Consider the following 56,840-nt stretch of genomic DNA (forward strand, 5'->3'; position numbering starts at 1 on the left):
CCGCATTCGAGGCCGCATTCGACGACGGGGCGGACGCGCCGGAGGAGGAGTCCGACGGCGGCTGTGCGCCCGCGCCGGAAGTGGTGTCGTCGACGGTCACCAGCCGCCTCCTGCCCGTTCCCTGCGCAATGCCCTGCCGATCTGTCGCTCGATCGCCTCAACGATACGGCAGGTGTGCCCTGGCTCACGTCCCGGTCGGGCCGATGGCTCAGTCGGCCGGGCGCAGGTGCACGATGTCGCCCGCGCTGATCGCCTGCCGTCCCCCGCCCTCCGTGGACAGCACCAGGCGCCCGTCCCCGTCCAGCGCGACCGCCTCACCGACGACCGAGCGTTCGCCGGGCAGCTCGGCGCGCACGGTGCGGCCCAGGGTCGCGCAGCCTGCCGCGTACGCCGTCTGGAGCCCCGAGAGCCCCGGGTCGCCGCCCGCCGAGCGCCAGTCGCGGTACCACTGCTCGATCGAGCGCAGTACGGCCCGGAGCAGCGGGTCACGATCCGTGGAGATGGCGTTCGCGAGGGCGAGCGAGCCGGCCGCCGGTACCGGCAGCTCGGACTCACGCAGCGTGACATTGAGGCCGATTCCGACGACCACGGCGTCCTCGCCCGCGCGCTCGGCGAGGATCCCGCCGGTCTTGCGCTCCTCGCCACCGACTTTTACCAGCAGGTCATTGGGCCACTTGAGGGACATGTCCACGCCGGCGGCACGGGCGAGCCCGCTCGCGGCGGCCACTCCGGCGAGCAGCGGCAGCCATCCCCAGCGCTCCACGGGAATGTCAGGCCCGGGCTTCAGCAGGACGGAGAAGAACAGTCCGGAGCGCGCGGGCGCCGACCAGGTGCGGTCCAGCCGCCCCCGCCCGGCGGTCTGCTCCTCGGCGACGAGGACCGCTCCCTGCGGCAGGGAGGCGGCGCGGGCCGCCAGATCGGAGTTGGTCGACCCGGTCTCGGGCACGATGTCGAGCGAGGTCCACAGCCCGCCCTCCTGCAGCAGCGCGTGGCGCAGCGCGGACTCGCTCAGCGGGGGCCGGTCGAGGTCGGACCAGCGGCTCTCGGGCGCATTCTCAGGCGTCATGCAAGCCAGGTTAGGTGTGGTAAACGCCGCACTGCCGAACGGTATGCGCGCCGATACGCTACGAGTCAGTAGCCACCGACCCCGTGACCAGCCAGGGAGCCGCATCCCGATGTCCGAGCCGGAACAGATCGACATTCACACCACTGCAGGAAAGCTGGCGGATCTGCAGCGCCGCGTTGACGAGGCGACGCACGCCGGCTCCGCCCGCGCGGTGGAAAAGCAGCACGCCAAGGGCAAGTTGACCGCCCGTGAACGTGTCGATCTGCTGTTGGACGAGGGTTCGTTCGTCGAACTCGACGAGTTCGCCCGTCACAGGTCGACCAATTTCGGCCTGGAGCAGACCCGCCCGTACGGCGACGGCGTGGTCACCGGCTACGGCACGGTCGACGGCAGGCCGGTCGCGGTCTTCTCGCAGGACTTCACCGTCTTCGGCGGCGCCCTCGGCGAGGTCTTCGGCCAGAAGATCATCAAGGTGATGGACTTCGCCCTGAAGACCGGCTGCCCGATGATCGGCATCAACGACTCCGGCGGCGCCCGCATCCAGGAGGGCGTCATGGCCCTCGGCATGTACGGCGAGATCTTCCGCCGCAACACCCACGCCTCGGGTGTGATCCCGCAGATCTCGCTGGTCGTGGGCCCGTGTGCGGGCGGCGCCGTCTACTCCCCCGCGATCACCGACTTCACGGTGATGGTCGACCAGACCTCGCACATGTTCATCACCGGCCCCGACGTCATCAAGACGGTCACCGGCGAGGACGTCGGCTTCGAGGAGCTGGGCGGAGCCCGTACGCACAACACCACGTCGGGTGTAGCGCACCACATGGCGGGCGACGAGAAGGACGCGATCGAGTACGTCAAGTCGCTGCTCTCGTACCTGCCGTCCAACAACCTGTCCGAGGCACCGGCCTTCCCCGAGGAGGCCGAGCTGGAGACGACCGACGAGGACCGCGAGCTCGACACACTCATCCCGGACTCCGCGAACCAGCCGTACGACATACGCACGGTCATCGAGCATGTACTGGACGACGGCGAGTTCCTGGAGACGCAGTCGATGTTCGCGCCGAACATCGTCACCGGCTTCGGCCGGGTCGAGGGCTTCCCGGTCGGCATCGTCGCCAACCAGCCGATGCAGTTCGCGGGCTGCCTCGACATCAACGCCTCCGAGAAGGCCGCGCGCTTCGTGCGCACCTGCGACGCCTTCAACGTGCCCGTGCTGACCTTCGTCGACGTGCCCGGCTTCCTGCCGGGCGTCGACCAGGAGTACGGCGGCATCATCCGCCGCGGCGCGAAGCTGATCTACGCCTACGCCGAGGCCACGGTCCCGCTGATCACGGTCATCACGCGCAAGGCCTTCGGCGGCGCGTACGACGTCATGGGCTCCAAGCACCTGGGCGCCGACCTCAACCTGGCGTGGCCGACCTCGCAGATCGCGGTCATGGGCGCGCAGGGTGCGGTGAACATCCTGCACCGCCGCACCATCGAGGCGGCCAAGGACGCGGACGAGGCGGCGGCGACCCGCGCGGAGCTGATCCAGGACTACGAGGACACGCTCCTGAACCCGTACATCGCGGCCGAGCGCGGCTACGTCGACGCGGTGATCATGCCGTCGGAGACGCGGGCGCACATCGTGAAAGGCCTGCGGCAGCTGCGTACGAAGCGAGAAAGCCTGCCGCCGAAGAAGCACGGCAACATCCCCCTCTAGGAAGGGACCTGACGATGATCAAGGTCGTACGAGGAAACCCGACCCCGGAGGAGCTGGCCGCCGCACTGGCGGTGGTCCAGGCGCGCGCCGCGGCGACGGCCACGGTGTCGTCCGGCGCGCCCCTGCAGCCCGAGCAGTGGTCGGACCCGGCACGAATCGCCCGCACGCGCCGCCCGATCCCGGGCCCGCGGGCGTGGGCCCGCAGCTACTGGCCGATATAGGGCCCGTGGCCGGGGCTTGGCGCCGGCCACGGGAGAGGGCGGGGCGGGGCGGGGCGGGGCGGGGGCAGCTCACAGCACTCGCGGTCCCCAGTGGTCCGAGCCCTTCAGGGGCAGCAGCGCCGCCCCGAAGGCTCGGCCCCTTCGCGCGTGCCTGCCGGATCAACTCCCTGTAACCCGCGATCGGAACCAGAGGCCCTTCGAAGCCAGAGCCCCTTTTAAGGGGGTCGGCGCCTGGAATTGGTCCTCTGTCACCCTGCGGTTGAGTACTCGTACTCAGGCGCCCGGCCCCCTCCGGCAGCAGGATCGAAGGCATGCTGTGGTCCGACCCCGAGAACGAGCCCCCCAAAGAGCTGCGCGACACGCAGGCGATGCTGCGCCGCGCGGGCCTGGTGCTGGCGCTGGCCATGGTGCTCGTGATGTTCGTGGTCGGCCTGCGCTGACGTCCCGGACCGGCCCCCAGCGGCGTTCTTGCGTTCCCGGCCGGACCGCGGCGAGCGCCGCCTACGATGACCCCATGACCGCTCAGCGCCCCCGCCTCGTCCTCGGCTCCGCCTCCCCCGCCCGGCTCAATCTGCTGCGCCAGGCCGGACTCGCTCCCGAAGTGATCGTCAGCGGCGTCGACGAGGACGTGCTGAGCGCGCCGACCCCGGCCGAGCTGGCGCTGGTGCTCGCCCGTGCGAAGGCCGCCGCAGTGGCCGGGCGCCCCGAGGCGGCCGGCGCCATCGTCGTCGGCTGCGACTCGGTACTGGAGCTCGACGGGGAGGCCCTCGGCAAGCCGGCCGACACGGAGGAGGCGACGTCCCGCTGGAAGGCCATGCGCGGGCGCGAGGGCATCCTGCGGACCGGCCACTGCGTGACGGACACCGCGACGGGCCGGAGCGCGTCGGCGACCGCCTCGACGACCGTGCGCTTCGGCGACCCGACCGACGCCGAGATCGCCGTGTACGTCGCGAGCGGCGAACCGCTGCACGTGGCGGGGGCGTTCACGCTGGACGGCCGGTCGGCGCCGTTCATCGACTCGATCGACGGCGACTACGGGAACGTGATCGGCCTGTCGCTGCCGCTGCTGCGCCGGCTGCTCGCCGAGCTCGGACACTCGATCACGGATCTGTGGGAGTCCTGAACCGGCCCGCTCGCGGGACCGGGTGACACACCGTACTCGGCCGCGGGACGTCATGGGACGAAGCGGGACTCGGCCAGGAACACCGAAACACATGCCGGAACGCGCCGACGCACCCCGGGATGCCCGGATGCCCGTCCCGGCCCGTCAGCACGGTGTCAGAGTCACGTCAGGTTCAAGCCACAGCAGGACATGATCCGGTCGTATCGGAACCTGACCGGATCCGACCGGAGGGCCTACGCGGGCGCCGCTCCGTTCGTCGGCGCGGGCTCGGTCGTGGGCTCGTCCTCGCCCGGCGGCCGGCCGTTACCGTACGCGACGAGCGTCAGCACGATCAGCCCCAGCACGACCATCATGAACGCGAAGGCGGACCACCCGATCAGACCCACGGTCAGCGCGCCGAGCACCCCGTGCGTGATCGCGCAGCTGATCAGCAGGATCCGGGCGAACCGGCCCGGCGCCCGGTCGCGCAGGCCCGCGAGGAGCAGGACCACACCGCACGCCGCCAGGTAGAGGCCCATGACACCGCCCATCGCCCAGGTGCCCGTGACCATCGCGTCCGGGTCCAGGTCGGCCAGGGACATGTCCTGCTTGTCGACGAACGTGGCGAGGATGCCGTTGATCAGCACGATGCCGACAGCCTCCACCAGCAGAACAAGCGCGGCCACCACGGCCACCGGTCTGCGCGCCACGGCGCCCCCAACCCTCTGTTACCGGAAGTACGTACGACATCGCGAACGCTACTAACGGGTAAACCCCCGGACAAGGGTCTTGGCACGCCCGGTCAGATCGCAAAGAATCATTGGGCCATTCGTAGGGACTCCACAAAGAAACCCGTTCGGCGGCTGGTCTCACGAACAGAGACCTGTGCCACACCAAGGGGCTACTGTGCGAGGGAGGAACCCGTCGTACCGTGGTGCGACAAGGGATTTCGCGACTTGCGCGAGCCTCGAATCACGCTCCGTGTGGGCAAGCTCACCAATGGGGACGGGTCGTAAGGCCGTGTCGGCAGTCCCTAAACTCAGCTTGTTTCAAGGAGGGAGCCATCGTGCGCAAGGTGCTCATCGCCAACCGTGGCGAAATCGCTGTCCGCGTTGCCCGTGCCTGCCGGGACGCCGGGATCGCGAGCGTAGCCGTCTACGCCGATCCGGACCGGGACGCTCTGCATGTCCGCGCGGCCGACGAGGCGTTCGCCCTGGGCGGTGACACCCCGGCCGCCAGCTATCTGGACATGGCCAAGGTGCTCCAGGCTGCAAAGGACTCGGGAGCAGACGCCATCCATCCCGGGTACGGCTTTCTCTCGGAGAACGCCGAGTTCGCCCAGGCCGTACTCGACGCCGGTCTGACCTGGATCGGCCCGCCGCCGCAGGCCATCCGCGATCTCGGTGACAAGGTCGCCGCCCGGCACATCGCCCAGCGGGCCGGTGCGCCGCTGGTCGCCGGTACACCCGATCCGGTCGGCGGGGCCGACGAGGTCGTCGCGTTCGCCGAGGAGCACGGGCTGCCGATCGCGATCAAGGCCGCGTTCGGCGGCGGCGGCCGTGGTCTGAAGGTCGCCCGCACCCTCGAAGAGGTGCCGGAGCTGTACGACTCCGCGGTGCGCGAGGCCGTCGCCGCCTTCGGGCGCGGCGAGTGCTTCGTCGAGCGCTACCTGGACAAGCCGCGGCACGTCGAGACCCAGTGCCTGGCCGACAGCCACGGCAATGTGGTCGTCGTGTCCACGCGTGACTGCTCGCTGCAGCGCCGCCACCAGAAGCTGGTGGAGGAGGCCCCGGCGCCGTTCCTGTCGCAGGCTCAGAACGACCAGCTGTACGCCGCGTCCAAGGCGATCCTCAAGGAGGCCGGCTACGTCGGCGCGGGCACCGTCGAGTTCCTCGTCGGTGTCGACGGCACGATCTCCTTCCTGGAGGTCAACACCCGCCTCCAGGTCGAACACCCGGTCACCGAAGAGGTCACCGGCATCGACCTGGTCCGCGAGATGTTCCGTATCGCCGATGGCGAGGAGCTGGGCTACGACGACCCGGCGGTGCGCGGCCACTCCTTCGAGTTCCGCATCAACGGCGAGGACCCGGGCCGCAACTTCCTCCCCGCCCCCGGCACGGTCACCACCTTCGCGCCGCCGAGCGGCCCCGGCGTCCGTCTGGACGCGGGCGTCGAGACCGGCAGCGTCATCGGCCCGGCCTGGGACTCGCTGCTCGCCAAGCTGATCGTCACGGGTGCCACACGTGAGCAGGCGCTTCAGCGTGCCGCGCGGGCGCTCGCGGAGTTCAACGTCGAGGGCATGGCGACCGCCATCCCCTTCCACCGCGCGGTGGTCGCGGACCCGGCGTTCACCGCCGACCCGTTCCGGGTGCACACCCGGTGGATCGAGACGGAGTTCGTCAACGAGATCAAGCCCTTCGCCGCGCCGGTCGACGCGGACGCGGACGAGGAGCCCGGCCGCGAGACGGTCATCGTCGAGGTGGGCGGCAAGCGCCTGGAGGTCTCGCTGCCGTCCTCGCTGGGCATGACGCTGGCCCGTACCGGTCTGGCCGCGGGCGCCAAGCCCAAGCGCCGCGCCGCGAAGAAGTCCGGCCCGGCCGCTTCCGGTGACACTCTCGCCTCCCCGATGCAGGGCACGATCGTCAAGATCGCGGTCGAGGAGGGCCAGGAGGTCAAGGAGGGCGACCTGGTCGTCGTCCTGGAGGCGATGAAGATGGAGCAGCCGCTGAACGCGCACCGCTCCGGCACGATCAAGGGCCTGTCGGCCGAGGTCGGCGCGTCGATCTCGTCCGGCGCGATGATCTGCGAGATCAAGGACTGACGTCCTGACCCGTGGCGTCCTGCCGCGTGTGACCGTGTGGGGCCCGTCCGGCGGACGGGCCCCACACGTGTGTTCGCCGCCCGCTCAGGAGCGGTCGGCCGGTGCCCGGGACAGCAGGACCAGGGCCAGCGCGACCGTCATGAAGGCCGCCGCCGCCAGCAGCCCCGCCGAGAAGCCCTGCGCCATCGCGTGCGGGCCCGAGCCGCCCGCGCCGCGCACGGCGCTCGCGTACACCGTCACCAGCGCCGAGAGGCCGAGCGCCCCGCCGACCTGCTGCATGGTCTGCATCAGACCGGAGGCGGCGCCCGCCTGGCCGGGGTCGATGCCGGTGAGGATGAGGACGCTGAGCGGCATGAAGACCAGTCCGACGCCCAGGCCGTTCACGGCGAGAGGGACGAAGAGGGCGGTCCAGTAGCCGCTGCCGGTGGCCAGGGCCGCCTGCAGGACGACACCCGCGACGGCGAGGGCGAGTCCGGTGCCCGCGACCTTCTTCAGGCCGTGGCGGGCGAGCAGCCTCCCGGCCGCGGTGGATGCGGCGAAGATCCCGAAGGCCAGCGGCAGGAAGGCGGCTCCCGCGCGCAAAGGGCTGTAGCCGCGTACGAATTGGAAGTACTGGGTGTCGAAGTAGAAGACGCCGAACATCGCGGCCGGCACCAGCAGCATCGCGGCGTAGGCGTTGCGCCGGCTGCCCGCGGAGAAGAGTTCGAGCGGTACGGCGGGCCGGGCGACGCGGCGCTCGACGAGCAGGAAGAGCGGCAGCAGGACCGCCGCGGCGAGGAAGGCCCACGCGACCTGCGCGTCGCCCCAGCCATGGTCGGCGGCTCGGATGAAGGCGTAGACGAGCGAGGTCACGCCCGCGGTGCCGGTGAGCGCCCCGCCGAGGTCGAAAGGTGAGCGACGGCGTCCGGTCTCGGCGATGCCGAGAGGGATGAGCGCGGCGACGCCGAGGCCGACGGGCACGTTGATGAAGAGTGTCCAGCGCCAGGATCCGGCCTCGGCGAGGACGCCCCCGAGGATCATGCCGATCGCGGAGCCCGCGGCGGCCGTGGCGGTGAACAGACCGAGCGCACGGTCGCGTTCACGCCCTTCACCGAAGGTGGTGGCGACGAGCGCAAGGGTGGAGGGCGCGGTGAGTGCGGCGGCCACGCCCTCGGCGGCGCGGGCGACGAGCAGCCGGCCGGGGCTGTCCGCGAGGCCCCCGAGCAGGGACGCGGCGGTGAAGGCGAGCACTCCCACGAGAAGGGCGCGGCGGCGGCCGATGAGATCGCCGATCCGGCCGCCGATGAGCAGGAGCCCGCCGAACGCGAGGGTGTAGGCGCTGAGCACCCAGGACAGTCCGGCGGAGCTGAAGCCGAGTTCCCTGCCGATGCCGGGCAGGGCGATGTTCACGACGGTCGCGTCGAGCATCAGCATCATCTGGCAGGTCAGGATCAGGGTCAGGGCGAGGGCCGGCCGGTGGGGGGCAGAGGCGGAACGGGCGGCTGCGGCGACATCGGTCGTGGGCATGGCGGCGGTGCCTCCAGGGGGACGACAGCATACGGAGGAATCCTCCGGTTGATAGGCGGAGAGGTCCTCCGGTACGGCAATGGCATCCTGGACACTGACGTCGGGGGCGGACTCCAGGAGGACGGCGCGATGGCGACGAGTACGTCGACGGGTACGACGGCGGGCACGGCCCCGGGCGCGGCGCGCCCGATGCGGGCCGACGCGCGCCGCAACTACGACCGGCTGCTCACCGAAGCCCGTGCCGTCTTCGCCGAACAGGGCACCGATGCCTCGCTCGAGGAGATCGCACGCCGCTCGGGTGTGGGTATCGGCACGCTGTACCGGCACTTTCCCAATCGCCACGCGATGATGAACGCGGTCTTCCAGGAGGCTCTGGCCTCACTGCTGGTGCGCTCCCGCGAACTGGCCTCGGCGGAGCGGCCGTGCGCGGCACTGGTCGAGTGGCTGCGCGCGATCGTCACTCATGCGGGTGAGTACCGCGGGCTGGCGCGGGCGCTCATGTCGGCCTCGCACGACGAGAGTTCGGCACTCTCGGAGTGCAGCGTGCCGATGCGCGAGGCGGGCGAGCGGCTGCTGCGCCGGGCTCAGGAGAGCGGTGCGGTGAGGACGGACGTGTCGATCGGGGACCTGATGCAGCTGACGAACGCGATTGCGCTGGCGGCGGAGGCGGAGCGGGGGGATCCGGAACTGGCGGACCGATTGCTGATGCTGACGTTGCGGGGGTTGAGAGCGGAGTCCTGAGGCGGGGGGCCTTTCCCCCTCACCCCGCCCCTTCCCGTAACCGGGGCTGCGCCCCAGTCCCCCTCGTTGGGGGAAGCAGGTGGGGGCTGATGCCCCCACCCGTCCGGGCTCCGGCGGCTTCGCCGCGGAGGGAAGGCGTCGGGCTCACGCGCGGGCAGAGGCTCCCGCGGCTTCGTCGCCCACCCGGAACCTGCACCGCGCGCGGCCGACCGGGCAACGAACCCGAGCTCCGAATCCCCCCGGGCCCGCACCCCACGGCAGCCCGCACACCGGACCGCCGAGACCCGACGCCCCACGCAAACCGCACCCCACGGCACCGGGCAGGGGCACGCCCTACTGCCCAGAGCCCCACAAACCGCCCAAGCCCTCAGCGGCGCCGCAGGTCCGCCACCCTTGCCGCCCGTTCGGGCGGGAGGCCGTCCGGGGTCAGACCGCCCGTCGACGCGCTGCGGAGTTGGGGGGCCGGGCCTCCGCCCCTGGTGCGGCGTTGGCCCGGGAGCGGCATGTCCCGGCGGGGCTGTCGGCCCGTCGGGGCTGCGTCACCGCCCGCGCCCGCGACCGCGCCGGCCACCGTGATCTGGACACCCTGGTCCGCCAGCGCCTGAAGCTCCGTCGCCGCACGGTCGTCGTGCGTCGTCGGCTCGTCCGTGACCAGCCGGGTGATCACATCCGTGGGCACCGTCTGGAACATCGTGTCGGTTCCGAGCTTCGTGTGGTCCGCCAGGACCACGACCTCAGCCGCGGCCTGCACCAGCGCCCGGTCCACGCTCGCCGAGAGCATGTTGGACGTGGAGAGCCCGCGTTCGGCCGTCAGACCACTGCCGGACAGGAACGCACGGGAAACGCGCAGGCCTTGGAGGGACTGCTCCGCCCCGCTGCCCACCAGCGCGTAGTTGGAGCCGCGCAGCGTCCCGCCGGTCATGACGACCTCGACGCGGTTGGCATGCGCCAGCGCCTGCGCGACCAGCAGGGAGTTGGTGACGACGGTCAGTCCGGGGACGCGCGCGAGCCGGCGGGCCAGCTCCTGCGTCGTCGTCCCCGCGCCGACCACGATCGCCTCGCCCTCTTCGACGAGGCTCGCGGCGAGATCGGCGATGGCCGTCTTCTCCGCGGTCGCGGACAGGGATTTCTGCGGGAAGCCGGACTCGCGGGTGAAACCGCCCGGCAGTACCGCGCCGCCGTGGCGGCGGTCGAGGAGTCCTTCTGCCTCCAGCGCCCGCACGTCCCGCCGTACGGTCACTTCGGAGGTCTGGACGACGCGGGCGAGCTCACGGAGCGACACGGCCCCGTTGGCGCGCACCATTTCGAGGATCAGTTGGCGACGTTCTGCAGCGAACACGAAACTGACAGTAACCTGACCGGCCGATAGTTTTCAGCACTATGCGCCGAATAACAGAAGTTGTGCACAGTCGGTGCCGCCAAGTGGTATGGGCGGCCCCGAAGTTGATCGGTCGCTGCGTGGAGTGCCCGGGGTTCTTCGGGTTTACCCCGGCACTACGCCTCGCCGGCCGCCTTACGGGTGTGCAACTGCCGTGCCACCTCCGCGATCGACCCCGACAGAGACGGATACACGGTGAAAGCGTTTGCGATCTGTTCCACCGTCAGATTGTTGTCGACCGCGATCGAGATGGGATGGATCAGTTCGCTGGCGCGTGGCGAGACGACGACACCGCCGACCACGATGCCCGTGCCCGGACGGCAGAGGATCTTGACGAAGCCGTCCCGGATGCCCTGCATCTTCGCGCGCGGATTACGCAGCAGCGGCAGCTTGACGACCCGTGCGTCGATCTTGCCCCCGTCCACGTCCGCCTGGCTGTAGCCGACCGTCGCGATCTCCGGGTCGGTGAAGACGTTCGACGACACCGTCTTGAGGTTCAGCGGCTGCACCGCGTCGCCCAGGAAGTGGTACATCGCGATCCGGCCCTGCATGGCCGCGACGGAGGCGAGCGCGAAGACCCCGGTGACGTCACCCGCCGCGTACACGCCGGGGGCGCTCGTACGGGAGACCTTGTCGGTCCAGATGTGGCCCGAGTCCTTGAGCCGGACCCCGGCCTCCTCCAGACCCATCCCCTCGGAGTTGGGGATCGCGCCGACCGCCATCAGACAGTGCGAGCCGGATATGACCCGCCCGTCGGAGAGCGTGACCTCGACCCGGTCGCCGACGCGCTTGGCGGACTCGGCGCGGGAGCGGGCCATGACGTTCATCCCGCGGCGGCGGAAGACGTCCTCCAGGACGGCCGCGGCGTCCGGGTCCTCGCCCGGCAGGACGCGGTCGCGGGAGGAGACGAGCGTGACCCGGGAGCCGAGCGCCTGGTACGCGCCGGCGAACTCGGCGCCGGTGACGCCGGAGCCGACGACGATGAGCTCCTCGGGGAGCTCGTTCAGGTCGTACACCTGCGTCCAGTTCAGAATGCGCTCTCCGTCGGGCTGCGCGTCCGGGATCTCCCGCGGGTGACCGCCGGTCGCGATCAGCACCGCGTCCGCGGTCAGCCGCTCCTCGGTGCCGTCCGCCGCGCGCACGACGACCGTGCGGGAGCCGTCCAGCCCCTGCTGGCCCTCCAGGCGTCCGCGACCGCGCAGCACGCGCGCGCCGGCCCGGGTGACGGAGGCGGTGATGTCGTGGGACTGGGCGAGCGCGAGCCGCTTCACCCGTCGGTTGACCTTGCCGAGGTCGACACCGACGACGCGGGCGGACTGCTCCAGCGGCGGGGTGTCGTCGGCGACGATGATGCCGAGCTCTTCGTACGACGAGTCGAAGGTGGTCATCACCTCGGCGGTGGCGATGAGGGTCTTCGACGGCACGCAGTCGGTCAGAACGGAAGCCCCGCCGAGGCCGTCGCAGTCGACGACGGTCACCTCCGCGCCGAGCTGGGCGCCCACCAGGGCCGCCTCGTATCCGCCGGGTCCGCCGCCGATGATCACGATCCGGGTCACTGGGGTTACGCCTCGCGCTCTCGTTCGTTCTGCCGGGTTCGGGGGGTGGCCCCTGGGGACTGCAGTACGTGCTCCATTGTCCCGCACCGTTCAAGTGGCCTCGCCCCGGGTCCCTCCATCGGTGAAGGGCGACCACCCGTGCCCCTCCCGTACCCTCGATCCCATGTCGCTCTACGCCGCGTACGCCGGCAACCTCGACGCGCGGCTGATGTCACGCCGCGCCCCGCACTCCCCGCTGCGCGGCACCGGCTGGCTCAACGGCTGGCGGCTGACCTTCGGCGGCGAGCAGATGGGCTGGGAGGGGGCGCTGGCCACGATCGTGGAGGCGCCGCGCTCCCAGGTCTTCGTCGCGCTGTACGACATCGCCCCCATGGACGAGGACTCGATGGACCGCTGGGAGGGCGTCGGCCTCGACATCTACCGGCGGATGCGGGTCCGCGTCGACACCCTGGACGGCGAGGAGCCGGCCTGGGTGTACGTCCTGAACGGGTACGAGGGCGGGCTGCCCTCGGCGCGCTATCTGGGCGAGCTGGCGGACGCGGCCGACTCGGCGGGGGCGCCGCACGACTACGTGATGGAGCTGCGGAAGCGGCCCTGCTGATCCGCTCCCGGTTACCCCGGGCCGCGCCGGGCACCGCCCGGCGCGTGCGGTCCGGCCAGGCATTTCGCCGTTCACCCTGCGGAACTTCGTGGGAAACGACAAGACAACGATCCGAAGACCGTGGGCTGCGTCATCTACGCGCGTAGGGAATCACCGGTTACCCTCTTCCGCGTGAACGCATCTGTGAATCCGGACCTCAGCGGCGCCTTTGCCGACCCCCATGCCGCAGCCGACGCCGCCGCCACGCGCCTGCGTGAGCTCACCGGCGCCGAGACCCATGACGTAGCCCTGGTGATGGGCTCCGGCTGGGCCCCCGCCGCTGACGCCCTCGGCGCGCCCGAGGCCGAGTTCCCGGTCACCGAACTGCCCGGCTTCCCGCCGCCGGCGGTCGAGGGCCACGGCGGCAAGATCCGCTCGTACCGCATCGGTGAGAAGCGCGCCCTGGTCTTCCTGGGCCGCACGCACTTCTACGAGGGGCTCGGCGTGACCGCGGTCTCCCACGGGGTGCGCACGGCGGTCGCCGCGGGCTGCAAGACCGTGGTGCTGACGAACGGCTGCGGCGGTCTGCGCGAGGGCATGCACCCCGGACAGCCGGTGCTGATCAGCGACCACCTCAACCTGACGGCCGCGTCGCCGATCATCGGTGCCAACTTCGTCGACCTGACCGACCTGTACTCGCCGCGGCTGCGCGCGCTGTGCAAGGAGATCGACGCGACCCTCGAAGAGGGCGTCTACGTCCAGTTCCCCGGCCCGCACTACGAGACCCCGGCCGAGATCAACATGGTCCGTGTCCTGGGCGGCGACCTGGTCGGCATGTCCACGGTCCTGGAGGCCATCGCGGCGCGTGAGGCGGGTGCGGAGGTGCTGGGCATCTCGCTGGTCACCAACCTGGCGGCGGGGCTCTCGGGCGAGCCGCTGAACCATGAGGAAGTACTGCAGGCGGGGCGGGATTCCGCGGCGCGGATGGGCGAGCTGCTGACGCGGGTCCTGGACCGGATCTGACCCTCGGCCCCGGAGCCCGGACCGCCCTCGGGGGTGCCGGCGAGGGAGCACACCGTCCCGAGGGCGGTGTGCGCCCTCGCCGGACGGGCCCACCATGAGCCCCGCCGGTCGCTTGGGGCGCGGGGTTCCAGGGGCGGAGCCGCCGTACAGCCCCACACCCACTCACCACGAGAGGTGACACACCGTGACGCAGGACCTCATCGCGCGGGCCCGCGCATGGCTGGCCGAGGACCCGGACAGTGAGACCCGCAACGAGCTCGGAAAGCTCGTCGACGCCCAGGATCTCGACGCGCTCGCCGAGCGGTTCGGCGGGACACTGCAGTTCGGGACGGCCGGGCTCCGCGGAGAGCTCGGCGCCGGGCCCATGCGGATGAACCGGGCCGTCGTCATCCGGGCCGCCGCCGGGCTCGCCGCGTACCTGAAGGCCAACGGCCAGGGCGACGGGCTCGTCGTCATCGGCTTCGACGCCCGCTACAAGTCGGCCGACTTCGCGCGCGACACCGCCGCCGTCATGGTCGGCGCCGGTCTCCGGGCCGCCGTGCTGCCACACCCGCTGCCGACCCCCGTGCTCGCCTTCGCCATAAGGGAACTGGGCGCCGTGGCCGGAGTCGAGGTCACCGCGAGCCACAACCCGCCCCGCGACAACGGCTACAAGGTCTACCTCGGCGACGGCTCGCAGATCGTGCCGCCCGCCGACGCGGAGATCGCCGCCGAGATCGACGCGGTCCGCGGCCTCGGCGACGTGCCCCGCGCCGAGTCCGGCTGGGACATCCTGGGCGACGAGGTGCTGGACGCCTATCTGGCGCGTACGGACGCCGTCCTGACCGCAGGCTCCCCCCGCACCGTCCGCGTCGTCTACACGGCCCTGCACGGCGTCGGCAAGGACGTACTGACGGCTGCCTTCGCCCGTGCCGGATTCCCCACGCCCGCCCTCGTCCAGGAACAGGCCGAGCCCGACCCGGCCTTCCCGACGGTCTCGTTCCCCAACCCGGAGGAGCCGGGGGCGATGGATCTCGCCTTCGAGACCGCCCGTCGCCTGCAGCCGGACATCGTCATCGCCAACGATCCCGACGCGGACCGGTGTGCCGTCGCCGTGCCCGACGCCGCAGCGCTCGGCGGCTGGCGCATGCTCCGCGGCGACGAGGTCGGCGCGCTGCTGGCCGAGCACCTTATCCACAAGGGCGCGCGCGGCACGTTCGCCGAGTCGATCGTGTCCTCGTCCCTGCTGGGGCGGATCGCCGAGGCGGCTGGTCTGCCGTACGAGGAGACCCTGACCGGTTTCAAGTGGATCGCCCGCGTGGAGGGACTGCGCTACGGCTACGAGGAGGCGCTCGGGTACTGCGTCGACCCCGAGGGCGTACGGGACAAGGACGGCATCACGGCCGCGCTGCTCGTCGCCGAACTGGCCTCGGAGCTCAAGGAGCGGGGCCGCACCCTCACCGATCTGCTCGACGACCTGGCCGTCGCGCACGGTCTGCACGGCACCGACCAGCTGTCCGTGCGCGTCGAGGATCTGGGCATCATCACGAACGCGATGCGCCGGCTGCGCGAGCGGCAGCCGGCCGAACTCGCCGGGCTGCGCGTCGTCTCCGCCGAGGACCTCAGCCGGGGCACGGACAGGCTGCCGCCCACGGACGGCCTGCGCTACTACCTCGACGGCGCGTTCAAGGCCCGCGTCATCGTCCGCCCGAGCGGCACCGAGCCCAAGCTCAAGTGCTACCTGGAGGTCGTCGTGCCGGTCGCCGACGCGAGCGAACTGACCACCGCGCGCGAGCGTGCCACCGCAATCCTGGAGGGGATCAAGCGGGATCTGGCGGAGGCCGCGGGGATCTGACCCCGGCCCGGATCCCGGCGGCGGCGCCGGGATCCACCCGCTCCTCGGCGACCGGACGGGTGATTCTCGTACGGAGTTCGGGCAGCGGCAGCGGCTCCTTCGGACGGTCCGGGCAATGGTGAGCCGGTATCGCCTGCCGAGTCCCGGGAGCAGCCGCCGTGTCCCCCACCGCGACCGTTCGAGCCACCGTCCCCGCCTCGCGCCGGCCGCCGTCCCCCAAGGGCGGTGGCCGTGCCGACGTACGCAGCCGGATGCGGCGCGCGCTGAGGCGAGCCGCGCCCGCGCTGGTCGGATATCTCGCGGTACGCCTGTGCGGGCTGCTGGTCCTCGCCCGGTGGGCGCATCTGCGCGGCCACGGAGTCTGGCCGACGCTGGCCACGTCCTGGGACTCGGGCTGGTATCTGGAGATCGCCGACCACGGCTACCAACACGAACTCGGCACCCGCGTCAACCAGAACAACCTCGCCTTCTTCCCGCTCTATCCGGTGGTGGTGAAGGCCGTCGCCGGCGTCACCCCCGGCTCGCGCGCCTCGGTTGCCCTGCTGCTCGCGGTCGGGTTCTCCTTCGTCGCCGCGTGGGGCGTCTTCGCGGTCGGCGAGAGGCTGTACGGGCGGCGGGTGGGCATCCTGCTCACCGTCCTGTGGGGCGCGATGCCCGTCGCGATCGTCCAGTGGATGGGCTACACCGAGTCGATGTTCACGGCGCTCGCGGCGTGGTCGCTGTACGCGGTGCTCACCGGCCGCTGGCTGTGGGCGGGTTCGCTCGCGACGCTCGCCGGACTGACCCGGCCGACGGGCATCGCCGTGGCTGCCGCGGTGTCGGTGGCGGCGCTGCTGGCCTGCCGGGGACGCCGTCCGCCGTCCCGCCGCGCCCCCCTCGCGGCGGCACTCGTCGCCCCGGCGGGATGGGTGGCGTACGTGGCATGGGTGGGGCAGCGCGTGGGGCGGGTGGACGGGTACTTCGCCGTTCAGAAGCTGTGGAGGAACCAGTGGGACGGCGGCGCGTTCACCCTGCGCGAGCTGCGGCATTGCCTCGTCTACACGACCAGGCCCCAGCTGTTCCTGGTGATCGTGTCGGTGGTGCTGATCGTGTCGGCCGGGCTGTATCTGCTCTGCGTCACCGAACGGCAGCCGCCGGCGCTGCTCGTCTTCACCGGTGTGCTGCTCCTGGTCGTCCTCGGCAGCGGCGGCGTCTACTTCCCGCGTGCCCGGTTTCTGCTGCCGGGCTTCCCCCTGCTGATGCCGGTGGCCCGGTCGCTGGCGCGGGCGCGGCGCACGGCGGTCCTCGCCGGGGTGCTGGCGTCGGCGGCACTGACGTCGGCCTGGCTCGGGGCGTACATGCTGCTGGTGTGGAAGGGCCCGCCCTGACGGGCACACGACCTGCTGGACCGAGCGCCCGGATGTGCTCAGCGCCCCGGCCGGGCGACCCCGGCCGGGCGACCGCGACCGGGCGACCGTCCTGGTCGGAGCCCGGATGGCCACTCACCGCGGCGTCCAGGTGAAAGCCGCGCCCTCCCGCGATCAGCCGATCGCGAGCAGCACCACGAGCAGCACAGCTCCGGCCGCCGACGGTGCCACCACCTCGTACGCCCAGCGGATCTGCGGCTCGCCCTGCGCCTCGGGCCGCCCGGCGTTGCGCTCGGCGGCGTCCCGCAGATCCGCGACCGTGCGGTCCGCCGGAGCCATCCGCGACGTGGAGTCGGTGACGTCGGCCGTGACCGCGGTCCGGCCGTGCGGGTCGTCGTGTGCGGCCTGCGCCTGGCGGCGCGAGGCCCGCTTGCGCTGGCGCAGCGAGACGGGAATGGCCCACAGCTGGAACTTCTTGCCGTCCTGTGTGAACACCTCGCTGGAGTACCCGGCGCGGACGTCCGCGACGCTCGCCCACGGAAGCGTGATCGTCCGGAACGGATTCCTGATCCGGAGGCGTTCCTCGTTGGCGAACACCGCCGGGCGCACGCTGAAGGCGACCACCAGAGGAACGGTGAGCAGGGCACCGGCGAGCGCAAGCCACGGCGTGCGCCCTTCGCCCCGCACGAGCGCGTCCACGGCGATCCAGCCGATGACGGCGAGCAGCAGGAAGCCTCCCGCCATGCCGGCGGGCGAGCGGAACACCCGGTCGGCGTAGGTGGGCTCGGCGGGCTGCTCGGGGCTCGTCATGTCACCGATTCTGCCTGACGCCGGAGCCGGGTGAGCGCCCGGTCCCGCGTGGGCCGCCGCCTCGCCGTGCCAAGCCGCGGCCTCGCCGGGCCAAGCGGACGACCTGACCCCCTGTACAGGTCGCTACGCGCGTAGATATGCTCATCTGGTGACCATGCCCACCATCGCCACCGCATTCGCTGACGTGACCGCGTCCGACAGCGCACTGCGGCGCTTCCTCCACGGTCTGCCCGGCGTCGACGCCGTCGGCCTGGAGGCCCGCGCCGCAGGGCTCGGTACGCGTTCGATCAAGACCACGGCCAAGGCGTACGCCATCGATCTGGCCATCTCGATGATCGACCTGACGACGCTCGAAGGCGCGGACACCCCGGGCAAGGTCCGGGCGCTCGCCGCCAAGGCCGTCCGTCCCGATCCGACCGACCGCTCCACCCCCTCGACCGCCGCGGTCTGTGTCTATCCCGACATGGCCGCCATCGCCGCCGAGGCCCTCAAGGGCTCCGGCGTCAAGGTCGCCTCCGTCGCCACCGCCTTCCCGGCGGGCCGGGCCGCGCTCGACGTGAAGCTCGCGGACACCCGCGACGCCGTCGCCGCCGGAGCCGACGAGATCGACATGGTGATCGACCGCGGGGCCTTCCTCTCCGGCCGCTACCTCAAGGTCTTCGAGGAGATCCGCGCGGTGAAGGAGGCCTCCGGCCCCGCCCGCCTGAAGGTCATCTTCGAGACCGGCGAGCTCTCCACGTACGACAACATCCGCCGCGCCTCCTGGCTCGGCATGATCGCCGGCGCGGACTTCATCAAGACCTCGACCGGCAAGGTCGCGGTGAACGCCACCCCCGCCAACACCCTGCTCATGCTGGAGGCCGTGCGCGACTTCCGGGAGCAGACTGGAGTGCAGGTGGGCGTGAAGCCCGCGGGCGGCATCCGCACCAGCAAGGACGCGATCAAGTTCCTGGTCGTGGTCAACGAGACGGTCGGCGAGGACTGGCTGGACAACCACTGGTTCCGCTTCGGCGCGTCGAGCCTGCTCAACGACCTGCTCCTGCAGCGTCAGAAGCTGGCCACCGGCCGCTACTCCGGCCCCGACTACGTGACGGTGGACTGATCACCATGGCTTTCGCATACGCACCCGCACCCGAATCGCGGTCGATCGTCGACATCGCACCGTCGTACGGTCTCTTCATCGACGGCGAGTTCACCGACGCCGCCGACGGCCGGGTCTTCAAGACGGTCTCCCCCTCCTCCGAGGAGGTCCTCGCCGAGGTCGCCCAGGCCGGCGCCGAGGACGTGGACCGCGCGGTGAAGGCGGCCCGCAAGGCGTTCGAGAAGTGGTCGGCGCTGCCCGGCTCGGAGCGCGGCAAGTACCTCTTCCGGATCGCCCGGATCATCCAGGAGCGCAGTCGCGAGCTCGCCGTCCTGGAAACCCTGGACAACGGCAAGCCGATCAAGGAGACCCGCGACGCGGACCTTCCCCTGGTCGCGGCCCACTTCTTCTACTACGCGGGCTGGGCCGACAAGCTCGACCACGCGGGGTACGGCCCGAACCCGCGCCCGCTGGGCGTCGCCGGACAGGTCATCCCGTGGAACTTCCCGCTGCTGATGCTCGCCTGGAAGATCGCCCCGGCGCTCGCCACCGGCAACACCGTGGTGCTCAAGCCCGCCGAGACGACCCCGCTCTCCGCGCTCTTCTTCGCGGACATCTGCCGCCAGGCGGGCCTGCCGAAGGGCGTCGTCAACATCCTTCCGGGATACGGCGAGACGGGCGCGGCGCTCATCGAGCACCCGGACGTCAACAAGGTCGCCTTCACCGGTTCGACCGCGGTCGGCAGGGCCATCGCCCGCCAGATCGCGGGCACCGACAAGAAGGTCACCCTGGAGCTGGGCGGCAAGGGCGCGAACATCGTCTTCGACGACGCCCCGATCGACCAGGCCGTCGAGGGCATCGTCAGCGGCATCTTCTTCAACCAGGGCCAGGTCTGCTGCGCGGGCTCGCGCCTGCTGGTCCAGGAGTCGGTCCAGGACGAGGTGCTTCACTCCCTCAAGCGCCGTCTGTCCACGCTGCGCCTCGGCGACCCGCTGGACAAGAACACCGACATCGGCGCGATCAACTCCGCGGAGCAGCTGGCCCGGATCACCGCGCTGACCGAAACGGGTGAGGCGGAGGGTGCCGAGCGCTGGTCCGCCCCCTGCGAACTGCCCAGTTCGGGCTACTGGTTCGCGCCCACCCTGTTCACGAACGTCACCCAGGCGCACTCGATCGCCCGGGACGAGATCTTCGGTCCGGTGCTGTCGGTGCTGACGTTCCGTACCCCGGACGAGGCCGTCGCCAAGGCCAACAACAGCCAGTACGGCCTGTCGGCCGGCATCTGGACGGAGAAGGGCTCGCGCATCCTGGCGGTCGCGAGCAAGCTCCGCGCGGGTGTCGTGTGGGCCAACACGTTCAACAAGTTCGACCCGACCTCGCCCTTCGGCGGCTACAAGGAATCGGGCTTCGGCCGCGAAGGCGGCCGTCACGGCCTGGAGGCGTACCTCGATGTCTGACGCGACGCGACTGAGTGTCTTCAAGACCTACAAGCTGTACGTGGGGGGCAAGTTCCCCCGCAGCGAGAGCGGCCGGGTGTACGAGGTGACGGACTCCAAGGGCAAGCGGCTGGCGAACGCACCGCTCTCCTCCCGCAAGGACGCGCGCGACGCGGTCGTTGCGGCGCGCAAGGCGTTCGGCGGCTGGTCGGGCGCGACCGCCTACAACCGCGGGCAGATCCTCTACCGCATCGCCGAGATGCTGGAGGGCCGCCGCGAGCAGTTCGTCCGCGAAGTGGCGGAGGCAGAGGGCCTGTCGAAGTCGAAGGCCGCGGCCGTCGTGGACGCGGCGATCGACCGCTGGGTCTGGTACGCGGGCTGGACGGACAAGATCGGCCAGATCGTGGGCGGGGCGAACCCGGTCGCGGGACCGTTCTTCAACCTCTCCACTCCGGAGCCGACGGGTGTCGTGACGGTGCTCGCGCCGCAGGAGTCGTCGTTCCTGGGACTGGTCTCGGTGCTCGCCCCGGTGATCGCGACCGGTAACACCGCGGTCGTCGTCGCGAGCGAGAACTCCCCGCTTCCCGCGCTGTCGCTGGGCGAGGTGCTCGCCACGTCGGACCTGCCCGGCGGTGTGGTCAACATCCTCTCGGGCCGGACCGCCGAGATCGCTGCCCCGCTGGCCTCGCACCAGGACGTCAACGCGATCGACCTCACGGGCGCGGACGAGGTGCTGGCCAAGGAACTGGAGATCGCCGCGGCCGACAATCTCAAGCGCGTCCTTCGTCCACAGCCTGTGGATTTCTCGGCCGCGCCCGGGACACACCGTCTGACCGCGTTCCTGGAGACGAAGACGGTCTGGCACCCGACGGGTTCCCTCGGCGCGTCCGGCTCGTCGTACTGACCGGGCGCCCCACGACCGAGCCCCCTGCCGCTCCGTCCGGCGGCAGGGGGCTCTCCCACGCTCCTTCCGTGCCGCCTCAGATCGGCAGCATCCCGGAAACCGCGCCGACCACCGGAAGGTCCTTGAGCGCCGCACCGGCCGCGAGAGGGCCGGTGGCCGCCTCGGTGGAGACCGGCTTGAAGTCGGCCACCTGTGTGCCGACTCCGTTGGCCAGCGGGTCCACCCCGGTCTTGGCCAGCGGGTTGAGCTGAAGGCTCTTGAGCTGCCCGACGCCGGTCACCGACTTGGTGACCGCGCCGATCAGCGCCGGGCCCGCGCCCTGGCCCTGGGCGCCGCCGAGGGTGTCGAGGCCCACGGGTGCCGCCGGTGCCGCCTGCGCCGCGGCCTCGCCCGCGCCGAACGCCGCGGCGACCGCCGCGACGGTCACACCTGCGCGCAGGAGGGCGAGCCGCCGGGACTGGGGAGCTGTGTGACGTGCCATGATTTCCCTGCCTATGAGTAAGCGGACGATTGCGCAGCGTAGTTGGGGGTGTGATGCTCGATACCAACGACCGACCCGAGGGGTCCCCTTCGCGGGTCGATGCCTCACACTGGTGTCCCGTGAGCTCTTCCCCCATACCCACGCGTGTTGTGCTGCTCTCGGGTCCCTCCGGTTCCGGAAAGTCCTCCCTCGCCGCCCGCACGGGCCTTCCTGTGCTGCGCCTTGACGACTTCTACAAGGAGGGCAACGACCCGACGCTTCCGCTGGTCACGGGGAGCCCGGACATCGACTGGGACTCCCCGGCCTCGTGGGACGCGGACGCGGCGGTGGCGGCGATCGAGGAGCTGTGCCGTACGGGACGTACGACCGTGCCGGTGTACGACATCGCCACGAGCACGCGTGCCGGCACGGAGGCGTTCGGCATCGGCCGCACCCCCCTGTTCGTGGCGGAGGGCATTTTCGCGGCGGACCTGGTCGGCCGCTGTACGGAACTGGGAGTCCTGGCCGACGCGCTGTGCCTGCGCGGGCGCCCGTCGACGACCTTCCGCCGCAGACTGGCTCGGGATCTGCGCGAGGGCCGCAAGTCGGTGGGCTTCCTGCTGCGCAGGGGCTGGCGGCTGATGCGCGCGGAGCGGGGCATCGTGACACGCCAGGCGGCGCTGGGCGCGCACCCGTGCGGCAGGAACGAGGCCCTGGGCCGCCTGGCGGCAGCGGCGGCGGGGCGCCGACGGGTGCCGGCGGAGCGGACGCCCGCGTAACGAGCGGATCCGCCCATCCGCCCGGCCTTGACGGCGTGGGTACGGGTAGGCCGCTGTGCCCCCCGACTCCGCCGGACCGCGTCTCGGGAGAGCAAGCGCGAGGAGACCAGGCGCTGGAGGTGGAGCACGACGGTCGAAGGCCCCGCGGCCTGCGGCTGCTTCGGGCTGAACGGGCCGGCCACACGCAAAGAAAGAGCGGGATCGGACAAGACCCCCCGGCCTGTCCGATCCCGCTCTGTTTCCCCCGTGGCCCCGATTCCCCCGTGGCCCCGCTGTCCCCCGTGACCCCGTAGGGCCCCGTATTCCCCCGTTACCGCCGTCTCCCCCGAAACGGCGGCCCCGTTCCCCCGTTGCCTTCAGGCCACCAGCTCGCCGAAGGACTCTTCCTCGTCACGGCCGAAGCTGAGGACGTCGTCCTCGCGCAGCCGGCGGAGCGACCGCCAGATGCTCGACTTCACCGTGCCGACGCTGATGTCCAGGATCTCCGCGATCTCCGGGTCGGTGCGGCCCTCGTAGTAGCGCAGGACCAGCATCGTCCGCTGGAGCTCGGGAAGCCTGGCCAGCGCCTGCCAGAGCACCGCGCGCAGCTCCGTACCCCGCATCGCGTCGGTGTCGCTCGCCGTCTCCGGCAGCTCCTCCGTCGGGTACTCGTTGAGCTTGCGCCGGCGCCAGGCGCTGATGTGCAGGTTGGTCATCGTGCGGCGCAGATAGCCCCCGACCGCCGCCTTGTCGCTGATCCTGTCCCAGGCCCGGTAGGTGGAGAAGAGGGCGCTCTGCAGCAGATCCTCCGCCTCGAACCGGTCACCGGTCAGGTGGTAGGCGGTCGCGTACAGGGAGGTGCGGCGTTCCTGGACGTAGGCGGTGAACTCCGCCTCCGACAGGCTCGACCGCTCCCCCGTTGCCTCCCCGTACGCAGCCCCACTGCCCCCCGCGGTTGCGTCAACCACCGTCATGAACGACGGCTTGTGCTGACGCCCGGCGCCGCGAACGCACCCCCGCCCGTTCACCGCGCCGGACTTCTCCGTGCTCCTCACGACGTCGTGGAGACGCGTGACAACTGCGCTTGAGTTGGTGCTGTGCAGTGCGTTCATCTCGCGCCCCCCGTCAAGTGGAGTCTGTTTCCGTCCGTGTGCCAAGAAGCTTGCCCGGGCAGTTTCATGGCGTTGTCCGTCGACTGTCACAGGCCTGTCACAGGGCCCGGCAGCCACTTTCGCAGGACGTTCCCGAACCCTGGTCCGCACCGCCGGATAAAGCACTCGAAACGCCTCTCACAAGGGGAGGAGTCGTGTGGGAGCGCTCCAGCAGTCGAACTACGGCTCCCCCATGGGACAGAATGACCTCCGTGCCTTTCCTGTTGCTGATCGAGGACGACGACGCCATCCGCACGGCCCTCGAACTCTCCCTGTCACGCCAGGGCCACCGTGTGGCCACCGCGGCGACGGGCGAGGACGGCCTGAAACTGCTGCGTGAGCAGCGGCCGGACCTGATCGTGCTGGATGTGATGCTGCCCGGGATCGACGGTTTCGAGGTGTGCCGGCGGATCAGGCGCACCGACCAGCTGCCGATCATTCTGCTGACCGCACGCAGCGACGACATCGATGTGGTCGTGGGTCTTGAGTCGGGCGCGGACGACTATGTCGTCAAGCCCGTGCAGGGCCGTGTGCTGGACGCCCGCATCCGCGCCGTACTGCGCCGGGGCGAGCGGGAGTCCACCGATTCGGCCAGCTTCGGCTCGCTGGTGATCGACCGTTCCGCGATGACGGTCACCAAGAACGGCGAGGATCTGCAGCTCACGCCGACCGAACTGCGTCTGCTGCTGGAGCTGAGCCGCAGGCCCGGTCAGGCCCTGTCGCGGCAGCAGCTGCTGCGTCTGGTGTGGGAGCACGACTACCTCGGCGACTCCCGGCTGGTGGACGCGTGCGTGCAGCGGCTGCGGGCGAAGGTGGAGGACGTGCCCTCCTCGCCGACCCTGATCCGTACCGTGCGCGGCGTGGGTTACCGGCTGGATGTCCCGCAGTGAGCGATGTCCTCGCCATGACCCCCATGATCGGAACCGCTCGGTGAGCAGTGCCGCAAAGCGCGCCATACTTGCCGGACTTCGCTGGACGAGCCTGCGGCTCCGTCTCGTCGTCGTCTTCGCCCTGGTCGCGCTCACCGCTGCCGTGTCCGCGTCGGGCATCGCCTACTGGCTCAACCGCGAGGCGGTGCTGACCCGTACGCAGGACTCGGCGCTCGACGACTTCCGGCAGGAGATGCAGAACCGTGCCGCCGCGCTGCCGCTGAGGCCCACGCAGGGCGAACTGCAGAAGGCCGCCGAGCAGATGGCCGGCGGCCCCTCCGGCTACAACGTGCTGCTCATCGGCGAGCGCGCCGAGGGCAAGCCGATCGTCGGTACCTCCGACCCGGACCGGTTCACACTCGACGACGTGCCGGCCAAGCTCCAGGAGGCGGTGAACGAGCGGCAGGGCGTCGGCGCCGGCAACTCCGTCCCGTACCACCTGTACTGGCAGCGCACCCAGCACGGCAGCAAGCCGTATCTGGTCGGCGGCACCCGCATCATCGGCGGCGGTCCGACCGGTTACGTCCTCAAGTCGCTGGACCAGGAGCGCCAGGACCTCAACTCGCTCGCCTGGTCGCTGGCGATCGCGACCGGACTGGCCCTGATCGGCTCCGCGCTGCTCGCGCAGGCCGCCGCCACGACGGTGCTCAAGCCGGTCCACCGGCTCGGCGAGGCGGCCCGGCGGCTGGGCGAGGGGAAGCTCGACACCCGGCTGCGGGTGTCCGGCACCGACGAGCTCGCCGAGCTGGCACGGACGTTCAACAAGACAGCCGAGTCGCTGGAGAAGAAGGTCGCGGACATGAGCGCGCGGGAGGAGTCCAGCCGCCGCTTCGTCGCCGACATGTCGCACGAACTGCGGACGCCGCTGACCGCGCTCACCGCCGTCACCGAGGTCTTGGAGGACGAGGCCGACAGCCTCGACCCGATGATCGCGCCGGCCGTGAACCTGGTCGTGAGCGAGACCCGCCGGCTCGGCGACCTGGTCGAGAACCTGATGGAGGTCACCCGCTTCGACGCGGGCACGGCCCGGCTCGTCCTGGACACGGTCGACGTCGCCGACCAGGTCACGGCCTGTATCGACGCACGTGCCTGGCTGGACGCGGTGGACCTCGATGCCGAGCGCGGGATCATGGCGCTGCTCGATCCGCGCCGGCTCGATGTGATCCTGGCGAATCTGATCGGCAACGCGCTCAAGCACGGCGGTTCGCCGGTACGGGTGTCGGTGCGGCCGGTCGACCACGAGCTGCTGATCGAGGTACGGGACCACGGGCCCGGCATCCCCGAGGACGTACTGCCGCATGTCTTCGACCGCTTCTACAAGGCGAGCGCCTCGCGGCCGCGCTCCGAGGGCAGTGGTCTGGGGCTGTCCATCGCGATGGAGAACGCCCATATCCACGGCGGTGACATCACCGCGGCCAACTCCGCGGACGGCGACGGCGCGGTGTTCGTGCTGCGGCTGCCCCGAGACGCCTCGTCGCTGAACGACTGTGACGGGCACGGCGACACGGACGCGGACAACGGCGCCGAGCACGGCCCTGAGGCCGGAGAGGAAGGCGCGCGGTGACGCCGAAGGGCCGTATCCGGCGGACGGCGGCGACACTCGCCGTACTCGCGGGCGTCGTCGCGCTCGGCGGCTGCGGGATCAGACCGACCCAGGTGCCCGTCGACGCCGGTCCCGCGCCCTCACGGGTGCCCTGCGAGGTGAGCGACGGGACCGTCACCCCGCAGACGCAGCGGCAGGGCATTCCGGTCCGCGTCTACCTCGTCTGCGCGTCCCAGCTGGAGTCCGTGGACCGTACGGCCGAGATATCCGAGAAGGCCGCGGACAACCGCTTGCACGTAGCCCAGGCGCTCCTCAACGAGCTCGCCGGTGAGCCGTCGCCGCTGGAACGCGAGGCCGGTTTCGCCACCTTCGTCCGTGGGCCGCTCGTCCTGAGCGGGCCGCACAAGGGTGATCCCACCGGGACGCTGCGGCTCAGCCGTCAGCCCGAGGATCTGCCCACCGCGGCGCTCGCCCAGATCGTCTGCACCTTCGCCGAGAGCCGGGCGGCTGCCACGGACGGCTCGGTGCTGCTGGGCGGGCCCGGGGAGTACGCGCCCCGCGTGTACCAGTGTTCGACCGGGACGAAGGAACGGCCCGAGGAGTCGGTGCCGACGCTCGGGGCACTCCCCTCTCCGTCGCACAGCTGAGGGACCTTCCCTCACGCTCCCTGGGGCGCGTCCGTCTGGCCCCGGAAACACCCCGCAGGTTCCTCTTGGACGACGCGCGGAACCGATGCGCGCCCAGCGTGCGTCTTGGGGGTCGTGCAGCGTCAAGGTTCGGGCGGCAGTGCCGTCATCCGCTTCCGCGCGGCGGGGGGCATCCTCCTCCTCGCGCATCTGCTGCTCGTTTCCTGGCTGACGCTGCGTCCCCTTGACGTGATGTGGGTGACGGCCCCCAATCTGGAGCCCTTCGCCGGCATCAAGGCGGATCTCGCGCTGGGCCCGGTGGAGGCCGCGCGGAGGATCAGTGAGGGTCTGCTCCTGCTGGCCCCCCTGGGCGTGCTGCTGCCGATGGCGGGCGGCAAGCTCGCCGTCTCTCCACTGGCCTCCATGGCCCGTACGGTCGCCGCCGGGGCGCTTCTGTCTCTCGGCATCGAGCTGCTGCAGACCGGGGTGCCCGGACAGGTCGTCGATGTGGACTCGCTGCTGCTGAACACCGTCGGAGTGGCCCTGGCCCACCTGGCGGTCGTGCCAGCGGGCCGGTCCCGGCTCCGCCGCAGGCAGGGTCGTTCGGCCGGGGGCTCGTCCCGGCGCCCCCGCGGGACGCTGCTGCGGGATGAGACGTCTCAGGGGGCTACCCCGACGATTCCCAGGGTCGGTATCGCCCCGTAGAGCGACGCTTTGCCCCTCTCCTGACAGACATCATGAAGTCATCGGGAGCACAGCAGAGTTGCTCCCCGGACGGTTCTCGAAGGAGCCCACCATGGCCGCAATTGCCCGCCCCCGTGACGGACGCATGCTCGGTGGAGTGTGCGCGGCGCTGGCACGGCGCTTCGGCACATCCGCCACCACGATGCGTGTGATCTTCGTGCTCTCGTGCCTGCTGCCCGGGCCGCAGTTCCTGCTCTACCTGGCGCTCTGGGTGCTGCTGCCCTCGGAGAAGACCGCCACGACGGCCTGGTAGAGGGCCTGGCACAACGGGTGGCCGGGGTGCTTCGGCCACTTCGGCTACGTCAAGCAGCTTCGGCCACTTCGGCTACGTCGGCGGCTGCGGCAGCTGCGGCAGCCGCGCCCGGTGCGTACGTGCGGGGGCGCCGGGGACGCCCTCAGCCCCTGAGCGCCTGGGCGACCTTCGCCAGCTGCTTGTCGGCGACCTCCTGGGGCACCCTCGGCGGGGTCTTGCGCGCTAGGTCGAACGCCATGAAGCGCACCACGGTCGCGCCCTTGCGGGCCACCACCAGGTGGATCGGCGCCACGGTGCCCTCGCTCTTGGCCAGCGTGGTCCAGCTGACGGTCCCGTCCGCGCCGCGGACCGTGTAGTGCGCGGACTTCACCTCCCGGTAGGTTCCGCTGCGGCCCTTCAGGGTCGCGGTGAAGCCGGAGCCGCACTTCGCGAGCGCGGAGGTGAGCGAGTCCATCAGCTTTCCGGCACCGGCCTCGCTGTACGAACTGACCGAGGCGGACACCGCGAGGCCCAGGCTCTGGACGGAGCCCACCCCGCGGTTGACCGTACTCCCGGCCTGCGGGCTCGGTTTGTCCCCCATGGCGTCGGCGAGCGGCTGGCACACGCGTTTGTCGGCGGCCGGCTGTCCCGAGGGTGCGAGCGCGCTCTTGCCTTCGGAGATCTGGAAGCCGGGCAGATCGCCGCCGGCCAGCGCGGCCCGCTTCAGCTGAGGCTCGCTGAGCGGCTTGCGTGCGTCGCCACTGCCGCCCGACGCCCCCTTGCCCGGGGCCGGGGTCACGGAGGCGGGACCGCCGCTGCCAGGGCCCTGGGCCGGCTGCGTCCGGCCCGCGCCGCTCGTGCTCCTGGCGGGCTGCTTGCCGTCGTCCGAACTCGTGCAGGCCGTGGCCAGCAGGAGCACGGGGACAGTGACAAGTGCGGTCAGTGCGGTCGATGGTGTGGTCCGTACACAGGCGGTCTTCACGCGCATGGCCGCCACCCTGACACAAGGAAGCGGGGCACACACCCGATTCGGGTGTGTGCCCCGCTTCCTGGTGTACGTGGTGTACGTGCCCGGTGTGTACGCGGTGTACGTGCCCGGTTTCAGCCGCCGAGCGGCAGACCGCCGAGGGGCAGACCGCCGGTGGCGGCACCGACCGGGAGGCCGCCGAGCAGACTCGAGAGCGGGTCGGCCTTCGCGTCGGAGGGCAGCGCCTTGGTGGTGACACCCTGGACGGTCGCGGGGAGCGTGGTCGCGCTGTCGGCGAGACCGCCCGCGAGGGCCTGCTGGCCGCCCGCGAGTACCTGCGGCGCGCCCGCGGGCAGCTTGCCGGTCGCCTCCTGCACCGGCAGGACGCTGGTGACGGAGTCGAGCGAGGAAAGGGAGTCGGGGAGCGCGGCGGCGCCGGCGGTGCCGGCGGCGGCAGCGGCGAAGGCGGCACCGAGAGCGGCGACACCCAGAGTCTTGGCAGCAGACTGCTTCATCAGCGATGAGTCCTTGGGACGGGGATACGAGCGGCTCGCCAAGCTAGCCAGCTGCGCTCTGCGGCTGCAAACACCTCGAAGCGGCCGAGTGTTGACGTTCCCGGCCGCTTCCGTGAGTTCCTTCTCAGCTCTCGCGGAAGGAAGAATCGCTGGTCGTGGCGGTCTGCCGGAACAGCCACTCGGATTTCAGCTCGGCGTATCCGGGCTTGATCACGTCACTGATCATCGCCAGCCGTTCATCGAAAGGAATGAACGCGGACTTCATCGCATTGACGGTGAACCACTGCATGTCGTCGAGCGTGTATCCGAACGTCTCGGTCAGAAGCTCGAACTCGTGGGACATGCTGGTGCCGCTCATCAGCCGGTTGTCGGTGTTCACCGTGGCCCTGAAGTGCAGTCTGCGCAGCAGCCCGATGGGGTGCTCGGCGTAGGAATCCGCCGCCCCGGTCTGCAGATTCGAGGTCGGGCACAGCTCCAGCGGGATGCGCTTGTCCCGTACGTACGAGGCGAGTCTGCCGAGCCTCACGGCACCGTCGTCGGAGACCTCGATGTCGTCGATGATCCGCACACCGTGTCCGAGGCGGTCGGCGCCGCACCACTGGAGCGCCTGCCAGATCGAGGGCAGTCCGAAAGCCTCGCCCGCGTGAATCGTGAAGTGGTTGTTCTCCCGCTTCAGATACTCGAACGCGTCGAGGTGACGAGTGGGCGGGAAGCCGGCCTCGGCGCCCGCGATGTCGAAGCCGACGACGCCCAGATCACGGTAGCGATTGGCCAGTTCGGCGATCTCCAGGGCGCGGGCGGCGTGCCGCATGGCGGTCAGCAGAGCGCCCACGCGGATCCGGTGACCGCTCTCGCGCGCCCGCCGTTCGCCCTCGCGAAAGCCCTCGTTGACGGCCTCGACGACCTCTTCGAGGGACAGGCCGGCTTCGAGATGCTGCTCGGGGGCGTACCGCACCTCGGCGTAGACCACGCCGTCCTCGGCGAGATCCTGTGCGCACTCGGCGGCGACCCGGAACAGCGCGTCGCGGGTCTGCATGACGGCGCAGGTGTGTGCGAACGTCTCCAGATAGCGCTCCAGGGAGCCGGAGTCGGCGGCTTCGCGGAACCAGATGCCGAGCTTGTCGGGCTCGGTCTCGGGAAGCGCTTCATAGCCCGTTTCCCGGGCGAGTTCGATGATCGTGCCCGGTCGCAGCCCGCCGTCGAGGTGATCGTGGAGGAGCACCTTCGGAGCGCGGCGGATCTGGTCCGCGGTGGGCGTATTGAGGGTCTGGCTCGTCATCTGGGCACTCTAGCCCCTACGCGCGTAGAGGGAGCTGTGTCGATACGTAACAGTGACCGTGCGTACGGGTGGAGTACAGCGGCACTTCTGAGACTGTTCTGCCATGGCAGACCACGCACCGTCCCTGTGGTGGGGGCGTCGGGAAAGCGCGGAGGCAGTGACAGCGGCGAGGGGGGAACAAGGGGGTAGAACACCGCCGAGCGCCCGCCTGGGGAGGCCGGCCGGCGGACGCGCCTTCGGCGTCGGCTCGGCGGTGGGAGGGGTGGTGCTGCTCCTTCCCGACGGAGAGCCGGAGTCGGTACGCGGGCCCTCGCCTCTGTCGTACGCGGCGGCGCTGCGCCTGGGCCGCACCCTGGCGCGGGCGGGCCGACCGGACGGCCTGGCCGTGCACGCGGTCCGCTACCGCTGCCGGGGCTGGAACGGCTCCGACGCGCGCCTCGCGGCGGACGCGACATGGGCGGTGGACGAGGTGGTACGGCGCTACGGCGACGTCCCCGTCTGCCTCACCGGCCACGGCATGGGTGGCCGGGCGGCTCTCCACGCGGCGGGGCACCCGGCGGTCAACTCCGTGCTGGCGATGGCCCCTTGGCTGCCGGAGGACGATGTGGCGGCGGCGCCTGAGCCGGTGAGGCAGCTGGTCGGGCGGCAGGTGCTGATCGTGCACGGCACGAACGACGCTCGGACGGACCCGGAGCTGTCGTACCGGCTGGCGGAGCGGGCCAAGAAGACGAACCGCGACACCTGCCGGTTCGAGGTCCACTCGGACGGCCACGCGCTGCGTCAGCATCAGGAGGAAGTTCAGGCGCTGGCGGCGGATTTCGTGCTGGGGGCGCTGTTCACCCGCACCTACGCCCGCCCGGTGGCCGACGCGCTGGCGGCTCCGCCGCCGCTGGGTCTGCGCATGCCCCTGGCGGCGGGATTCGGCCGCTCGCTGCGGCCCTGAGCGAGTGTGTGCACCGCACCGAACGGTCGGGTGTGTGCACCGGACCGAACGGTCGGGTGTGTGCACCGGACCGAACGGTGCACGCCGCCCCCTCAGTCCGGCAGCAGATGCCCCCGCCGCGAGAGCAGGAACCGTTTGAACGACGCCACCGGCGCCGTGTCCACGTGTCCGTCCAGCCACGCCACCCCGATCTCGCGGGCCGCCCTCGGCGCGGTCACCGTCAGTTCCACCACGCCCGGACGCGCCACCGCCGGGGGCGGGAGCAGAGCCACCCCCAGGCCCGCCGCGACCAGGCCGCGCAAGGTTTCGGTCTCCTCGCCCTCGAAGGCCACGCGCGGGGTGAAGCCCGCCTGCGCGCACAGGTCGTCGGTGATGCGCCGCAGGCCGTAACCGGGCTCCAGCGTGACGAAGGCTTCGTCCGCCGCCTCCGCGAGGCGGATGCGTCTGCGGCCCGCGAGGCGGTGGTCGTCCGGCACCACGAGCCGCAGCCGCTGTTCGTCGAGCCTGCGCGCCACCAGGTCCGGCGCATCGGGGACCGGTGACGTCAGGCAGAGGTCGAGCTCGCCCGAGCGCAGGCGTTCGATCATCGCCTCGCCGTAGTTCTGGACGAGTGTGAAGCGGATCCGCGGGTGGTCGGCACGGAACGCCCTGATCAGGCCCGGCACCGTCTCCGAGCCCATCGTGTGGAGAAACCCGAAGGCCACCCTCCCCGCCGTGGGGTCCGCGTCCGCCCGGACCGACTCGGCCGCCCGCTCCACCTCCGCCAGCGCGCGCTCCACCGAGGTGAGGAACGTCCTCCCGGCCGGGGTGAGCGTGACCGTGCGCCCCTTGCGGGCGAAGAGCGCGACCCCCAGGTCCTGCTCCAGCCGCACGATCGCCCGCGACAGCGTCGACTGGGGCACGCCCATCTCCTGCGCGGCCCGGGTCACATGCTCGTGCCGGGCCACCCCGGCGAAGTACGCGAGGCGCGGAGCGAGCAGCATCGCCGTGTCCTCTGCGTGTCCTTCATAACTACTCGGTGACAGCCGCACCTGTGAGCTGTGTTGATGCACCATGGGAACGATTATTGCCATTCCGTGCATTGGACGCATGAAAAACCACTGCCTACGTTCGATGTATGCCTTCCGCAAGTACCAAGGCGTCCACTCCCGTGGGCGCCGTCCCGTCGTCCCCCGAACTCCTCTCCCCCGGCCGCCCCGGTTACCGGCGGATGAGCTTCGCGCTCTTCGCCGCCGGAGTCGCCACCTTCGCGCTCCTCTACTCCACACAGGCTCTGCTGCCCGCCGTCTCCGCCGGTTTCGGCGTGAGCGCGAGCGCCGCCAGCTGGACGGTCTCGGCGGCCACGGGCGCGCTCGCCCTGTTCGTCCTGCCGATGAGCGCGCTGTCCGAGCGCTTCGGACGGGGCGCGGTGATGACCGTCTCGCTCGCCGTCGCCGTCGTGATCGGACTGCTTGTGCCGTTCGCGCCGAGCCTGGAGTGGCTGGTGGCGCTGCGCGCCGTGCAGGGTGCGGCGCTGGCCGGTCTGCCGGCCACCTCGATGGCGTATCTCGCCGAAGAGGTGCGGCCCAAGGCACTGGTCGCGGCGATCGGCCTGTTCGTGGCGGGCAACAGCATCGGCGGTATGAGCGGCCGGATCGTCACCGGCTGGGTCGCCCAGCTGTGGGGCTGGCGCGCGGCGCTCGCCGCGGTCGGCGTGATGGCGCTGGTGTGCGCGCTGGTCTTCCGTGCGCTGCTGCCCCGGGCCCGTAACTTCAGACCCGGCACGCTCAGCCCGAAGGTCCTCGCGCGGAGCGTCCGCGGCCATCTCGCCGACCCGCTGCTGCTGCGGCTGTACGCGATCGGCGCGCTGTTCATGACGGTCTTCGGCGCGGTCTACACGGTGATCGGCTTCCGTCTGGTGGAGGAACCGTTCAGCCTTCCGCAGGGCATCGTCGGCTCGATCTTCCTGGTCTACCTGGTCGGCACGGTGTCGTCCGCCGCGGCCGGCAAACTGGTGGCCCGGCTCGGCCGCCGCGGTGCGCTCTACCTGGCGGTCACCACAACGGCCGCGGGTCTGCTGCTGTCGCTGGCCGAGTCCCTGCCCGCGGTACTGCTCGGACTGGTCCTGATCACCGCAGGCTTCTTCGCGGGCCACGCCGTCGCCTCCTCCTCGGTGAGCCGTACGGCGAAGACGGGCCGTGCCCAGGCGTCGGCGCTGTACCAGTCCGCGTACTACCTGGGCAGCAGCGTGGGCGGCACGCTCGGCGCCGTCGCCTTCCACTCCGGCGGCTGGGCAGGCACCGTCCTGCTGGGCCTGCTCGCGGTCCTCGGCGTCGTGTCGATCACGCTGTACGGGACCCGGGTGGCACGGGCGGAGCACCGCCTGGTGCTCGCGGCGGCCCGGCGCTGAGATTCGGCGGCGAATCCGTACAACTCCAGCTCCCCGACGTGCGTCAAACCGGCAACAACTCGCAACTGCACGGTGCACGGAGGGGAGTTGGTTGCTGTGAACGGCACAGGATGGGGTGTGAACCGGCGCAGGGCGGTCGTGACGCTCGGCCTGACGGGACTGGTGGTCCCGCTGACCATCGCGCTGGGCGGCGCCCCCGCGCAGGCGGCGTCGTGCTCGGCCTCGACCGGGCCCTACCAGAAGCAGGTGGAGAGGTTCCTGGGGCGCCCGGTGGACGGCAGACAGTCGGCGGCCGACTGCACGGCGATCCGCGCCTTCCAGGCCAAGCACGGCATCACGCCGACGATCGGGTACGCCGGACCACTGACCTGGCGCACGATGAGCACGATGCTCGCGCAGCGGGCGGCGGGAAAGACACCGAACAAGGCGGGCAAGTGCCCGACCAACAAGGGCCGTATCGCCTGTGTCGACCTGACCAGGCAGCTGACCTGGATCCAGGACGGCAGGACGCTGACGTACGGCCCGGTGCCGGTGCGTACGGGCAAGAACGGCACGGAGACACGGACCGGCGCGAAGAAGATCTACTGGCGGGACATCGACCACTGGTCGACGCTCTACCACGTACGGATGCCGTATTCGCAGTTCTTCGACCGCGGACAGGCCTTCCACTCGACCACGAAGTCGATGTGGAACCCGCCCGGCTCGGGCGGCTGCGTCAACATGCGTCCCGCGGACGCGAAGGCATACTGGAAGCTGCTGAGGAACGGCGACGACGTCTTCGTCTACGGGCGCAAGCCCGGCACCTGACCCCACTGTCAGTCCCCTCCTGTAGGTTCCGAAGGGCTGGTGCCAAGGGCGACAGGGGTGGACCCGATGAGTGATCTGGCAACGACGAAGGATCTGGATTCCAGGCTGGAGCAGTACCGGCGGGAGCTGACCGGCTACTGCTACCGGATGCTGGGCTCCGCCTTCGAGGCGGAGGACGCCGTCCAGGACACGATGGTCAGGGCCTGGCGGAATTTCGACAAGTTCGAAGGGCGCTCGTCGCTGCGGTCCTGGCTCTACCGCATCGCGACGAACGTCTGTCTGGACATGCTGAACGCCGGCAACCGCCGGGCCCGCCCGATGGACCTTTCGGCCCCCACGCCGGTGGCCCAGGCACAGCTCAATTCCCGGCCCGAGGTCACCTGGCTGGAGCCGGTGCCGGACGGGCGGGTGCTGCCGTCGGTCGCCGACCCGGCGGAGACGGCGGTGGAGCGCGAGACGATCCGCCTCGCCTTCGTGGCCGCCCTCCAGCATCTGCCGCCCAAGCAGCGGGCCGTACTGATCCTGCGCGAGGTGCTGGCGTGGAAGGCGAGCGAGGTGGCCGAGCTGCTGGGCAGTTCGGTCGCGTCGGTCAACAGCGCCCTGCAGCGGGCACGGGCGACTCTCGCCGAGTCCGAGCCCGCTTCGAGCGATGCGACCGACCCGCTCGACGACGAGCAGAAGAAGCTCCTCGACCGCTATGTCACCGCCTTCGAGGGCTATGACATGCAGGCGCTGACCGCACTGCTCCAAGAAGACGCGACGATGTCCATGCCTCCCTACGACCTGTGGCTGCGCGGCCACGACAACATCGTGGGCTGGATGCTCGGCGTCGGCGAGGTCTGCCGGGGCTCGAAGCTGGTCCCGACCGTGGCCAACGGCTCGCCGGCGTTTGGGCAGTACCACCCGAGCGGGACCGGCGAGGGTTACGAGCCGTGGGCGCTGATCGTCCTGGACGTCAGGGACGGCATGATCGGCGGGATGGACTTCTTCCTGGACACCAAGCGCTGGTTCCCGCTCTTCGAGCTGCCGGCCCGACTGGACGGGGAGGGTACGGCCGCGGGCTGAGCGCCGGCCAGGGCATGACCCCGGGGAACGCCTCAGGGCATGACCTGGGGGAAGGCCTAAGGGGGGTCCGGACGGCATGCCCGGGCCAGGGCCTCGCCCAGGCCCACCAGGTCGAGCAGCGCCAGCAGCTCGGGACCGGCGTTCCGCAGCCGGATCCGGCACCCCAGCCGCCTGGCCGTGAGCTGCAGGCGGGCGACGGCGCTCACGGCGGCCAGATTGGCGTGGGTGAGACCGCCCGCGTCACAGATCACCTCCGTCGCGGTGATGCCGGTCAGACGTGCCCCCAACTCCTCGCACAGCCGCGGCACATCGGCCGGCGTCACTCTCCCGGAGATGCGCACGACGACCGGTCGTGTGGCGTCCACACCGAAGAGACTCCCCCTGCGCCCAGAACTCATCGCGGTACCCGGTCCTCGGCCCATGACGCGCCTTCCCCCTCCCATAGCGGCGGATATGCACTGCTCTGTGGACCGTCGGGCGGAGCGAATCTCATCGGAAGCCGTCGACGGCCCCCGTCGTCGGGCGCACGCCTACCGCGGCCCGGCAGCCGGTTGTCGTCGAGTGTGGCGAGCTTGCGGACCGACCCGGAACCGGCCGGCCGAGACGGAGGAGGACCTGGCGGCGCCCCGGTCCAGCCCGCGCAGCATGATCCGCGCGGAGAACGCGGCACCTGGCGGGGGGCTGGGTCTCGGCTCGTCAGGCGGCAACGCCGAGTTCCGTCCTGGTTCGGTGGATGAATTCGCGGACCGCTGGCTCGGGGCGCCATGGGTCGAGCGCTGCGTTGAACTCGCGGACGTAGTCCTTGGCCCGGCTGGATTGGACGCGGGCGAGGATGTCGACGGAGCGATGTCCGAGTTCGAGGCCGTGGTCGAGGTCGCGGGCCTGGAGGTGGGCGGTTCCGACGATGGCGAGCCGCATGCCGACGGAGCGGGTGAACACGCCGGGCGGCATGGCTGCGGCCTGCTGGTTCCAGGCGAGGGCGGCTTTCGGGTTCCTCAGGTCTCGGAAGACCTCAGCGGCATCGGCCGACAGGCGGGCGTGGTGATAGAAGTCGATCCACGCAGGTTCCAAGCCACTGTCGGCGTTCGCCTTGCCAAGGAGGTCCTCGGAGGCTGCCAGGGCCCGTGAGGCGGCTCTGGCGTCGCTCTGGCGGGCATGGGCTCGGGCCTCAATGAGCTTGGTAAACGCCAGCACCCTTGGGGCGGCCTGGCTCTTGGCTCTTTCGAAGGCGCCTTGGGCCATGTCGATCGCTTCGCTGGCGAAGCCTCGCAGCAGCGACTGCATCGCCATGGTGGTCAGGACATAGCAGCCCAGCTGGACGTCCCCGCCCGCGCGGGCCAGTCGGAGGGCCTGAATGAAGTGCCGCTGGGCGGCTTCGTGCTCGCCGACGTCGAACGCGGTCCAGCCTGCCAGCCGGGAGAGCTCAGCGGTCACGGAGAACAGTTCCCGGCCGACGTCGTCGGTGAAGGAGCCTTGCAGCATCGGGGCGGCGCGTTCTTGCAGGCAGGTGGTGACGGAGTTGGCCTTCCAGTTCCCGCCGCCATACTTCGAGTCCCAGCGGCGGGCGTCGTCGACGGCATCCCGCAGTTCGTCGAGGTCGGCCCGGCCGACATACCTTCCACCGGTGTGATGGGCGGTGTCGTCGGCGGGGGTGACCAGCCACCGGGTGACGGGGATGGCGAAGGCAGACACGGCGAAGCCGGATCCGGTGAGGAAGTCGCGGCGGTTCACGGAGCTCCAGAACGAAGTGGCAGCGCGGACGGCATCGGCGGGATCTCGCGGGAAATCCAACCCCATGTTCGCGTCCGGTGTCTCCGCCTCGCCCATACCGATCTCCGCGAGGCTGACCGGCCGCCCCAATCGTTCGGCGAGCACTTGCGTGATCAGCTTCGGCACTGGCCACTTCGGAGTCATGCCGCGGCGGCACCAGTTCGCGACGGAGGTATGCGAGTAGTCCGTTTCCAGGCCGACGGCCCGGGCGAGCTGGTTGACGCGCAGAGCCAGGGACTTGTGACGTGCGCCGGAGGCTTCGATGAGCCGGGCCAGGTCCGTGTTGGGCGGACGAGTCCGGCGGGCGGGCGACGCCACGACCTTCTCCCTTGACCGGGTACTGGAGCGTTACGCGCACGAACCCGTGTCTGAGCACGCTCGCCACGAAGATCTCGTTCATCAACGCGATGGCCGAGGTCTGCGAGATCGCCGGCGCCGACGTCTTCCAACTCGCCGACGCACTCGGCCACGACATCCGCATCGGCCGACGCGGCATGCGGCCCGGACTCGGCTTCGGCGGCGGCTGCTTGCCCAAGGACATCCGCGGCTTCATGGCCCGGGCCGGCGAACTCGGCGCCGACCAGGCACTGACCTTCCTCCGCGAAGTCGACGCCATCAACAACGGCCGCCGCGAGCGCATGATCGACCTCGCCCGCGAACAGCTCGACGGCGACCTCATGGGCAAGCGGATCACGATCTGGGGCGCCGCCTTCAAACCCGAGACCGACGACATCCGCGACTCGCCCGCCCTTGCCGTCGCCCATAGGCTCCACGAACTCGGCGCCACGGTCACCGTCACCGATCCCAAAGCCCTCGACAACGCCCGCAAGGCCCACCCCGAACTGGACTGCATCGACGACCCGATCGCCGCAGCCGAGGACGCTGACCTGCTGCTGCACCTGACGGAGTGGTCTCAGTTCAGCCACGTCGATCCGCACCGACTCGCCCAGCGGGTCGCCAGCCCCAAGGTCATCGATGGCCGCGGCACCCTCAACCCCGACCGCTGGCGCGAAGCGGGATGGACCTACCGAGCCCTCGGCCGCCCCTGATCATCCTGGGCAGGCATGCCCGGGCAGCCCGATCCAGAGGCAGCCGGGGCCTTTCGCCGTTCAGCCTCGTCGATGCACTCCTGACACAGTGAGCGTGATCAACGACAATCCCGTTCGTGGACGCAGGACTTGCAGGTTCTCGGCGAGGCGCTCGTCGCGGTCCTCAGCAACCGATCACCCGCGCAGTGGAAACGGGGACCGGTGGCGAGCCACCGGTCCCCGTTTCCGCACCGCGGACGCGTCAGGCGATACGGTCCAGCACGATCGGGTTCGCGGTGAACCGGGTGTCCGCCGCCTCGATGTCGTACGACGCCTTCAGCGCGTCCAGCGCGTAGTCGAACTTCTCCGGGGTGTCCGTGTGCAGGGTCAGCAGCGGCTGGCCCGCGGTCACCTGCTCGCCGGGCTTGGCGTGCAGCTCGACACCCGCGCCCTCCTGCACCGGGGTCTCCTTGCGGGAGCGGCCCGCGCCGAGGCGCCAGGCGGCGAGGCCGACGCCGTACGCGTCGAGACGGGTGAGGACGCCCGAGGCGGGGGCCGTCACCACCTGCTGATGGCGGGCGACCGGAAGCGTGGCGTCGGGGTCCCCGCCCTGGGCCGAGATCATCCGGCGCCAGACGTCCATCGCGGAGCCGTCGGCCAGGGCCTTCGCCGGGTCGGCGTCCTTGATCCCGGCCGCGTCGAGCATCTCGCGGGCGAGCGCCAGGGTCAGCGCGACGACGTCGGAGGGACCGCCGCCCGCCAGCACCTCGACGGACTCACGGACTTCGAGGGCGTTGCCCGCGGTGAGGCCGAGTGGAGTGGACATGTCGGTGAGCAGCGCGACTGTCTTCACACCGCTGTCGGTGCCCAGAGCGACCATGGTGGAGGCCAGTTCGCGGGCGTCCTCGATGGTCTTCATGAAGGCGCCGGTACCGACCTTGACGTCCAGGACCAGGGAGCCGGTGCCCTCGGCGATCTTCTTCGACATGATCGAGGAGGCGATGAGCGGGATGGCCTCGACGGTGCCGGTGACGTCGCGCAGCGCGTAGAGCTTCTTGTCGGCGGGGGCGAGTCCGTCGCCCGCCGCGCAGATCACGGCGCCCGTGGTGTTCAGGACGTTCAGCATCTCCTCGTTGGAGAGCAGGGCACGCCAGCCGGGGATGGACTCCAGCTTGTCCAGGGTGCCGCCGGTGTAGCCGAGACCGCGTCCGCTGAGCTGCGGTACGGCGGCGCCGCACGCCGCCACCAGGGGCGCGAGCGGCAGCGTGATCTTGTCGCCGACTCCGCCGGTGGAGTGCTTGTCGGCGGTGGGCCGGGAGAGCGCGTCGAAGTTCATGCGCTCGCCGGAGGCGATCATCGCGGCGGTCCAGCGGGCGATCTCCGTACGGTTCATGCCGTTCAGGAGGATGGCCATCGCCAGTGCCGACATCTGCTCGTCGGCGACCTCACCGCGCGTGTAGGCGTCGATGACCCAGTCGATCTGCTCGGGACTCAGCTCGCCGCGGTCCCGCTTGGTGCGGATGACGGAAATGACGTCCATGGTATTCCTCCCATTGGCTCTACGCGCATAGAGAAAGAGTGGGGGGCCGGCCCTTCCGCCGGAGCGGAAGGGCCGCCGGGAGCTATCCCAGATGACCCGGGCCGAAGGCCTGCGGCAGCATCGCGGACAGCGGGAGCACCCCTTCCGGGGTGTCCAGGAGCAGCTCGGGGCCGCCGAACTCGTACAGCAGCTGACGGCACCGGCCGCACGGAACCAGGACCTCGCCCTGGCCGTCCACACAGGTGAAGTGGGTCAGTCTGCCGCCGCCGGTGGCCTGGAGGTGGGAGACGAGGCCGCACTCCGCGCACAGGCTGAGCCCGTACGAGGCGTTCTCGACATTGCAGCCGATGACCGTGCGGCCGTCGTCCACGAGCGCGGCAACGCCGACCGGGTAGCCGGAGTAGGGGGCGTACCCGCGCGACATCGCCTCGCGTGCCCGCTCGCGAAGCACCTCCCAGTCGACGGCCGCGGTCACGTGCCCTGGCCCTTGCGGTAGCGCATTCCGTCTGCCTTCGGCATCCGCAGACGCTGCGCGGAGAGCGACAGGACCAGCAGCGTCACGACGTACGGAGTGGCCGTCACGAACTCGTTCGGGACCGTCTCCGTGCTGATGTACCAGAGCAGGACGCTGACGGCGATGACCGCGCTGATCACGGAGGGGATGAAGCTCTTGCGGTAGAGCTTCCAGGACGCGATGCCCGCGAGGACGACCACGAGCAGCAGCAGGAGCGCATGGACGGACTCGCCGCCGTTGCGCAGCTGGAGCGCGTCGGAGAAGCCGAACAGGCCGGCGCCGATCGCGAGTCCGCCGGGCCGCCAGTTGCCGAAGATCATGGCCGCGAGGCCGATGTATCCACGGCCGCCCGTCTGGCCCTCGTTGTAGATGTGCGAGGTGACCAGCGAGAGGAAGGCACCGCCCAGGCCGGCCAGACCGCCGGAGACGATCACCGCGATGTACTTGTACGTGTAGACGTTGACGCCCAGGGACTCCGCCGCGATCGGGTTCTCACCGCAGGAGCGCAGGCGCAGACCGAATGAGGTCTTCCACAGCACCCAGAAGGTGGCCACGAACAGCAGCGCGGCCAGGATCGTCAGCAGCGACAGGTTGGTGACCAGACCGCCGAGGACGCCCGCCACGTCCGAGACGAAGAACCAGTGGTGCTGCTCGATCGAGTGCAGCCAGTCGGACACGCCTGGAATCGTCACCGAGGTGATCTCGTCGACCGGGGGCGACTGCTTGGGGCTGCCGCCCTTGGACGCGGCCTCGCCGGTGTTGAACCACAGCTTGGCGAAGTAGGTGGTGAACCCGACCGCCAGGATGTTGATCGCGATACCGGAGATGATGTGGTCGACGCCGAACGTGACCGTGGCGACCGCGTGCAGCAGACCGCCGCACATACCGCCGAGGACACCGGCGAGGACGCCGAGCCAGGGGCTGGTCTGCCAGCCGGCCCAGGCACCGAAGAAGGTGCCGAGGATCATCATTCCTTCGAGGCCGATGTTGACCACGCCGGAGCGCTCGGCCCACAGACCGCCGAGACCGGCGAGGCCGATCGGCACGGCCATGGCCAGCGCGGCGCTGATCTGGCCCGCCGACGTGATGTCCTGCGCACCGGTGATGGCGCGCACCGCGGACAGCGCGACCAGGGCTCCGGCGATGAGCAGCAGGATGACGGGGAAGGAGAGGCGGGTACGGCCGCCCTTGCCGCCGGCCACCTTGGGGGCCGCGGGCGGCGGGGTGGAAGTCGCCGTGGCGCTCACGCCGACACCTCCTGCTGGTCGGAGTTACGGGCCTGGGCGGCGAGCTTGGCGCCGACCTGCCGCTGCTGGCGCTTGAGGCCGTAGCGGCGGACCACTTCGTAGGCGATGACGACGCACAGGACGATGACGCCCTGGATGACGCCGACGATCTCCTTGTCGTAGCCCTCGAACTCGAGCTGGCCGCTGCCGCGCTCGAGGAACGCCCAGAGCGCCGCGCCGAGCGCGATGCCGATGGGGTGGTTACGGCCGAGGAGAGCGATGGCGATGCCGGTGAAGCCGACGCCGACCGGGAAGTCGCCGCTGTACTCGAAGGAGTCGTTGAGCAGGGTCGGCATACCGATCAGGCCGGCCACGGCACCGGAGATCAGCATCGACGTGATGATCATCCGCTTCACGTCGACGCCGCTGGCCTCGGCCGCGGAGCCGGACTGGCCGACCGTGCGGAGGTCGAAGCCGAACCGGGTGCGCGAGAGCGTGAACCAGTAGCCGATGCCCGCGACGATCGCGATGACGATGAAGCCCCAGACGGGGGTCGGCGTGGTCGGGAACTCGAAGAAGCGGGACGACTCGGGGATCGGCGTGGTGGAGATCTTCGTGCCGGCCTTGTCGAGGTGTCCGAGACGGCCGACCTGGAGGAGGTAGGCGATGACCGCGGTGGCGATCGCGTTCAGCATGATCGTCGAGACGACCTCGCTGACGCCGCGGGTGACCTTGAGGACACCGGCGATGCCGGCCCACATCGCGCCGACGATCATCGCGGTGAGGATGATCAGCGGGATCTGCAGGACACCCGGGAGGGTGAGCGCGCCGCCCAGCGCGGCGGCGAAGAAGGCCGCGAGGCGGTACTGGCCGTCGACACCGATGTTGAACAGGTTCATCCGGAAGCCGATGGCCACCGCGAGACCCGCCAGGTAGTAGGTGGTGCCCTTGTTCAGGATGTAGACCTGGCTGTCCGACTTCGTGCCGTAGTCGAACATGATGCCGAAGGCATTGAAGGGTTCCTTGCCCGTGGCGGCCAGTACCAGGGCCGTCACCAGGAAGGCGACCACAATCGCGAGCAGGGGCGCGGCGAGCCCCAGGAGCAGCCGCTCCTTGTCGAACTTCTTCATCGGTCCTCTCCCCCGTCGGGGTTCTCGGCGGGGCTGCCGTCTGCGTCGTCGGCCGGCGCTTCGAGGTGGCCGGTGGCGGCACCCGTCATGGCCGAGCCCAGCTCCTCCGGGGTGATGGTGGCAGGGTCGGCGTCCGCGACCAGCCGGCCGCGGTACATGACACGCAGCGTGTCCGAGAGCCCGATCAGCTCGTCCAGGTCCGCCGAGATGAGCAGGACGGCCAGGCCCTCGCGGCGCGCCTTGCGGATCTGGTCCCAGATCTGTGCCTGCGCGCCGACGTCCACACCTCGGGTCGGGTGGGCCGCGATCAGCAGCTTGGGCGCGTGGCTCATCTCGCGGCCGACGATCAGCTTCTGCTGGTTGCCGCCGGAGAGCGAGGCCGCGGTGACCTCGATGCCGGGGGTGCGTACGTCGTACTCGCGCACGATCCGCGCGGTGTCGGCGCGGGCGGCCTTGAGATCGAGGAACGCGCCCTTGCTGTTGGGCCGCTCGGTGACATGGCCAAGGATGCGGTTCTCCCACAGGGGCGCTTCGAGCAGCAGCCCGTGGCGGTGGCGGTCTTCGGGGATGACGGCCACACCGTCCTCGCGGCGCTTGCGGGTCGGCGCGTGCGAGATGTCGTCGGTGCCGAGGGTGAGGACGCCCGTGTCCGGGGTCCGCATGCCCATGATGGCCTCGACCAGTTCGGACTGGCCGTTGCCCTCGACACCCGCGATACCCAGCACTTCACCCTTGTGGATGGTGAAGTTGATGCCGTCGAGCACCGAGCGTACGACGCCGTCGGGGTCGGTGGCGGTCAGCCGGAGATCCTCGACCTTCAGCATCGGCGTGTCGGTGACGGTCGACTCGCGGGTCTCCGGCGACGGCAGCTCGCTGCCGACCATCAGCTCCGCAAGCTGCTTGGACGTGGTGTTCGCCGGATCGGCGGTGCCCACGGTCGTACCGCGGCGGATCACCGTGATCTCGTCGGCGACCGACAGCACCTCGCCCAGCTTGTGCGAGATGAAGATGACGGTCAGACCCTCGGCCTTGAGCTCGCGCAGGTTGTCGAAGAGTGCTTCGACCTCCTGCGGGACGAGCACGGCGGTCGGCTCGTCGAGGATCAGGATGCGGGCGCCGCGGTAGAGGACCTTGAGGATCTCCACGCGCTGGCGGTCGGCGACGCCGAGGTCCTCGACGAGAACGTCGGGGCGGACATTGAGGCCGTACGCGTCCGAGATCTCCTTGATCTTGGCGCGGGCCTTGTCGCCGATGCCGTACAGCCTCTCGGAGCCGAGGACGACGTTCTCGAGGACGGTGAGGTAGTCGGCGAGCATGAAGTGCTGGTGCACCATGCCGATGCCGCGGTCGATGGCGTCCCCGGGATTGCTGAACGAGACCTGCGCGCCGTCCACCGCAATGGTGCCCTCGTCCGGCTTCTGCATGCCGTAGAGGATCTTCATCAGAGTGGACTTGCCCGCACCGTTCTCGCCGACGAGGGCATGGACGGTACCGCGGCGCACGGTGATGTCGATGTCGTGGTTGGCCACGACTCCGGGGAATCGCTTGGTGATGCCGCGGAGCTCTACGGCATGGGAACTGCTGGACGCGTTGATGGCGCACTCTCCTAGGCAGGGAGTGGAGGAGCAGAGGCGGTGGAGGCGGTGGAGGCGAAAAGTACCGCGTAGAGCGATGTGCTACGCGCGTAGCGCCGCCAAATTGTTCGGTACGGAGCCGGTACGTGAGTCGGGGCCCGATGAAGCGGCCGAAGCAGCTCCTCCGGGCCCCGATCAACGGGCCGGTCAGGTCGTGGTCTTGACCTTGATCGTACCGTCGATGATCTTCTTCTTCGCCTCGTCGATCTTGGCCTGGATGTCCTTGAGGTGGTCACCCGTGGTGGTGAGGCTGACGCCGTCCTCGGCGAGCGAGTACGTGTGGGTACCGGTGAAGGGCTTGCCGTCCTTGACGGACTTGGAGAGCTCGTAGACACCGGTGTCCACGTTCTTGACGACGGACGTCAGGATCGACGCCGCGTACTTGGACAGGGCGGGGTCCTTGGCCTGGTCCGAGTCGACACCGATGACCCAGGTGCCCTTCTGGCCGGACACGGCCTCGATCGCACCGGCGCCGGAACCGCCCGCGGCGGCATAGATGACGTCGATTCCCTTGTCGAGCATGCCCTTGGCAGCGGCCTTGCCCTTGTCGGGGCTGCCGAAGCCGGAGAGGTCCGAGCCCGTGGACAGGTACTGGATCTGCACCTTGGCCTTAGGGTTCGTGTCCAGGACACCCTGCTCGTAGCCGGCCGCGAACTTCTTGATCAGCGGAAGGTCCACACCGCCGATGAAGCCGATCTGACCGTTCTTGGACTTGAGCGCCGCCGCGACACCGGCGAGGTACGAGCCCTGCTCCTCGGTGAACACGATGTTGTCGACGTTCTTCGCCTCGGCGACGGAGTCGACCAGGCCGAAGTTGACCTTCGGGTACTTGGCCGCGACCTTGTCGAGCGCGTCCTTGTAGGCGAAGCCCACGGCGATGACGGGGTTGTAACCGCCCTGGGCAAGGGAGGCCAGACGGGCCTCACGGTCCGCGGGAGTCTCACCGTTCTTGGCGGTGAGCTCCTTGGTCTCGGCATTGAACTCGGCCTTGGCCTTGTCGAGGCCGCGGGCCGCGGAGTCGTTGAAGGAGTTGTCGCCACGGCCGCCGACGTCGTAGGCCATGCCGATCTTCAAGGTGTCCTTGTCCGAGGTCGAGGACTCGGTGGACGACTCGCCACACGCGGTGGCGGTGAATGCGAGGGCCGCGGTGGCGATACACGCGGCAGTGATCTTGGATACCCGGCGCAAGAGGAGGGATCCCTTCAAGACTGACCTGACCGAAAGCGCCTCTTCCGGCGCTGGTTTTGCGGCGATCGTAACGCGCGTAGATGTTAGTTAAAGACCTGTTCATGAGTCGTTATCGGATCGTCGCGAACAGGCTCCTACGGATGATCGGAGGCAACCCCTCCAGCATGCCACCGGGGCCACGGGTGCGCGCGCTGTGACACGATTCCAAGCCATTCGATCGCCGGGCCCGCACGGGCGCCAAGGCCGCGGCGGGCGAGCCGGACAGGGCGCGGACGGGGCCGCTCCGGCATCGCGCCCCGCCGGGAACACCGGCGTTCCGCCCTCCCGGAGGAGCGGACACTCCTCAAGCACGTCCGTCCAGCAGCGCCGCGGCCGTGAACAGCTCCACGCCGACCTGGATCGCGTGCTCGTCGGCGTCGAAGTCACCGCGGTGCAGATCGCGCCGGGCCGTGTCGCCGGGGGTGCGCACACCGAGCCGTGCCATCGCCCCCGGGACGTGCTCCAGGTACCACGAGAAGTCCTCGCCGCCCAGGCTCTGTTCGGTGTCCTCGATCGCGGACGCTCCGCGGCGCACGGTCTGCGCGTCCCGCAGCAGCTCGGTCATGGCCGGGTCGTTGACCACGGGCGGGACCCCGCGGATGTAGTTGATCTGCGACTTGGCCCGGTGCAGCGTGGCGATCTCGTCGATGGCGGCATGCACCAGGTCGGGGGCCGCGCGCCAGCCGGGGAGGTCCAGACAGCGGACGGTTCCGGACAGTTCGGCATGCTGCGGGATCACATTGCAGGCATGGCCCGCCTCGATACGGCCCCAGGTCACCGCGAGCCCTGAGCGGGCATCGACGCGGCGGGCGAGCAGGGCCGGGACCTCGGTGACGACGCTCGCCGCGGCGGTGACCAGATCGGTGGTCAGATGCGGACGGGCGGTGTGACCGCCGGGGCCGTCCAGCGTGACCTCCAGCCGGTCACAGGCGGAGGTGATGGGGCCGGGCCGCAGTCCGATGGCTCCGGCGTCGACCCTGGGGTCGCAGTGAACCGCGATGATCTTGCCGACGCCGTCCAGGACGCCGGACTCCATGGCGTCGGGCGCGCCGCCGGGCAGGACCTCCTCGGCCGGCTGGAAGATCAGCCGGACGGGCTGGGTCAGCAGCCCCTGCCGGTCGAGCTCGGCGAGGACGAGCCCCGCGCCGAGGACCGTGGTGGTGTGGATGTCGTGTCCGCATGCGTGCGCCCGGCCGGGGACGGTGGAGCGGTAGGGCACGCCGGCCTTGGTGTCCGGAATGGGCAGCGCGTCGATGTCCGCACGGATCGCGAAGAGAGGGCTTGTGCCGTCCCACTCGCCGATGTCACAGATGAGCCCGGTGCCGATGGAGAGCACGCGCGGGTGGAGTCCGGCCGCTTCGAGGCGGGCCTTGATCGCCGCCGTGGTGCGGAACTCCTGGTTGCCGAGCTCGGGGTGCATGTGAAGGTCGCGGCGGAAGGCGATCAGCTCGGCACGCAGCGACTCGGAGAGCGTGCCGGGCAGCGCGTCTCCCCCGGGCAGGTCGGCTTCGGACTCGCGGGACATCAGTTGGTTCACCTGTTGAAGAGTAGGCCCAGGCAGGGGTCAACTGACCACTGATCAACAAAAGTTCAGCCCGATAGGGGAAGGAAAGATGGCCGCGAGGTGCATGGTTGCCCACTCATGTGGGTAAGCTCACCCCTCTTCTCGACCCAGGCTCAACCGGCGGCGATGTCCTCTACTGGGCGGACCCGGGACATGCGGCTGCTTCCCTCCAGAGTGGCACGGTGTCGTCCGCGGCGCCGCTCACCGCCTCGGGGAGCCCCCTCCCGCCGCTCACCGCCTTGGGGAGCCCCCTCCCGCCGCTCACCGCCTTGGGGAGCCCCCTCCCGCCGCTCACCGCCCGCGGGCGGGCCGCCTCCGCGCCGCACGGCCCGCCGCCACACCTCTCGCTCCCTTTCCGCCGCCGTGTCCGCCCTCGTACCCGCCCGGCCCGCTCACGCGGGCGCGGGCAGCCGGTGCACATCGCGGGCAGTCCCCGTCACCCCCGCCAGGAACCTCCGGGCCCGCGGGGACGCCGTGTCCCTGAGCCACTCCGGGGCGAGGTCGCAGACCGCGACGGTGACGCCCGTGCCCACCAGGGCCAGCGGCAGGGTGTGCACCACCGTGGAGGGAAAACTCAGCACCGTACGGCCGATCGGGCCACGGCGGGCGATGAGCTCCAGGGGCAGATCCGGGCGGACGATCTCCAGCCCGGTCTCGACCGCCAGGCGGTGGAGCTTGTCCGAGCTCTCGCGGCGGTGGGCGAAGTAGCGGGTGGCGCCGTGCGCGCGGGCCAGGGCCGCGACCGCCTCCACGTACTGGTCCGGGTCCACGATCCCGGTCTCCACGAGCGAGGTGCCGACCAGATCGGCGCCCCGGGTGATCCTGGGCGGGCCGAAACGGGAGCGGGTCCAGGCAAAACGGTTCGCTGTGACCGTGATCCCCGGCGGCGGCTCGACCGGCATCGAGGTGAAGACCTCGACCTCACGACGGCGGGACGGGGTGAGCCTGCGGCGGGCCAGCGAGGTGACCGGCGCGAGGACGAGTTCGCGCGGGCCCCGCCTGCCACGCCGGTGCCAGCGCACCAGCCGCTCGCCGCGCGCGAGCTGCACCACGAACTCCATCGTGGCGGTGCCGTCGTCCACGACGGTCAGACACTTGCCGCCGACCAGGGTCAGCAGCAGCTGTACGTAGCGGGAGAACGGATCACCGATGACGATGCGCTCCGCGCGGTGCAGCATCGGGGCGAGTTCGCGGACCGTCCTCAGGGTGGCGCCTCGCCTGCCGCGCGCCTCCTGCCAGCGCACCGTGAACCCCTCGTCGCGGGCCAGCTCCGCCATCCGGCGCAGCTGGCCCCGCGACATGGGATCGGTGGGTGACAGGACGACCACCGTGAGGTCGGCGACGGCGGCCCGCGGCGAGCCGTACGGACCCGTCGGCTGCGCCGGCACGACGCTCAGCGGTACGCCGGTCCGCGACGCTCCGGGCCGTGCGTGGGCCCACTCCAGGACGTTCAGGAGCTGGACCGGACTTTCGACAAAGGCGAGGTTCACCGGTTTTCCCCTCGTGATGCCGGGTCGAAGGGGCCCGACGCGGCACAGCGGCACGGCGGTCAGACCGCGGCGGGCTCGCGGTCGCCGCCCTCGGCGACGACGCCCGCGACCCGGCGCAGCTTCTTCATCGGGGCGAGCTCGGACTCGTAGACCTTCTTGATCCCGTCGCCGAGCGCGGCCTCGATGGTGCGGATGTCGCGGACCAGGCGCTGCAGGCCGCCCGGCTCGACGGAGGCCGCCTGGTCGGAGCCCCACATGGCGCGGTCGAGGGTGATGTGGCGCTCCACGAAGGCGGCGCCGAGTGCGACCGCGGCGAGCGTGGTCTGCAGGCCTGTCTCGTGGCCGCTGTAGCCGATCGGGACGTTCGGGTACTCGGCCTGGAGGGTCTTGATGACCCGGAGGTTGAGCTCCTCGGCCTTGGCCGGGTACGTCGAGGTGGCGTGGCAGAGCAAGATGTTGTCGCTGCCGAGCACCTCCACGGCGTGACGGATCTGCCGGGGCGTGGACATGCCGGTCGACAGGACGACGGTCTTGCCCGTGGCCCGCAGGGCGCGCAGCAGTTCGTCGTCGGTGAGGGAGGCGGAGGCCACCTTGTGCGCGGGGATGTCGAACTTCTCCAGGAAGGCGACGGCCTCGGTGTCCCACGGGGAGGCGAACCAGTCGATGCCGCGCCGGGCGCAGTGCTCGTCGATCTGGCGGTACTCCTCCTCGCCGAACTCCACGCGGTGGCGGTAGTCGATGTACGTCATCCGGCCCCAGGGGGTGTCGCGCTCGATGTCCCACTGGTCGCGCGGGGTGCAGATCTCCGGGGTGCGCTTCTGGAACTTGACCGCGTCGCAGCCGGCGTCGGCGGCGGCGTCGATGAGCGCGAAGGCGTTGTTCAGGTCGCCGTTGTGGTTGATGCCGATCTCACCGGTGACATAGACGGAGTGGCCCGGGCCGGCGGTCCTGGTGCCGAGGGTGCGCAGACGGGACGTGCTCATGGGGGGCGTTCCTTACTTCTCGGGGGAGATGTGGGACGTGGCAGGGGACTCGGACGCAGGGGTGTGCGGGGTGTGCCCGGGGGTGTCGAGCGTGGGTCCGAGGAGCCAGGAGGCGATCTCGCGGATCGCCCCCTCACCGCCGCGCGTGGCAGTGACGGCACGCGCGGCGGCGAGTACGGAGCCGTGCGCACTCGCGACGGCCACGGGCCAGCCGGCGAGGTGGAAGCACGGAAGGTCGTTGACGTCGTTGCCGGCGTAGAGCACCCGCCGCGGGTCGATCCCCTGCTCCTCGCACCACTGCTTCAGTGCGAGGTCCTTGCGGTCGATGCCGTGCAGGACGGGGATCTTGAGCTTGTGGGCGCGGGCGGCGACGACCGGGTTCCGCTCGCTGGACAGGATGAGCATGGCCAGGCCGGCCCGGCGCAGAGCGGCGATGCCCAGGCCGTCGCCGCGGTGGACGGCGACGGTCTCGCGGCCGTCCGCGTCGATGAGGACGCGGTCGTCGGTCTGGGTGCCGTCGAAGTCGAGGACGACGGCGTCGACGTCCGCTCGTGTGGGGTTCGCGGGGGCGTCGAGAAGGGGTGCGAGCGCTCGGGCACGGGCCAGGTCGTGCGGGTCGTCGACCTCCAGGACGCGTGCGGGATCGGTCCGTACGAGCGCGGTGCGGCCGAAGAACCGGTGCCCGGCCGCCCGGAAGCCGGCGGCGGACATCGCGTAGGCGGCTCCGGTCTCCAGGAAGTCCTGAGGCCGGTCCTGGCGGCGGGGCCGGAAGGAGGAGTCGTGGTTGACGCCGTATCCGGACGGCTCGGCGGTCCCGACGAGCAGCGCGGTGGAGCCGCCGACGCGCCGGGCGCCCACGGCTGCCGCGGGGAGCACCCCGCTGTCCTCCTCGCGCCAGACGAAGCCGTGGAAGGGGGCCACGGTCACGGCGCTGTCCGCGCCGCCCTCGATGACGGCGGACGCGACGCCCCCGACGTCCTCGCGGGTCAGGAAGGGGCTGGTGCACTGGACGAGGAGGACCACGTCGACGGGCTTTCCGCGCATAGCCTCGTGGGCGTCCATGGCGTGCAGCACGGCCGCCTCGCTGGTGGCGGTGTCCCCGGCGATGGCGGCGGGACGCAGCACCACGTCGGCGCCCGCCTCCCGCGCGGCCGCCGCGATGCCGGGGTCGTCCGTCGAGACGACGACATGGGTGACCAGCCGGGCGGCGAGACTCTCGCGCACGGCCCGCGCGACGAGGGGCACACCGGCCACGGGGGCCAGGTTCTTCGCCGGTACGCCCTTGGAGCCGCCTCGGGCGGGAATCACGGCGAGAACGGTCATCTGTGCTCCTGGATAGGGGAGTTGAGGGGTGGCACCGGCGGCGGGCGTCACAGCTCGCCCATCCGGCGGATGACGGGGGCGACCTTCTGCACGCCGTGGCGGTACGCGCCGCGTGCCGCGTTCCGTACGGCGTCGCGCACCATGCGCCGGACTCCGGTGATCTCGGCCTTCGGGGCCGCGCCCGGCAGCGGGGTGCCGTCGGCGGCCAGGCGGTGGCGGGCGAGGATGCCGGGGAGATAGCCGGGCGCGGTGGAGGGGGTGTAGTAGGGCGCGAGCGGCGGGAGCTCCGGCTGCGCGAGGAGTGCGGCGACGCGCCCCCGGGCCGCGTCGAAGGCCGTGTCGTACGAGCCGTCCGCGGCGACGCCCTGCCGGGCGAGCCAGTCCGCGTCGGGAACCGGCCGGTGACCTCCGTCGAGCTGGTCCCAGGAGGTCAGGAGACCGGAGCCGAGGAAGTGGTGGTTGCCGAGGGCCTCGCGTACGCCCAGGTCGCTCAGGATCGCGGTGGGGATGCGCCGGTGCAGTGACTCCAGGGCGGCCGTCGAGGAGAGGGTCACCAGCAGGTCTGTGCGGTCGAGGACCTCGCCCATGTGCCCGTACACCAGCCGGACGTTGGGCGGCAGACCGCCGGACAGCTTCTCGGCGAGCCTCTGGTACGGCAGTTCTTCCAGGTGGGTGGTGTGCTCGCCGGGCCTGGAGCGCAGCTTGAGCAGCACCTCGCGGTGCGGGTGGAGCCGGGCGTGCTCGACGAGCCGGCGCAGCAGATAGGTCCGGTCGGCCCGGGACTCGGGCACGGAGGGCTGGGCGGCGAAGACGACCGTGTCGCGCCCGGTCCGGGCCGTGTACGGCGCGCCGCCGAGGAAGGGCAGCGCGGCCTCGGTGACGGACGAGGCGTCGGCACCCACGCCCTCGTACACCGCGCGGAATCGCTCGGCGTCATGGCCGGAGTTGGCGAGGACGACGTCGGCGCCGTGCCGAAGCAGCAGCCCGTCGGCGAGCTTCTCGTAGACGACGCCGACATAGCCGGTGACGACGACGGGCCGCTCGGACAGCCGGAGCGCGGCGATCGCGTGCAGCATGGCCTGTACGCCGCCGCCGACGAGGGCGAGCACGACGATGTCGTACTGCCCGTCGCGTATCGCGTTCAGGAACTCGTTCCCGCTCACCTCGCGCAGTTCGTCCGCGCTCACCCCGACCTCGGCGAGCTGGCGGGCCGTGGGCGTGGCCCGGCCGCGCAGCAGAAAGCCGCTCAGCTCGACGGAGGCAGGGGTGCCGGCCGGGGCGATACGGCGCGCGGTGAGGGCGCCCCATTTCCACCGGGTGTCGGAGTCGGCGAGCACGGCGATCCGTACGGCTTCGCTGGTACTTGATGGCACGCCGAGGACGTTAGAAAGGCATTCCGCTTGACGGCCCAACTCGACCGCAACAGCTGGTTAACAACGCGTCTACGATGAGAGAAAAGGCCTATGAATCAAGCCGGTTAACCATTCCGCCATTCTTCGTTCACCCCTCATCTCTCCCAGGGTCAGGGCGAATGCCGGGTCCCCGCATAGCGTCACTCGGGTGGTCAAGCTCTCCGTCGTCGTGCCGTTCTACAACGTGCAGACATACGCTCCCGACACCCTCAGAAGCCTCCTCACGAACGCCCGCGAGGACTTTGAATTCCTGCTTGTCGACGACTGCTCGACGGACGGGACGCCGGAGATCCTCGAACGCGCGGAGCGTGAGGTTCCGGGGGCTCGGCTGATCAGACACGAACGCAACGGTGGACTGGCCACAGCGCGGAACACCGGTCTGGACGCCGCGGGCGGGGAGTACCTCACCTTCCTGGACGGCGACGACTGGCTGGCGCCCGGCCACCTGGAGCACCTGCTGTCCGCCATGGAGGAGCTGGGCTGCGACTTCGTCCGCACCGACCATGTGCAGTGCACGGCAAGGGCCCGCACGGTCCACCGCGTCCCCGTCGGCCGCCGCGGCGAGGTGCTGCGCCCGCGCGACGCGATCCTGCCGGCGGACCGGTCGACCGGCGTCGACTACCCGATGGCCTGGGCGGGGATGTACCACCGCAGGCTCGCCGACCGCGGCCTGCTGCATTTCACGGACGGACTGCGCACCGCCGAGGACCGGCCGTGGATCTGGCGGCTGCACCGCGAGGCGGAATCCTTCGCCGCCATCAGCCACTTGGGGATCTTCTACCGACGCGGAGTCGCATCATCCCTGACACAAATCGGTGACATCCGGCAGCTCGATTTCATCCGCGCATTCGACCAGGTGCTCGAAGAAACTGCTAAGGATGCGGATTCCGAGCAACTGCTGCCGAAAGCCGTACGAACGTACTGTGCTGTTATTTCCCATCACTTGGGATCAGTGGAGAGGTTCGAACCGGCAGTGGCGCGGAAATTGCGTGCAATGAGCGCGGCGGCGCTGAAGCGGATGCCACAGGACATTCTGAAGGACGCCCTCGACTCGATGGACGCCACGCGCGCGTCCCGGCTGCGCAGGCTGCGCCGCCGCCCCGCCCCTCTCTCCGCGGAGGCCGCGGCCTGATGCGTACGACCCAGATCTTCTACGCGTCCTCGCTGTACGGGGCCGCCACGCTGGCCGCCGCGATCGACAGCGGCTGCTTCGCGACCGCCGACCGGCGCCTGCTCCTGGTCGCCAACAACGCCACCACGCCCGAGACCTCGCCCTCGCTGGACACCATGCCGGGCTTCGAGCGGCTGCGGGACCGCTTCGACGGCGTGCTGTCCTGGAACGAGGCCATCGCCCCCTTCCACCCCGGCGGCTGGGCCCCGCGCCCGGACGACGGACCGATGTGGGAGCGGTATCTGCGGATGCTGTGGGATCTGGGCGACGACCGCATCGAGCTGGCCGTCGAGTCCGTCCAGGTCAACCCGGCGCTCGCGATCGCCCAGCTCTTCCCGGACGCGGCGCTGGACGTGTACGCGGACGGGCTGATGAGCTACGGCCCCACCCGCAACAAGATCGATCCGCTGGTCGGCGAGCGGGTGCGCAGACTGTTGCATCTGGACCTGGTGCCGGGCCTGGAGCCGTTGCTGCTGGCGGAGTTCGGGGCCGGGCCGCAGGTCGTACCGACGGAGGCCTTCGTCAAGGTCGTCGCCGAACTGTCCGACGCGGTCACGGACCTGCCTCCCGCCGGGGAGGGCGCGGCCCTGCTGCTCGGCCAGTACCTCGCGGCGCTGGGCATCATCACCTTCGAGGAGGAGGAGGCCCTGCACGTGCGGATGGTGCGAGGTGCGGTCGCGCTGGGCCACCGCCGGATCGTATTCAAACCGCACCCCACGGCCCCCGCGTCCTGGACCCGCGCGCTGGAGCGCGAGGCGGCGGCGCTGGACGCGGAACTGACCGTGCTGGACCGGCCGCTGATCGCCGAGGTCCTCTACCGCCGGCTGCGGCCAGCCCTGGTGGCGGGCTGCTTCTCGACCGCGCTGTTCACGGCGAGCGCGTTCTACGGCATCCCGGTGGCCCGGATCGGCACGGAACCGCTGCTGGACCGGCTCACGCCGTACCAGAACAGCAACCGGATCCCGCTGACGATCGTCGACTCGCTGCTGCCGGACCTCGCGGAAGGCGGCACGGGGTTGCCCCGGACGGCGGACGAGATGCTGACGGGCCTGGTCAGCGCGGTGGGCTTTGCGATGCAGCCGCAGATCAGGCCGGATCTGCGGGGCGCGGCGGAGAGCTATCTGGCCGGGCATCTGTCGTCCCGCACCCGGCGTTACTTCAAGCGCCGGCGGCTGACCGCGCTGGGGCTGCCGGGCGGGATTCCGGTGCCGCGGAACGCGGCGGTACGGAGGGTGGCGCGCCGGGTCCGCCGCCTGAAGCGGGTGGCGCTCGGCGAGGCCTGACGGACATGCGCGGCGAAGCCGCGCATGTCCCAGCGGGAAGGGGATGGGGAACAGGCCCGCCACGGGGCGCACCGCACTCCCTCACCCCCGCAGAAGCACCGCTTCCACCCCCGCCACCACCACCGCCAGCCCCTTCTCGAACCCCGCGTCCCGCCCCCGGAAGATCTCCTCGCCCGCCCCCGCCGCGAGCGGATGGTCCGCCAGGCGTTCCGCGCGGGCCGCCAGGTCGTAGCCCTCCGCCCCGGTCGCCGGGTCCGGGCCCATGGACTGCTCCTCGATCACGTAGCCGATCGTGTAGCTGTACCCGGTCAGCCACGCCCGCGCCGCCGCCTGTGGCGTGAACCCCGCGTCGGCCAGCCGGCGCAGATGCGCCTCCATCGGCACGGCGTAGCTCGTGTCCGTGAAGTGCGTGCCGCTGTAGACCTTCGCGCCGTCCCGGTAGCGCAGAAGATGCTCCCGCAGCCCCCTCATCGCCGCGGCGAAGGTCTCCCGCCAATCGGCGGCGGGATCGAATTCGAGGATGTCCGCCGTCATCCGCCGCAGCATCTCGGTCGCCATCTCGTCGAGCAGTGCCTGCTTGTCCTTGAAGTGCCAGTACAGCGCGGGCGCCTTGACGTCGAGCTCCTTGGCGATCGCGCGCAGGGTCAGCCCTTCGAGACCCACGTCGTTGAGCAGGTCGAGGGCGGTGCGCGCCACCCGGATCCGGTCGAGTCGTTCCGTAGCCACGGGCTCACCTTCCCACACCCGCTTGACAACTTAACAACGTTAAGTGCACCCTCTGGGGCATGGAACTTAACAGCGTTAAGGAAGCGGTGCGGACAGCGGCGGCTCAGGCACAGGCGCAGACGCAGACGCAGACACCGCGGACTGAGGTACTGATCGTCGGCGCCGGGCCCACCGGACTCACCCTCGCCTGCGACCTCGCCCGCCGCGGTGTGCGCGCCCTCGTCGTCGAGCAGTCCGACGCCCTCTTCCCCGGCTCACGGGGCAAGGGCCTCCAGCCCCGCACCATGGAGGTACTCGACGACCTCGGCGTCGTGGACGCGGTGCTCTCCTCGGGCGGCTCGGCCCCGGTCGGCATGGTCTGGCAGGACGGCGCCCGGCAGGGCGAGCACGACATGTTCGAGCGCCCCGGGCCCACGGACGCCGCGCCGTACGGCGAGCCCTGGCTGCTCCCCCAGTGGCGCACCCAGCAGATCCTCTACACCCGCCTGCGAGAACTGGGCGGCCGTGTCGCGTTCGGCACCGCGCTGACCGGGATCACCCAGGACGCGGACGGTGTGACGGCCCAGTTGTCGACGGGTACCGTGCGGGCCGCCTACGCGGTCGCCGCCGACGGTGGCCGCAGCCCGGTCCGCCGCGCACTGGGCATCGCGATGACCGGCGAGGAGGTCGACCCCGCGCCCATGCTGGTGGCCGATGTCCGCATCCCCTCGCTGGACCGGCTCAACTGGCACGTCTTCCCAGGTGACGCCGGCTTCCTCGCCATCTGCCCGCTGCCGGGAACGGACGAGTTCCAGCTCGTCGGCCAGTTCACCGACGGCGAGCCCGACCTCGCGACCGCGGGCATACGGGCGCTCGTCGCCGCCCGCACCCATCTCGACGCCGACGCCGTCACCGAGGTCCAGTGGGCCTCGGACTTCAGGCCACGCGCGGCGATGGCCGACCGTTTCCAAGAGGGACGCGTGTTCCTGGCGGGCGACGCGGCCCATGTGCACTCCCCCGCCGGCGGCCAGGGCCTCAACACCAGCGTCCAGGACGCCTACAACCTGGGCTGGAAGCTGGGCCAGGTACTGCGCCACGGCGCGCCCGGCTCACTGCTCGACACATACGAGCGGGAGCGGCTGCCCGTCGCCGCGCGGATGCTCGGCCTGTCCACCCGTATCCACCGCGGCGAGGAACAGCGCGGCGCGGCCACCATGCAGTTGGGCGTCGGCTACCGCGGCGGCCCGCTCGCGGAGGGCGGCGCGGGCGAGCTCCTGGCGGGCGACCGCGCCCCGGACGGCCCGCTGCCCGGCGGGCGACGGCTC

General features: G+C 70.8%; 52 protein-coding genes and 1 pseudogene (1 of these 53 cut by a window edge). 27 read left to right on the forward strand and 26 right to left on the reverse strand.

Annotation, left to right across the window (positions count from 1 at the left end; all coding sequences use genetic code 11):
- Positions 1–208 precede the first annotated feature (208 nt).
- Positions 209–1,066, reverse strand: a complete 858-nt coding sequence (locus tag OG293_RS12835; protein WP_405998935.1) for a biotin--[acetyl-CoA-carboxylase] ligase — start codon at positions 1,064–1,066, stop codon at positions 209–211.
- Between the two features lie 109 nt (positions 1,067–1,175).
- On the opposite strand from OG293_RS12835, the gene OG293_RS12840 reads away from it, so the two are divergent.
- The 4 genes from OG293_RS12840 to OG293_RS12855 all read left to right on the forward strand — a co-directional run bounded on the left by OG293_RS12840 (position 1,176) and on the right by OG293_RS12855 (position 4,112).
- Positions 1,176–2,768, forward strand: coding sequence for an acyl-CoA carboxylase subunit beta (locus OG293_RS12840; RefSeq protein ID WP_405998936.1), 1,593 nt, complete (start codon positions 1,176–1,178; stop codon positions 2,766–2,768).
- Between the two features lie 14 nt (positions 2,769–2,782).
- Entirely contained in the window at positions 2,783–2,989 is a 207-nt protein-coding gene (locus OG293_RS12845; protein WP_405998937.1) for an acyl-CoA carboxylase epsilon subunit, read from the forward strand.
- Positions 2,990–3,300: 311 nt separating this feature from the next.
- Entirely contained in the window at positions 3,301–3,429 is a 129-nt protein-coding gene (mmpB, locus tag OG293_RS12850) for a morphogenic membrane protein MmpB (RefSeq protein WP_405998938.1), read from the forward strand.
- Between the two features lie 74 nt (positions 3,430–3,503).
- Positions 3,504–4,112, forward strand: a complete 609-nt coding sequence (locus tag OG293_RS12855; protein WP_405998939.1) for a Maf family protein — start codon at positions 3,504–3,506, stop codon at positions 4,110–4,112.
- A gap of 233 nt (positions 4,113–4,345) precedes the next feature.
- Here the strand turns inward: OG293_RS12855 and OG293_RS12860 are convergent, their stop codons facing one another.
- Positions 4,346–4,801, reverse strand: coding sequence for a hypothetical protein (locus OG293_RS12860; protein ID WP_405998940.1), 456 nt, complete (start codon positions 4,799–4,801; stop codon positions 4,346–4,348).
- Between the two features lie 356 nt (positions 4,802–5,157).
- Between OG293_RS12860 and OG293_RS12865 the strand changes: the two genes are divergently transcribed.
- Entirely contained in the window at positions 5,158–6,912 is a 1,755-nt protein-coding gene (locus OG293_RS12865) for an acetyl/propionyl/methylcrotonyl-CoA carboxylase subunit alpha (protein WP_405998941.1), read from the forward strand.
- Positions 6,913–6,996: 84 nt separating this feature from the next.
- Here the strand turns inward: OG293_RS12865 and OG293_RS12870 are convergent, their stop codons facing one another.
- Positions 6,997–8,418: an MFS transporter gene (locus OG293_RS12870; RefSeq protein ID WP_405998942.1), complete on the reverse strand. Its 1,422-nt coding sequence runs from the start codon at positions 8,416–8,418 to the stop codon at positions 6,997–6,999.
- Between the two features lie 129 nt (positions 8,419–8,547).
- Here OG293_RS12870 and OG293_RS12875 point away from each other — a divergent pair, with 129 nt between their 5' ends.
- A complete protein-coding gene (locus OG293_RS12875; protein WP_406003578.1) occupies positions 8,548–9,159 on the forward strand; it encodes a TetR/AcrR family transcriptional regulator in 612 nt (203 codons plus the stop codon).
- Positions 9,160–9,526: 367 nt separating this feature from the next.
- On the opposite strand, the gene OG293_RS12880 is transcribed toward OG293_RS12875, so the two are convergent.
- Positions 9,527–10,498: a DeoR/GlpR family DNA-binding transcription regulator gene (locus OG293_RS12880; protein WP_405998943.1), complete on the reverse strand. Its 972-nt coding sequence runs from the start codon at positions 10,496–10,498 to the stop codon at positions 9,527–9,529.
- Between the two features lie 155 nt (positions 10,499–10,653).
- Entirely contained in the window at positions 10,654–12,093 is a 1,440-nt protein-coding gene (locus OG293_RS12885; protein WP_405998944.1) for an NAD(P)H-quinone dehydrogenase, read from the reverse strand.
- A gap of 163 nt (positions 12,094–12,256) precedes the next feature.
- Here OG293_RS12885 and OG293_RS12890 point away from each other — a divergent pair, with 163 nt between their 5' ends.
- The 4 genes from OG293_RS12890 (at position 12,257) to OG293_RS12905 (ending at position 16,897) form a co-directional block, all read left to right on the forward strand.
- Positions 12,257–12,694 carry a gamma-glutamylcyclotransferase gene (locus tag OG293_RS12890; RefSeq protein WP_142214025.1) on the forward strand — a complete coding sequence of 146 codons (438 nt, stop codon included), beginning with the start codon at positions 12,257–12,259 and terminating at the stop codon, positions 12,692–12,694.
- A gap of 171 nt (positions 12,695–12,865) precedes the next feature.
- Complete coding sequence (locus OG293_RS12895) at positions 12,866–13,696, forward strand: purine-nucleoside phosphorylase (RefSeq protein ID WP_405998945.1); 831 nt, start codon at positions 12,866–12,868, stop codon at positions 13,694–13,696.
- A 184-nt stretch (positions 13,697–13,880) separates the two neighbouring features.
- Positions 13,881–15,530, forward strand: coding sequence for a phospho-sugar mutase (locus tag OG293_RS12900; protein WP_405998946.1), 1,650 nt, complete (start codon positions 13,881–13,883; stop codon positions 15,528–15,530).
- 158 nt (positions 15,531–15,688) lie between these two features.
- Positions 15,689–16,897: a hypothetical protein gene (locus tag OG293_RS12905; RefSeq protein WP_405998947.1), complete on the forward strand. Its 1,209-nt coding sequence runs from the start codon at positions 15,689–15,691 to the stop codon at positions 16,895–16,897.
- A gap of 153 nt (positions 16,898–17,050) precedes the next feature.
- On the opposite strand, the gene OG293_RS12910 is transcribed toward OG293_RS12905, so the two are convergent.
- A complete protein-coding gene (locus tag OG293_RS12910) occupies positions 17,051–17,686 on the reverse strand; it encodes a PH domain-containing protein (protein ID WP_405998948.1) in 636 nt (211 codons plus the stop codon).
- Between the two features lie 154 nt (positions 17,687–17,840).
- Here OG293_RS12910 and deoC point away from each other — a divergent pair, with 154 nt between their 5' ends.
- Genes deoC through OG293_RS12925 form a run of 3 tightly spaced genes read left to right on the forward strand, consistent with a single transcriptional unit; the run spans position 17,841 to position 21,107 of the window.
- A complete protein-coding gene (gene deoC / locus OG293_RS12915) occupies positions 17,841–18,788 on the forward strand; it encodes a deoxyribose-phosphate aldolase (protein ID WP_406003579.1) in 948 nt (315 codons plus the stop codon).
- Positions 18,788–20,224, forward strand: a complete 1,437-nt coding sequence (locus OG293_RS12920) for an aldehyde dehydrogenase family protein (protein ID WP_406003580.1) — start codon at positions 18,788–18,790, stop codon at positions 20,222–20,224. Before deoC ends, OG293_RS12920 begins: the two co-directional genes overlap by 1 nt.
- Positions 20,217–21,107, forward strand: coding sequence for an aldehyde dehydrogenase family protein (locus tag OG293_RS12925; RefSeq protein WP_405998949.1), 891 nt, complete (start codon positions 20,217–20,219; stop codon positions 21,105–21,107). The genes OG293_RS12920 and OG293_RS12925 overlap by 8 nt, the downstream gene beginning before the upstream one ends.
- Positions 21,108–21,183: 76 nt before the next feature.
- Here OG293_RS12925 and OG293_RS12930 read toward each other — a convergent pair whose 3' ends face one another.
- A complete protein-coding gene (locus tag OG293_RS12930; protein ID WP_405998950.1) occupies positions 21,184–21,588 on the reverse strand; it encodes a hypothetical protein in 405 nt (134 codons plus the stop codon).
- Positions 21,589–21,641: 53 nt separating this feature from the next.
- On the opposite strand from OG293_RS12930, the gene OG293_RS12935 reads away from it, so the two are divergent.
- Entirely contained in the window at positions 21,642–22,346 is a 705-nt protein-coding gene (locus tag OG293_RS12935; protein WP_405998951.1) for a uridine kinase, read from the forward strand.
- A gap of 356 nt (positions 22,347–22,702) precedes the next feature.
- Here the strand turns inward: OG293_RS12935 and OG293_RS12940 are convergent, their stop codons facing one another.
- On the reverse strand, positions 22,703–23,437 hold the full coding sequence (locus OG293_RS12940; RefSeq protein ID WP_405998952.1) for a SigE family RNA polymerase sigma factor: 735 nt from the start codon (positions 23,435–23,437) through the stop codon (positions 22,703–22,705).
- A gap of 251 nt (positions 23,438–23,688) precedes the next feature.
- Here OG293_RS12940 and afsQ1 point away from each other — a divergent pair, with 251 nt between their 5' ends.
- The 5 genes from afsQ1 (at position 23,689) to OG293_RS12965 (ending at position 27,571) form a co-directional block, all read left to right on the forward strand.
- Entirely contained in the window at positions 23,689–24,366 is a 678-nt protein-coding gene (gene afsQ1 / locus OG293_RS12945) for a two-component system response regulator AfsQ1 (RefSeq protein ID WP_266486879.1), read from the forward strand.
- Positions 24,367–24,406: 40 nt separating this feature from the next.
- A complete protein-coding gene (locus OG293_RS12950) occupies positions 24,407–25,969 on the forward strand; it encodes an ATP-binding protein (protein ID WP_405998953.1) in 1,563 nt (520 codons plus the stop codon).
- On the forward strand, positions 25,966–26,595 hold the full coding sequence (locus tag OG293_RS12955; protein WP_405998954.1) for a hypothetical protein: 630 nt from the start codon (positions 25,966–25,968) through the stop codon (positions 26,593–26,595). The genes OG293_RS12950 and OG293_RS12955 overlap by 4 nt, the downstream gene beginning before the upstream one ends.
- 114 nt (positions 26,596–26,709) lie before the next feature.
- Positions 26,710–27,279, forward strand: a complete 570-nt coding sequence (locus OG293_RS12960) for a VanZ family protein (RefSeq protein WP_405998955.1) — start codon at positions 26,710–26,712, stop codon at positions 27,277–27,279.
- A 91-nt stretch (positions 27,280–27,370) separates the two neighbouring features.
- Positions 27,371–27,571 carry a PspC domain-containing protein gene (locus OG293_RS12965; RefSeq protein WP_405998956.1) on the forward strand — a complete coding sequence of 67 codons (201 nt, stop codon included), beginning with the start codon at positions 27,371–27,373 and terminating at the stop codon, positions 27,569–27,571.
- 142 nt (positions 27,572–27,713) lie between these two features.
- Here OG293_RS12965 and OG293_RS12970 read toward each other — a convergent pair whose 3' ends face one another.
- The 3 genes from OG293_RS12970 to OG293_RS12980 all read right to left on the reverse strand — a co-directional run bounded on the left by OG293_RS12970 (position 27,714) and on the right by OG293_RS12980 (position 30,311).
- On the reverse strand, positions 27,714–28,538 hold the full coding sequence (locus OG293_RS12970; RefSeq protein ID WP_405998957.1) for a hypothetical protein: 825 nt from the start codon (positions 28,536–28,538) through the stop codon (positions 27,714–27,716).
- A gap of 113 nt (positions 28,539–28,651) precedes the next feature.
- Entirely contained in the window at positions 28,652–29,032 is a 381-nt protein-coding gene (locus OG293_RS12975; RefSeq protein WP_405998958.1) for an ATP-binding protein, read from the reverse strand.
- A gap of 124 nt (positions 29,033–29,156) precedes the next feature.
- A complete protein-coding gene (locus OG293_RS12980) occupies positions 29,157–30,311 on the reverse strand; it encodes an adenosine deaminase (protein WP_405998959.1) in 1,155 nt (384 codons plus the stop codon).
- A gap of 262 nt (positions 30,312–30,573) precedes the next feature.
- On the opposite strand from OG293_RS12980, the gene OG293_RS12985 reads away from it, so the two are divergent.
- Positions 30,574–31,254, forward strand: coding sequence for an alpha/beta hydrolase (locus tag OG293_RS12985; RefSeq protein WP_405998960.1), 681 nt, complete (start codon positions 30,574–30,576; stop codon positions 31,252–31,254).
- Between the two features lie 92 nt (positions 31,255–31,346).
- On the opposite strand, the gene OG293_RS12990 is transcribed toward OG293_RS12985, so the two are convergent.
- Positions 31,347–32,309: a LysR family transcriptional regulator gene (locus tag OG293_RS12990; RefSeq protein WP_405998961.1), complete on the reverse strand. Its 963-nt coding sequence runs from the start codon at positions 32,307–32,309 to the stop codon at positions 31,347–31,349.
- A 62-nt stretch (positions 32,310–32,371) separates the two neighbouring features.
- Here OG293_RS12990 and OG293_RS12995 point away from each other — a divergent pair, with 62 nt between their 5' ends.
- From OG293_RS12995 to OG293_RS13005, 3 genes are all read left to right on the forward strand, one after another.
- Positions 32,372–33,643 (forward strand): MFS transporter, encoded by a 1,272-nt coding sequence (locus tag OG293_RS12995; protein ID WP_405998962.1) that lies wholly within the window; start codon positions 32,372–32,374, stop codon positions 33,641–33,643.
- Positions 33,644–33,781: 138 nt separating this feature from the next.
- Positions 33,782–34,450 carry a L,D-transpeptidase family protein gene (locus OG293_RS13000; protein WP_406003581.1) on the forward strand — a complete coding sequence of 223 codons (669 nt, stop codon included), beginning with the start codon at positions 33,782–33,784 and terminating at the stop codon, positions 34,448–34,450.
- Positions 34,451–34,516: 66 nt separating this feature from the next.
- On the forward strand, positions 34,517–35,515 hold the full coding sequence (locus OG293_RS13005; RefSeq protein ID WP_405998963.1) for a sigma-70 family RNA polymerase sigma factor: 999 nt from the start codon (positions 34,517–34,519) through the stop codon (positions 35,513–35,515).
- Positions 35,516–35,571: 56 nt separating this feature from the next.
- Here the strand turns inward: OG293_RS13005 and OG293_RS13010 are convergent, their stop codons facing one another.
- Together OG293_RS13010 and OG293_RS13015 are read right to left on the reverse strand one after the other, a co-directional pair.
- Positions 35,572–35,880 carry an STAS domain-containing protein gene (locus OG293_RS13010; RefSeq protein ID WP_405998964.1) on the reverse strand — a complete coding sequence of 103 codons (309 nt, stop codon included), beginning with the start codon at positions 35,878–35,880 and terminating at the stop codon, positions 35,572–35,574.
- Positions 35,881–36,211: 331 nt separating this feature from the next.
- Positions 36,212–37,603: a sporulation protein gene (locus OG293_RS13015; RefSeq protein ID WP_405998965.1), complete on the reverse strand. Its 1,392-nt coding sequence runs from the start codon at positions 37,601–37,603 to the stop codon at positions 36,212–36,214.
- Between the two features lie 53 nt (positions 37,604–37,656).
- Between OG293_RS13015 and OG293_RS13020 the strand changes: the two are divergent.
- Positions 37,657–38,334: pseudogene (locus OG293_RS13020) on the forward strand (UDP binding domain-containing protein); the annotation flags it as partial.
- 241 nt (positions 38,335–38,575) lie between these two features.
- Here the strand turns inward: OG293_RS13020 and OG293_RS13025 are convergent.
- The 11 genes from OG293_RS13025 to OG293_RS13075 all read right to left on the reverse strand — a co-directional run bounded on the left by OG293_RS13025 (position 38,576) and on the right by OG293_RS13075 (position 52,317).
- The gene (locus OG293_RS13025) at positions 38,576–39,853 is read right to left on the reverse strand and encodes a thymidine phosphorylase (protein WP_405998966.1); all 1,278 of its coding nucleotides are present in this window, start codon (positions 39,851–39,853) and stop codon (positions 38,576–38,578) included.
- A gap of 82 nt (positions 39,854–39,935) precedes the next feature.
- Positions 39,936–40,328: a cytidine deaminase gene (locus tag OG293_RS13030; RefSeq protein ID WP_405998967.1), complete on the reverse strand. Its 393-nt coding sequence runs from the start codon at positions 40,326–40,328 to the stop codon at positions 39,936–39,938.
- Positions 40,325–41,614, reverse strand: a complete 1,290-nt coding sequence (locus OG293_RS13035; protein ID WP_405998968.1) for an ABC transporter permease — start codon at positions 41,612–41,614, stop codon at positions 40,325–40,327. The genes OG293_RS13030 and OG293_RS13035 overlap by 4 nt, the downstream gene beginning before the upstream one ends.
- Positions 41,611–42,723, reverse strand: coding sequence for an ABC transporter permease (locus tag OG293_RS13040; protein WP_405998969.1), 1,113 nt, complete (start codon positions 42,721–42,723; stop codon positions 41,611–41,613). The genes OG293_RS13035 and OG293_RS13040 overlap by 4 nt, the downstream gene beginning before the upstream one ends.
- A complete protein-coding gene (locus tag OG293_RS13045; protein ID WP_406003582.1) occupies positions 42,720–44,318 on the reverse strand; it encodes an ABC transporter ATP-binding protein in 1,599 nt (532 codons plus the stop codon). The genes OG293_RS13040 and OG293_RS13045 overlap by 4 nt, the downstream gene beginning before the upstream one ends.
- 186 nt (positions 44,319–44,504) lie before the next feature.
- Positions 44,505–45,545: a BMP family protein gene (locus tag OG293_RS13050; protein ID WP_405998970.1), complete on the reverse strand. Its 1,041-nt coding sequence runs from the start codon at positions 45,543–45,545 to the stop codon at positions 44,505–44,507.
- A 343-nt stretch (positions 45,546–45,888) separates the two neighbouring features.
- Complete coding sequence (locus OG293_RS13055; RefSeq protein ID WP_406003583.1) at positions 45,889–47,109, reverse strand: amidohydrolase; 1,221 nt, start codon at positions 47,107–47,109, stop codon at positions 45,889–45,891.
- 431 nt (positions 47,110–47,540) lie between these two features.
- A complete protein-coding gene (locus OG293_RS13060; protein ID WP_405998971.1) occupies positions 47,541–48,638 on the reverse strand; it encodes a hypothetical protein in 1,098 nt (365 codons plus the stop codon).
- 59 nt (positions 48,639–48,697) lie between these two features.
- The gene (locus OG293_RS13065) at positions 48,698–49,621 is read right to left on the reverse strand and encodes an N-acetylneuraminate synthase family protein (RefSeq protein ID WP_405998972.1); all 924 of its coding nucleotides are present in this window, start codon (positions 49,619–49,621) and stop codon (positions 48,698–48,700) included.
- 12 nt (positions 49,622–49,633) lie between these two features.
- The gene (locus tag OG293_RS13070; protein WP_405998973.1) at positions 49,634–50,944 is read right to left on the reverse strand and encodes a cytidylyltransferase domain-containing protein; all 1,311 of its coding nucleotides are present in this window, start codon (positions 50,942–50,944) and stop codon (positions 49,634–49,636) included.
- Between the two features lie 47 nt (positions 50,945–50,991).
- Entirely contained in the window at positions 50,992–52,317 is a 1,326-nt protein-coding gene (locus OG293_RS13075) for a DUF6716 putative glycosyltransferase (RefSeq protein ID WP_405998974.1), read from the reverse strand.
- A 187-nt stretch (positions 52,318–52,504) separates the two neighbouring features.
- On the opposite strand from OG293_RS13075, the gene OG293_RS13080 reads away from it, so the two are divergent.
- Entirely contained in the window at positions 52,505–53,488 is a 984-nt protein-coding gene (locus tag OG293_RS13080) for a glycosyltransferase family 2 protein (protein WP_405998975.1), read from the forward strand.
- The gene (locus tag OG293_RS13085) at positions 53,488–54,810 is read left to right on the forward strand and encodes an alpha-2,8-polysialyltransferase family protein (protein ID WP_405998976.1); all 1,323 of its coding nucleotides are present in this window, start codon (positions 53,488–53,490) and stop codon (positions 54,808–54,810) included. The genes OG293_RS13080 and OG293_RS13085 overlap by 1 nt, the downstream gene beginning before the upstream one ends.
- A gap of 81 nt (positions 54,811–54,891) precedes the next feature.
- Here the strand turns inward: OG293_RS13085 and OG293_RS13090 are convergent, their stop codons facing one another.
- On the reverse strand, positions 54,892–55,536 hold the full coding sequence (locus OG293_RS13090; RefSeq protein ID WP_405998977.1) for a TetR/AcrR family transcriptional regulator C-terminal domain-containing protein: 645 nt from the start codon (positions 55,534–55,536) through the stop codon (positions 54,892–54,894).
- A 59-nt stretch (positions 55,537–55,595) separates the two neighbouring features.
- Here OG293_RS13090 and OG293_RS13095 point away from each other — a divergent pair, with 59 nt between their 5' ends.
- Positions 55,596–56,840, forward strand: the 5' portion of a protein-coding gene (locus OG293_RS13095) for an FAD-dependent monooxygenase (RefSeq protein WP_405998978.1). 219 nt of this gene lie beyond the right edge of the window; only the first 1,245 of its 1,464 coding nucleotides appear in the window; it begins with the start codon at positions 55,596–55,598; the stop codon falls past the right edge of the window.

The organism is Streptomyces sp. NBC_00829 (assembly GCF_045161795.1).
Classification (GTDB): domain Bacteria; phylum Actinomycetota; class Actinomycetes; order Streptomycetales; family Streptomycetaceae; genus Streptomyces.

What these genes read in the sequence shown, in the direction of transcription:
- mmpB (WP_405998938.1), top strand. Translation starts at nt 3,301, where the DNA reads ATGCTGTGGTCCGACCCCGAGAACGAGCCCCCCAAAGAGCTGCGCGAC.
- OG293_RS12870 (WP_405998942.1), bottom strand. Translation starts at nt 8,418, where the DNA reads ATGCCCACGACCGATGTCGCCGCAGCCGCCCGTTCCGCCTCTGCCCCC.
- OG293_RS13025 (WP_405998966.1), bottom strand. Translation starts at nt 39,853, where the DNA reads ATGGACGTCATTTCCGTCATCCGCACCAAGCGGGACCGCGGCGAGCTG.
- OG293_RS13055 (WP_406003583.1), bottom strand. Translation starts at nt 47,109, where the DNA reads ATGTCCCGCGAGTCCGAAGCCGACCTGCCCGGGGGAGACGCGCTGCCC.
- OG293_RS12965 (WP_405998956.1), top strand. Translation starts at nt 27,371, where the DNA reads ATGGCCGCAATTGCCCGCCCCCGTGACGGACGCATGCTCGGTGGAGTG.
- OG293_RS12845 (WP_405998937.1), top strand. Translation starts at nt 2,783, where the DNA reads ATGATCAAGGTCGTACGAGGAAACCCGACCCCGGAGGAGCTGGCCGCC.
- OG293_RS12970 (WP_405998957.1), bottom strand. Translation starts at nt 28,538, where the DNA reads ATGCGCGTGAAGACCGCCTGTGTACGGACCACACCATCGACCGCACTG.
- deoC (WP_406003579.1), top strand. Translation starts at nt 17,841, where the DNA reads ATGCCCACCATCGCCACCGCATTCGCTGACGTGACCGCGTCCGACAGC.
- OG293_RS12925 (WP_405998949.1), top strand. Translation starts at nt 20,217, where the DNA reads ATGTCTGACGCGACGCGACTGAGTGTCTTCAAGACCTACAAGCTGTAC.
- OG293_RS13070 (WP_405998973.1), bottom strand. Translation starts at nt 50,944, where the DNA reads ATGACCGTTCTCGCCGTGATTCCCGCCCGAGGCGGCTCCAAGGGCGTA.
- OG293_RS12890 (WP_142214025.1), top strand. Translation starts at nt 12,257, where the DNA reads ATGTCGCTCTACGCCGCGTACGCCGGCAACCTCGACGCGCGGCTGATG.
- OG293_RS12855 (WP_405998939.1), top strand. Translation starts at nt 3,504, where the DNA reads ATGACCGCTCAGCGCCCCCGCCTCGTCCTCGGCTCCGCCTCCCCCGCC.
- OG293_RS13005 (WP_405998963.1), top strand. Translation starts at nt 34,517, where the DNA reads ATGAGTGATCTGGCAACGACGAAGGATCTGGATTCCAGGCTGGAGCAG.
- OG293_RS12940 (WP_405998952.1), bottom strand. Translation starts at nt 23,437, where the DNA reads ATGAACGCACTGCACAGCACCAACTCAAGCGCAGTTGTCACGCGTCTC.
- OG293_RS12980 (WP_405998959.1), bottom strand. Translation starts at nt 30,311, where the DNA reads ATGACGAGCCAGACCCTCAATACGCCCACCGCGGACCAGATCCGCCGC.
- OG293_RS13040 (WP_405998969.1), bottom strand. Translation starts at nt 42,723, where the DNA reads ATGAAGAAGTTCGACAAGGAGCGGCTGCTCCTGGGGCTCGCCGCGCCC.
- OG293_RS12990 (WP_405998961.1), bottom strand. Translation starts at nt 32,309, where the DNA reads ATGGTGCATCAACACAGCTCACAGGTGCGGCTGTCACCGAGTAGTTAT.
- OG293_RS12875 (WP_406003578.1), top strand. Translation starts at nt 8,548, where the DNA reads ATGGCGACGAGTACGTCGACGGGTACGACGGCGGGCACGGCCCCGGGC.
- OG293_RS12975 (WP_405998958.1), bottom strand. Translation starts at nt 29,032, where the DNA reads ATGAAGCAGTCTGCTGCCAAGACTCTGGGTGTCGCCGCTCTCGGTGCC.
- OG293_RS12995 (WP_405998962.1), top strand. Translation starts at nt 32,372, where the DNA reads ATGCCTTCCGCAAGTACCAAGGCGTCCACTCCCGTGGGCGCCGTCCCG.
- OG293_RS12840 (WP_405998936.1), top strand. Translation starts at nt 1,176, where the DNA reads ATGTCCGAGCCGGAACAGATCGACATTCACACCACTGCAGGAAAGCTG.
- OG293_RS13085 (WP_405998976.1), top strand. Translation starts at nt 53,488, where the DNA reads ATGCGTACGACCCAGATCTTCTACGCGTCCTCGCTGTACGGGGCCGCC.
- OG293_RS12835 (WP_405998935.1), bottom strand. Translation starts at nt 1,066, where the DNA reads ATGACGCCTGAGAATGCGCCCGAGAGCCGCTGGTCCGACCTCGACCGG.
- OG293_RS13065 (WP_405998972.1), bottom strand. Translation starts at nt 49,621, where the DNA reads ATGAGCACGTCCCGTCTGCGCACCCTCGGCACCAGGACCGCCGGCCCG.
- OG293_RS12930 (WP_405998950.1), bottom strand. Translation starts at nt 21,588, where the DNA reads ATGGCACGTCACACAGCTCCCCAGTCCCGGCGGCTCGCCCTCCTGCGC.
- OG293_RS12910 (WP_405998948.1), bottom strand. Translation starts at nt 17,686, where the DNA reads ATGACGAGCCCCGAGCAGCCCGCCGAGCCCACCTACGCCGACCGGGTG.
- OG293_RS12935 (WP_405998951.1), top strand. Translation starts at nt 21,642, where the DNA reads ATGCTCGATACCAACGACCGACCCGAGGGGTCCCCTTCGCGGGTCGAT.